Origin of the sequence: Nocardia sp. SSK8, from assembly GCF_037034205.1 — a bacterium.
Taxonomy (GTDB): domain Bacteria; phylum Actinomycetota; class Actinomycetes; order Mycobacteriales; family Mycobacteriaceae; genus Nocardia.
Map to the genome: position 1 here is coordinate 56,760 of NZ_JBAGKD010000001.1, position 57,671 is coordinate 114,430.

Here is a 57,671-nt window from a genome sequence, read left to right on the forward strand (position 1 = left end):
GACCCGCGAGGGGAACCTGCCCGGTCCTTTGTACTCGCGTGTTCTGGTTTTCGCAGCGCAACCGGGAGATTTTTCTCCGCGCTCGAAGCTCAACGGGGCTTGGGAGCAACCACATCCAGTACCCCGGGTACCGATGTGAAATGCACCATCTTGCGTTTTCCGATGTAGTCGCCATCGATTTGCAGGCCGATCTCGGTGGCGGTCTCGACGCGCACCGACGGCACGTCGTCGGCCCGAAAGAGCGCGGGCGACTGGGGGTTTCCGTTCTCGGCCAGCAACTGCCGGGCAAGCAGCAGGGTGCGGGTCACACTCATCGATCGCATGGCGAACACTCCGAGCCCGGATTCGAAGGTTGTTGCGGGATTGGTACGGACCGGCTTGTCCTCGAGATAGGTCCACGGACTCGAATTCGTGACAAAGGCGTAATGCACCTGCTCGACCGGATCGTGGCCGGGCGCGGAGACGACGAGTTCCGGGTCGCGGCGCCGGGCGCGGAAGAACTGGCGCACGGTGGTCCGCAGATAGCGCGCGGGCGTGGCCTTGCGGCCCTTGGCGCGGGCGGCGTCGATCGCCTCGCAGACATCGGCGTCGAGCCCGACGCCCGCGCTGAAGGTGAACCAGCGGTCGTCGGCCAGGCCGAGCCCGATGCGCCGGTCGGCGTCGCGGCCGAGCAGGTCGATCAGCTGGTTGGTGGCCGTCACCGGATCGGGGGAGATGCCCAGCGCGCGGGCGAACACATTGGCCGAGCCGCCCGGGATGACGCCCAGCCGCGGCCGCCACACCTGGTCGTCGTCCACCTGGGGCAGCGGCAGGAACCCGTTGATGGTCTCGTTGACCGTCCCATCGCCTCCGTGCACGACGATCAGGTCCATTTCCTGGGTGGATGCCCACTGGGCCAATTCGGCCGCGTGGCCGCGATGCTGGGTGTGCGCAACCGTCAGCTGGGTCCGGCTCTCCAGCGCGTGCGCGAGCAGATCACGCGTCGCGGGAGTGGTGGAAGTGGCATTCGGATTGACGATGAGCAGCGTCCGCACTGTGTCATTTTGCCGCGCCTGCGGCGCGGCGTGTTCGCGGCCCCCTGGGGGCCCGCCGCTCAGGCGCCGCGGCTTGCTCCTTCGTCGCCTACGCCGCGGCACCTGAGCGGCGGGCCGGGCCGCGAACGGCCCCTCCCTAGGGGTCGGGGGTGCGGGGTTGCGAGGGTCGTAGTCTGAGCGGGTGGCTGAGCCGGATATGACCAAGGGTGATGAGCAGCAGGACGACCGTCAGGTGGGTGGCGGGATTCCGGCGACCGTGCGGGCGGCGGGCGCGTTGGTCACCTTCGAGGGGCTGGCCGGGGTCGGCACCGCGATCGTGCTGATCGTGCGGGCGGCGACCGGGCACGACCAGTCGGTCGCCAGCGGCATCGGGACCGCGATGTGGTTCGCGGTGCTGTTCGGTGGCGTGCTGGCCGCGGGCATCGGGTTGCTGCGTGGCAAGCGCTGGGGGCGGGCCATCGCGGTCATCGCGCAGGTGCTGCTGTTGCCGGTCGCGTGGTCGTTGCTGACCGACTCGCATCAGCCGCTGTGGGGCAGCCTGCTGGCGATCCTGGTGCTGGCCACCCTCGGGTGCCTGTTCGCGCCCGCGACCAGCCGGTTCATGGCCCTCGATTACGGCGAGCTCCCCGACGAGGACGAGCACCGCGCCTGATCAGGCCGTGGCCGCCCGCAGTGCCTGACGGCACAGGTGATCGGCCCGGCGGGTGGTCTCGGGCTGCCGGAAGCCCTGCGTGAGAGCCAGGACCTGCGCGCACGCGGTGTCGAGATCGATGAGATGGCCGACCGAGACGAACAGCGGTTTCACCCCGTCCCTGGTGCGCAGCGCGCGCCCGACGATCTCCCCGTCGAGGGTGACCTCGGTGGCGTCGCCGCGGCGCGGGCCCGGTTCGGGGTAATCGCCCCACACCGATTTGGCCACACCGATGGTCGGGAGCCCGGTCAGCAACCCGATATGACAGGCCAGCCCGAACCGGCGCGGATGCGCGATTCCCTGGGCATCGCAGACGAGCAGATCCGGAGTCGCCGCGAGCAATTCCAGTGCCGCGACGGTGGCCGGGAGTTCCCGGAAGGCGAGTAGCCCCGGCACATACGGAAATGTCGAAATTCCGTGCGCGACGGCCGATTCCACCGTTTCCATCGTGGCCGTATCGACAATGACGGCAGCGGTCGCGACGGTGCCGTCTTCGTGATAGGCCGAATCAATTCCGGCGGCGGTGCGGAATTGCGGTGGCGCCGGATTCTCCGCGCGCACCAGCGGGCGCAGGGCGTCCTGCAGGGCGACGGCCTCCTCGGCGGTGCGGGGCCACGCGTCCGGGGTCTCGATCCGCATCTCAGTCCGCCGTCGCCGCCAGCGCGGCCAGTTCCGGCCCGGCCAGGCGGTAGCCGATCCACTCGTCCTGCGCGGCCGCGCCGAGCGTCTCGTAGAAGGCGATCGAGGGGGTGTTCCAGGTGAGCACCGACCAGGAGACGCGGCTGTAGCCGCGGCGCACCGCCTCGGCGGCCAGCGCCGCCACCAGCGCGCGGCCCAGCCCGCTGCCGCGCAGCCCCGGCCGCACGTACAGGTCCTCCAGGTAGATCCCGTGCACGCCGTCCCAGGTGGAGTAGTTCAGGAACCAGATCGCGCAGCCCACCACGGCGCCCTCGTGCTCGGCGACATGGGCGAACAGCGCGGGACTCGGGCCGAACAGTGCGGTGTGCAGCTGCTCGGTGGTGAGCGTGCACTGCTCGGGCGCCTTCTCGTAGGCGGCCAGTTCGTGCACGAGGTCGACCAGGGCGGCCACATCGGCCGGGGTAGCGCGGCGCACGCTCATCGGGTGCCCTCCTCGAGCGGTTCGGTGCGGGCGGTGAGATTGTGCCCCCAGATGCTGCGGGCGTCGTGGTCGAAGCCGAGCACGCTCAGCGCGCCGGTGGACAGCGCGAAGCGGCGGCCCTCGCGCACCGGGAACTCCGCCCAGCGCGCGATCAGTACCCGGGAGAAGTGCCCGTGCCCGACGAACACCACATCGCGTTCGGCCAGGATCGGTTCGGCCCGGCTCAGCGCCCGGTCGGCCCGGGCGCCCACCTGCTCGGCGGTCTCGCCGCCGGGGACCGGATGGGTCCACACCGTCCAGCCGGGGACGCTCTCGCGGATCTGTGCGGTGGTGATGCCCTCGTACTCGCCGTAGTCCCATTCGACCAGGTCGTCGTCGATGCGCGCGGGGGCGAGCCCGGCCAGTTCGGCGGTCTGCCGGGCGCGCAGCCGTGGGCTGGTGAACACCAGCGGATCGCGCAGGTCGAGGGATTTCAGGACCGGCGCGGCCGCGCGGGCCTGGGCCTCGCCCGCGGGGGTCAGCGGCAGATCGGTGCGGCTGGTGTGCCGTCGCTGACGCGACCAGGTGGTTTCGCCGTGGCGCAGCAGGACAAGTCGGGCCTCGGGTACGGACATGGGTCCATCATGGGCGATGGCTCAGCCGAGCGCGTAGAGCACCCCGTCGCGTCGCTCGAACACGGTCTGGCCGAGCACCGCGGAGGTGATGGTGCCGCCGGTGTAATCGCTGCGCTGGACCGCGATCCGCTCGACCGTTGACCCGTCACCGGCATCCACGGCGAGCACCGCGTCGGGCACCGGGACCAGCAGCCTGCCCGCCATCAGCGCGGGCGTGCCGAGCGCGTCGGGAACCGTCCACACCGGCTGTAAGGTGCTGGTGTGCAAGGCGATCAGGCTGTCGCCGGTGAAAACGTAGACGGCCGAACCGATCCGGGTGAGCGTGGTCTGGTCGGTCCACGGGGCCGCCAGCGGATAGGTGGCGAGCTCGTTGCCGTTGCCGTCGTGCACGACCAGCCGCGCGGGCAGACCCAGGCCGGTGGCGGTGGGTTCGGTCGGCGGGTAGTACACCGCGACCTTGTTGTCCGACACCGCGACCACCCGCACCTCGGGCGACTCGGCGCCGGGCGCGGTGAGTACGTGCGAGCCGTACTCCTCGGGATCGGTCGCCTCCTTGGGCGCCGGATTGAGCACGGTCAGCCGCTCGGTGGTGTCACCCGGGCAGCGCTCGAGCACCGCCAGCCGCGAGGAGCTCGACGCCGCCGAATGTAGCGCGCAGCCGGTGCGGGGCTGGGTGTCGGGGTTCACCGGGGCGTCGACATAGCCGTATTCGAGCGTGCGGACCAGATCCGAACGCCACATCTCCAGCCGCTCGGGGCCCAGCGCGAGCAGATAGGTGCCGTCCCCGGTGACCCGGATCGCGTCGTCCATGTAGCTGCTGCGCGCCACCCGCCGCTGCCCGGTATCGGCCTCGAGCATCACGCTCTGACTGCAGCCGCGCTGGTCCCGATAGGTGGCGATGACCGCGCCGTACTGCGACTGCACCGCGCACAACGGCATATCCCGGCGATACCACCACAGCTGCTCACCGGTGCGCGGATCACGCCCGCTCACGGTCCCGTCGTCACCGGTGACCGCCACGTTCCCGGACACCAGTGCCCGGCTGCTGGAACCGTCGGCCGCGTGCCACAACTCCCGCAGCCCCGTGGGCAGCGTGGTCGCGGCGGTGACCGACGGCGCGGCGGCCGTGGCGACCACGGAATCGGTCCCGGTGGCATCGGCCCTGGCCCATACCACGATCGCCGCCACCACAACGGTGACGGCGATCGCTACTGCGGCAAAGATATCGGCGCGCGTCCGCCGCTCAGGTGCGAGCACGCAAGGGAGACTAGCCGATGGACGGGTCTAGACGGAGGCCGCCGTCGCGGGCTCCGCGGCCGCACCGGCGGTGTTCTCGCCCTCGGCCGCGCCCCCACCAGCGGGCTTGCGGCGGCGCCTGCGACGGGCGGGCTTGGCCTCGGCGGAGTCCTCGCCCGACTCGGCCGGGGCCGATTCGCCTGCCGGTGAATCCGTGCTGGCGGACTCGTTCGCCTCGCCCGGCTGGTCGGCGGGCTTGCGGCGGCGGCGACGCCTGCGGGCGGGCTTGTCGGCCTCGGTGGTGTCCTCGGCCGGGGTCTCGGCGGTGGCCTCGGTGGGTTCGGTCGAGGTGGCCTCGGTTGCGGGGACGTCGGCCTTGCCGCCGCGGGTGCGGCGGCGGTTGCGGGTCGACTTGGGACGCTCCGGGCGCTCCTCGACCACGTCGCCTTCCTCGCGGACCGGCTTGGGCTTACGGATCACGCCGGTGACGCCCTCGGGGATGCCGAGGTCGGAGTACAGGTGCGGGGAGCGCGAGTAGGTCTCGGCGGGGTCGGGGATGCCCAGGCCCAGCGCCTTGTCGATCGAAGCCCAGCGATGCAGCTCGTCCCAGTCGATCAGGGTGATCGCGACACCGGTGCGCCCGGCGCGGCCGGTGCGGCCGATCCGGTGGACGTAGGTCTTCTCGTCCTCGGGGCACTGGTAGTTGATGACGTGGGTGACGTCGTCGATGTCGATACCGCGCGCGGCCACATCGGTGGCCACCAGCACGTCGATGGTGCCCTTGCGGAACTTGGTCAGCGCCTTCTCGCGGGCGATCTGGCCCAGGTCGCCGTGCACCGCGCCGACCGCGAAACCGCGCTCGGCCAGGTCGTCGGCCACCTTCTGCGCGGTGCGCTTGGTGCGGGTGAAGATCATCGTGGCGCCACGGCTCTCGGCCTGCAGCACGCGCGCGACCAGCTCGCTCTTGTCCAGCGCGTGCGCGCGGTAGACGAACTGCTTGGTGCGGTCGTGCACCGCCGAGTCGCTGGGCTCCTCGGCCCGGATGTGGGTCGGGCGGGTGAGGAAGGTGCGGGCCAGGGTGATGATCGGGCCGGGCATGGTCGCCGAGAACAGCATGGTCTGGCGGGCGTCGGGCACCATCGACAGGATGCGCTCGATATCGGGCAGGAAGCCCAGGTCGAGCATCTCGTCGGCCTCGTCGAGGACAAGCACGCCGATCTTGCCGAGGATGAGGTGGTTCTGGTTGGCCAGGTCCAGTAGTCGGCCCGGGGTGCCGACGACCACGTCGACGCCCTCGCGCAGCGCGGCGATCTGGGTGTCGTAGGGGCGACCACCGTAGATGGCGGCGACCTGCAGCGAACCCTGGTGGTTGCTCAGGTACTTGCTCGCGTTCTCCAGGTCCTTGGTGACCTGGATGCACAGCTCGCGCGTCGGCACGATGACCAGCGCGCGCGGGGTGCCGTCGAGCGGGGTGGTTCCGGTGTCGGCGGTGGCGATGCGGTGCAGCAGCGGCACACCGAAACCGAAGGTCTTGCCCATACCGGTGCGGGCCTGACCGATGAGATCCTCACCGGCCAGTGCCAGCGGCAGGGTGAGTTCCTGAATCGCGAAGGTGCGTTCGATACCGATCTCGCCGAGCGCGCGCACGATTTCTTCGCGCACGCCCAATTCGGCGAAACTCGGGGGAACGTGGGTGTTGTCCAGTTCGGCCGTCAGGAGGGTGTCGGTCAGACCGGGTTCCTGTTCGACAGTGATCTTGCTCAGGGTTCGTGCCTTCCTCGTCATCGCATCTCGCACGCACGAGGTGGGGCGGGCCGGTCGGCCCGCGACGACCACATATCCGCCTGTGATACTCGCCGGGCCGGCGCCGGACGACCGTGTGGAAACGGTGTCATCGGCGCGGCACGCCGGCGATGCGGATTCGGTGCGCGCACATTTTCGGTGGACATCGCCGCTGTCCACCGCGCTGTGGCCGGTGGCGCGCCGCGCCCGTGGAGTGCGCCGGGGCGGCGAATTTAGCGTTGTCCACGGAGATTGTAGCGTGATAATGTGCGCAATCCGAATTACGACGTGGCTGAATGCCGCGCGAAAACGGTGTGATCGCAGGTGGAACCCGGTAGCGATGGTGTGTCGCAGCGCAATTCACCGGGCCCGGATTTCGCGCGTGTCCAGGGTTGTAATGGAGCTCACTTGGTACCGCCGGTACCGGGTGTGAGACATTTCTAGGTGTGAGCATCACCGACACCGTGACCACTGCCGCCCGCAACGCGTGGGCGCTGAGCTTCGGCTCCGGCATCGAGCCCGTCGACCCGGCGCCCTCGACCGTGCTGTGGGACGAGCCGCATCGTCTGCTGCGCCGCTACGACATCGAATACCGCAGCGCCGCAAGCGATTCCGCCGTGCTGCTGGTGCCGCCGCTGGCCGCCCCGGCCACCTGCTTCGACCTGCGCCGCGACCAGAGCCTGGCCCGCTACCTGGTGGAGACCGGGCGCGCGCCGTACCTGGTCGACTACGGCGACATCACCTTCGCCGACCGCCGCATGGGCTTCGAGGACTGGATTCTCGACATCCTGCCCGAGGCGATCCTGCGCACCAGCGCCGACCGCGGCGGCGCCCCCGTCGACCTCATCGGCTGGTCGGTCGGCGGCATGTTCTCCCTGCTCACCGCCGCCGCGAACACCGCGCTGCCGATCCGCTCGATCACCGCCGTCGGCGCCCCGCTCGACTACGACAAGATGCTGGGTATCCCGCAGCTGCGCGCGGTCGCGAACCTGACCGGCGGCAAGGCCACCACCGCCTTCGTGCGGGCCGCGGGCGGTATCCCGGCCCCGCTCACCCGGATCGGCTACCGGCTGGCCGCCTTCGAGCGCGAGCTGCAGCGGCCGATGTTCATCGCGAACAACATCACCAACACCGAGACGCTGGCCAAGATGGAATCCATCGACCGCTTCCAGTCGTCGATGCCTGGCTACCCCGGCCGCTTCTACAACCAGCTGTGGGGCCGGATGATGCTGGCCAACGACATTGGCAACGGCAAGCTCGAACTGAGCGACCGCACCGTCGAGCTGTCGCGGGTGCGCGTGCCGGTGCTGCTGATCGGCGGCGGCTCCGACGTGATCACCCCCAAGGCCGCCGTCGAGGCCGGGCTGCGCACGCTCAGCGGCTCGCCGTCGGTGACCTACGAGGTGTGCCCGGGCAGCCACCTGGGCATCCTCACCGGTCCCGACGCGCGCGAGACCACCTGGGCGCACCTGGACAAGTTCCTGGCCGAACGCGACTGAGCGCCGATCGGGACTAAGGTGAAGCGCATGGGAGCCCAGACCTCTGCCGCGCCGGATGTTGCCTCGACCGAACCGCTCGCCGCGGACCACCAGGGGGTGACCGAGCTGTTCGCGGTGCTCGCCTACGGTGAGATCTCCGCGTTCTACCGGCTCGCCGAGGAGGCCAAGCTCGCCCCCGCCCTGCGCGGCCGGGTGGCCGTGGCCAAGATGGCCGCCGCCGAGCTCGCGCACTTCGAGACGCTGGAGGCGGCGCTGAGCGCCCGCGGCGCCGATCCCGAGACGGCGATGAGCCAGTACCAGGGCGCGCTGGACTCCTACCACGCCTCCACCGATCCCTCGACCTGGCTCGAGTCGATGGTGAAGTTCTACGTCGGTGACGGCCTGGCCGCCGACTTCTACACCGAGATCGCCGGCGCGCTCCCCGCCGAGGTGGCCGAGGTGGTCCGCGATGTGCTGGCCGAGACCGGGCACTCGCAGTTCGTCGTCGACGAGGTGCGCAGCGCGGTGGCCGCCAGCCGTTCCGAGCGCGACCGCCTCACCCTGTGGGGCCGCCGCCTGCTCGGTGAGGCGATCACCCAGGCCCAGTACGTGATGGCCCAGCGCGACGAGCTGGCCGAGCTGGTGCTGGCCGCCACCGGCGACCTCAACGGCATCGCCACCCTCTTCGACCGCATGCAGGAGCGGCACGCGGCCCGGATGGCCGAACTCGGGCTGTAGGTCGCGCCGCGGTCACGTGCCCGTGCGGTCGCCGACCCCCTGATCCGGGACCAGGCGCAGCGCTGGCGTGTGCGCGACCGCCTGGCGCGGAAGCCAGATCACCACTTCCTGATCGCGGTCGGCGGTCAGGGTCTGCACGGTGAAGGTGAGCGCGCCCAGGGTGGGGTGCTCGACGCCGAGCAGGCTCGGGATCTCCTCGGCCAGCCGGTGCGGGCGCCAGCGGCGGGCGAATTCCGGTTCGGCGCACAGGTTTTCGATGACGGCGGCGATGCGTTCGTCGTCGGGGCGGCGCAGCCGGGTGCGGGCGAGCTGGTCGGCCAGCCGGTCGGCCAGTTGCGGCCAGTCGGTGACGCTGGTGCGGGCCAGTGGGTGCCGGAAGGTCCAGACGGCCAGATTGATCTCGCCTTGATCTCGCCGGGTTCGTCGAGCAGGCCCAGCGGCGCGGCCAGTTCGGCCCACGCGCTGTTGTAGGCCAGCACCGCGGCGCGCGGGCCGAGTACGAACGCCGGGGTGGGGGCGAGCGCGTCGACCACGGCCATCGAGGGGTTGGTGTCGCGGCCCTGTTCGAGCCGGGCCAGATAGTCCGCGCTCACTCCGGCCAGCACCGCGACCTCCTCGCGGCGCAGTCCGGGGGTGCGGCGACGCCCGCCCGCGGGCAGGCCGACGTCCTCGGGACGCAGCTCCCCGCGCCGGGCCACCAGCAGCTCCCCGAAGCGGGAACGCTTCGGCACCGAGTTCGTCGTCGATGAGACCGGCGCGGCCGCCCTGTCGGCCACCATCGAGCTGGACTCCTTCGACACCGGCAACCCCGACCGCGACGCCCACGTGCGCAATGCCGACTTCCTCGACGTCGCCAACCGCCCCACCCTGAGCTTCCGCTCCACCGAGCCGGTGCGGATCGGCGAGACCTTCACCGTCGCCGGGGAGGCCACTCTCGGCACCGTCACCCGGCCGCTGTCCCTCGACGTCGAGTGGGGCGGCATCGCGGATTTCCCCGACGGCACCCGGCACGCGGGCTTCTCGGCCACCGGCGCGATCAAGCGCACCGACTTCGGGGTCGGCGGGCCGATGCCGGGCATGCTCTCGGACACGGTCAAGATCGAACTCGAGATCGAACTGGTCGAGCCCGCCTGAGCCGTTCGCTCACAGCGCAGATAGGCGTGCCACCGGCCCGGCGTCCCTGCATTAGCCTGGGAGACGACAACACAGGACTCTTACGTTCGGAGGTTGGCCGTGGAGGTCAAGATCGGTATTTCGGATAGCCCGCGCGAGCTCGTCATCAACAGCGCGCAGAGCCCTGACGAGATCGAGGCGCTGGTGTCCGAGGCGCTGAGCGGCGCCGGTGGCGTCGTCTCGCTCACCGACGAGAAGGGGCGCAAGTTCCTGATCCAGTCCGCGAAGGTCGCCTACGTGGAGATCGGCTCGCCCGCCGCAGGCCGCGTCGGCTTCGCCACGGTCTGAGCCGTTACGCCGAAAAGCCCCGCACCGGAATCGGTGCGGGGCTTTTCGCTGTCCGGGGGCCTTACTGGCCGATGGGGTGCAACGGTACGTGCTTGAGGCCGCCCCAGGCGAGGGCGACGGTGGTGTCGACGGCCTCGTCCTTGGGGATCGGGCGGTCGGCCTCCAGCCAGTAGCGGGCGGTGAACTGGCTCGCGCCCACCAGGCCGACGGCCAGGATGCGGGCGCGGTAGGGGTCCAGGCCGGAGTCGTGGGCGACCAGGTCGAAGACCGCGTCCACGCACGCCTCGGTGGCCTGCTCGACGCGGCGCTGCACCTGCGGCTCGGAGGTGAGATCGGATTCGAAGACGAGGCGGAAACCCTGCATCTCGTTGTCGACGAAATCGAAGTACGCGGCGACGGCGGCCCGCACGCGCTGCTTGTTGTCGGTGGTGGAGCGCAGCGCCTGGCGCACGCTCGACACCAGGATGTCGACGTAGTTCTGCAGCACTGCCAGGTACAGCTCCAGCTTGCTGGCGAAGTGCTGGTAGAGCACCGGCTTGCTGACGCCGGCCACCTGGGAGATCTCGTCCATGCCCGCGGCGTGGTAGCCCCGCTGCACGAAGACCTCGCTGGCCGCGAGCAGCAGCTGCTGACGCCGTTCGTCCCTGGGCATCCGGGTGCCGCGCTTGGACGGGACCGTCTCCGGCACCGATCGGCGCGAGGTCATGCGGTCCACGAGGTCAGTCATCTCGGCTCTCTTTGTCGTTGCCCCCGGGCCGAGGGTGTGCGGTCCAGGTTTCCCACGAACGATACTCGCCCGGTGTTCCCACGGAGTTTCGCCCTGGAAATGTAGTACCAGCCCACGCGGTTCGCCGGGCCGTAACCGCGGGATCTGGTCCGGGCGCCCGACGAGCCGGGTTGCGGGCTGTGAGAATCTGGTGTGGTGACCGACCGACCGGAACAACCGTCCGGCGGCGGGCGCGATGTCGCTCGCCCCCCGCAACCCACCGAGTCCGGTTCCGAGACGTCGGCGTCAGAGGGGCGGGAACTGCAGGTCTACGACCCGCTCGGGCTGTATCAGCCCGCCGACCGGTCCCGCCAGCCCCTGCGGGCCCGCTGGGACCCCACCCAGCCCGACAACGGCAGGCCGCGCAGCCCGCAACGCGACGCCAAGAAGCAGAGCGCGATCGGCCGGTTCGTCTCCACCTACGGCTGGCGCGCCTACGCATTGCCGGTGCTGCTGGCGGTGACCGTGCTGGTGATCGTCGACGCCGTGCGCGCGGTGCCGATGCCCGCCCCCGCCGACCCCGGCTTCGGCGCGCTGAGCCCGGACAAGGCCGAGTCCGGCATCATCGGCGCGCCCCCGGCCGGGGACGGGAAGTTCCCCGCGGACCTGCCGCTGGGCGCGCTGCCCGACGGCGGCGCCTACGTCGAACGCGCGGCGGGCACCTGGCGCGTCGTCCCGGGAACCAGCCCCCAGGTCGGCGCCGGGACCGAACGGGTCTTCCGCTACACGGTCGAGGTCGAGGACGGCATCGACACCGCCCCCTTCGGCGGTGACGCCGCGGTGGCCACCATGGTCGAGACCACCCTGGCCAACCCCAAGAGCTGGACCCACGACACCCGCTTCGGCTTCCAGCGCATCGACACCGGCGAACCCGATTTCCGGCTCTCGCTCACCTCCCGCGACACCACCCGCAACGCCTGCGGCTTCGAGATCCCGATCGACTCCTCTTGCTACAACGCCGGACTGGATCGGGTGGTGCTCTCGGAGGTGCGCTGGGTGCGCGGCGCGCTGGCCTTCGACGGCGACATCGGCTCCTACCGCCAGTACCAGATCAACCACGAGGTCGGCCACGCCATCGGCTACCACAGCCACCAGCCGTGCGAGACCGACGGCGGCCTGGCGCCGATCATGATGCAGCAGACCTTCGGCACCAGGAACAACGACATCGCGCTGCTCGATCCACACGGCGTCGTCCCCGCCGACGGCAAGACCTGCCGCTTCAACCCCTGGCCCTACCCGAGGGGCTGACATCGCGACCGATACGTCACCATGGTGGGGAAGAACCGGGCGGTCGGCGACGTTGTCACCACTGCCAACCCCACGGTTTTCGGCCGCCTCGCCGCCGAGGGCCGAGACGTAACGGCGAAGCCGGAGAATCGGTCCTCGGCGGCGAGGTCACGAGGCCGAAAACCCGCGGCGCCAGCCGCACATCAACACAGGAGCTTGTGACGTGTCTACAAACGGGTCTCTCCCGCCGCTGGTCGAACCGGCCGCGGAGCTGACCAAGGACGAGGTCGCCCGCTACAGCCGCCACCTGATCATTCCCGATCTCGGTGTCGACGGGCAGAAGCGGCTCAAGAACGCCAAGGTGCTGGTGATCGGCGCGGGCGGGCTCGGCTCCCCGGCGCTGCTGTACCTGGCCGCGGCCGGGGTCGGCACCCTGGGCATCGTCGAGTTCGACGAGGTCGACATGTCGAACCTGCAGCGTCAGGTCATCCACGGTGAGTCCGATATCGGCCGCTCCAAGGCCGACAGCGCCCGCGACTCGATCACCGAGATCAACTCCGGGATCGACGTGCGCCTGCACAAGATCCGGCTCGAGCCGGACAACGCGGTGGAGCTGTTCCGCGAGTACGACCTGATCGTCGACGGCACCGACAACTTCGCCACCCGCTACCTGGTCAACGACGCCGCCGTACTGGCGGGCAAGCCGTACGTGTGGGGCTCGATCTACCGCTTCGAGGGCCAGGTCTCGGTCTTCTGGGAGGACGCCCCCGACGGCCGCGGCATCAACTACCGCGACCTGTACCCGGAGGCCCCGCCGCCGGGCATGGTCCCCTCCTGCGCCGAGGGCGGCGTGCTGGGCGTGCTGTGCGCCTCGATCGGCTCGATCATGGTGACCGAGGCGATCAAGCTCATCACCGGCATCGGCGAGACGCTGCTGGGTCGGCTCATGGTCTACGACGCACTGGACATGAACTATCGCACCATCAAGCTGCGTCGCGATCCGGAACGTCAGCCGATCACCGAACTGATCGACTACGAGGCGTTCTGCGGTGTGGTCTCGGACGAGGGCATGGCCGCCGCGGCCGGGTCGACGATCACCGCCGCCGAGCTCGAGGAGCTGCTCGGCGCGGACAAGGTCGTGCTGATCGACGTGCGTGAGCCGGTCGAGTGGGACATCGTGCACATCGAGGGCGCGACGCTGATCCCCAAGGACCGCATCCTCTCCGGTGAGGCGCTCTCCGAGCTGCCCCAGCACAAGCCGATCGTGCTGCACTGCAAGACCGGTATCCGTTCGGCGGAGGCGCTGGCGGCGCTCAAGCGCGCCGGTTTCGCCGATGCCACCCATCTGCAGGGCGGGGTCGTGGCCTGGGCCAAACAGGTCGATCCCTCGCTGCCGGTCTACTGATCCACCGCCGGGCCTCGCCGCTGGTTGCGGCGAGGTCGCAAAGTGGAGTGTGCCAGCGTGGCTTCGGGCACCCCGGGCTAACCTGGGGTTACGGTACGGCCGTGACCTCAGTCGAACCCCCCGATCATGTGCGCGCCACATTCGGACTTCGCGAAGTGACACCGGTCCCGCTCGGTGACTGGGACGGTGGCTGGCGCTTCGGTGATGTGGTGCTGAGCCCGGTGGCCGATCACGCGCGGGCCGCGTGGTCGGCGAAGGTCCGGGAGACGCTCGCGGTCGACGGGCTGCGGGTGGCGCGCCCGGTGCGGGCCACCGACGGCCGGTATGTGGTGTCGGGCTGGCGGGCCGACACCTATGTGGACGGGGCGCCCGAGCCGCGCCACGACGAGGTCGTCTCGGTCTCGCTGCGCCTGCACAAGGCGACCGCGGAGCTGGACCGTCCCCGGTTCCTGGTGCAGCCGCCGGTCGCGCCGTGGGTGGACGTCGATGTGTTCGTCGCCGCCGACCGCGCGGCCTGGGAGACGGTGCCGCTGCGCAGCCTGCGCGCCGGTGGGGTGCCCATCGCGGCGACCGCCGACGGGCAGCGCAGCCTGGAACTGATCGGTCAGCTCTCCACCCTGCGCAAGCCGATCCGCACGCCGAACCAGCTCGTGCACGGCGATCTGTTCGGCACCGTGCTCTTCGCCGGGGCGCACACCCCGGGTCTCACCGACATCACCCCGTACTGGCGCCCGGCCGCCTGGGCCGCGGGCGTGGTGGTGGTCGACGCGCTGGCCTGGGGCGGCGGCGACGACGGCCTGCTCGAACGCTGGTCGACGCTGCCGGAGTGGCCGCAGATGCTGTTGCGCGCGTTGATGTTCCGGCTGGCGGTGCACGCGCTGCATCCGCGCTCCACGCCGGAGGCGTTCCCCGGCCTGGCCCGCACGGCCGACATGGTCCGTTTGGCGCTGTAAGGGCGAAATGCGCGCATCGTGACCGATGGGTCGGATGTTGTTTCAAAACCGTTGAGACCCAAGGCTTCCTGGTGCACGGCGTGCTATCTTCATCGGGCATCGCCGCCATGAGTCCTGCGCTGGACCCGGGGGACCCGCGCGGCCCGTCACGAGCGGTGAGGATTGCTGCGGGTGAGAATCCAGCCCAGACAACAGATTCTGGATATTTGGAGCGCCATGCTCTCGGCCTGTTACCGGGACGAGAAATGGCACTGGGACGGCGTGCTCGGCGCGAACTCGATCAGTGATTCCGAACAGCTGCTGTGCCTGCTGTATCCGGCGACCGAGATCGAGAGCTTCTCGCTGGACCGGCCGGAATCGATGTCGGACGACGTGCGCGAGGTGCTCGGCGCCTTCGGCGGGCCCACCAAGATCGGCATCACCATGATCGGCCTGCTCGAGGAATACCTGCGGCGCAACACCGACGCCGAGGGCACCCCGCGCTTCGACGCGGGCAGCTACCTGCGCCCCACCGGCGGCGCCGCGCCCACCGAGGAACAGCTCGCCATCGAAGTGGTGGACAGCTATTCCATGGCGGTCACGCTGTGCCTGGCCGGGCTCGGCTTCGCGCGGGTCTTCGACCGCTGGGCCGACACCGAACGCCGCACCGACATCAACGACCGCATCGAGGCGCTGAATGCGGGGCTCTCGGACCGGCTCACCCTCGCGATGACCGGCCTGATCCGCAGTTTCGTGGTCAACACCGTCTCGGTGCGCTCGCCATCGGGCCGGGCCATGCTGGCCATGCTCAACCAGTCCGGCGCCCCGGAACGCACCGTGGTCGAGGCGGCGCGGGTCAGCCTGGACCGGGTGCGCTCGCGGCTGCGCACCGACGTGAAGCTGGGCCGCACACCGCATACCGACTTCGCCGACGACGATCAGCTCTTCGAATGCGGCTGGAGCTGGGGCGTGGTGCAGGACGCCGACCCGGTGGCCTTCGAGGATCGCGAGGTCGCCCAGGTCACCGGGATCGCCGATCCGCGCCCGTACCTGTACTTCACCGTCGTGGCCCTGGACGGCATCAACGACATCCTGTCCCAGCGCACCAGAGAGCTCGACCTGCTCAATCCCGAGCAGCAGCGCCTGGCCGAGGCCCTGCGCCTGCGCTGGGACCTGACCCAGCGCTACTGGTCCACGGTGGCCCGCTTCGGTTCCGGGCGCTGGCCGCTCGAGGACATCCCGTGGCGCACCTCCGACGGCGAGGAGTCCGACTACTTCTCGCTGATCGTGTCCGCGGTGCTGATCCAGGAACTCATCGCCCGCACCGCCTCCGACGACGACCTCACCCGCGCGGTCGCCATCTTCGACGAGCTGTCGCGGCGCGGCCGGATCAAGAGCAGGCCGACCAAGGCCGATCCGGCGGTGGCCCTGCACGATCCGGGTGTCCGGATGGTGCTGCGCGGCACCGAGAAGGTCGACGGCGGTGGGCCGCAACTGGAATGGATCGTCTCCGATTTCGCCACCGTGCTGCTCAAGCGCGCGCTGCAGGCCGCCCAGCTCTCGGGCAATATCGCCGCGCGCGATCAGCTGATGGAACTGGCCAAGACCGTGATGGACCATCTCGACCGCCGGGTGATCGCCGAGGGCGACGCGCGTGGGCTCTGGGACGACCCGGCCGTGATCTTCGGCGGCACGCACCGCGACCGGCCGTCCTGGTACCTCACCGAGCGCATGGTGGAGTGCCTGGTGGCCGCCGACCGCACCTTCCGGGAGACCCCGCTGCGCTCGCTGGCCATGGTCAACCGCGCCGTCGAGATCCTCAACGAGGCAGAGCATCTGCTCAATCAGGAGATGCTCGAGGTGAGCATCTCCGACTCCTCGGCCAACCGGCTCTCGCTGGACCTGATCGAGCAGCAGCTCGGCCGGGCCCGCGCGCTGATCAACACCCAGCCGGGCACCTCCTTCACGCTGGCCTCGGCGGCCCTGATCGAGCTGGACCGCCTGGCCTTCGCGCGCTCCGACGCCATGAGGAGTATCTGAACCGATGATCGTGTTCGCCACGTCCGACAAGGGCGGGACCGGCCGGTCGGTCACCAGCTGCAACCTGGCCTATCGGCTGGGCATGCGCGGGATGAGCACCGCCTACGTGGATTTCGACTTCGGTTCGCCGACCGCGGGCGCGCTGTTCGAGATCAGCGCGGTGGAGCGCGGCGCCACCCACGGCCGGGGCCTGCACGCGTATCTGCGCGGCGAGATCAGCGATCCGCAGCGCCTGGACGTGCGCACCAGCACCGACCGCGACGCGCTGCGCAGCCAGCGTTCGCGCGGCGGCAAACTGGTGCTGCTGCCCGGCGACGAGGGCGGCGGCGAGGCCATGGAGGCCAACAATCCGGCGGTGGTGCGCCGGTGCGTGGATCTGCTGCTCGAGCTGGACGCGGCGTTCAAGGTGGTGATCGTCGACCTGAGTTCCGGCCGTTCGGTGGCGATGCAGATCGCGCTCGAGGCCACCGCGCCCAAGTACATGCCGGACAAGCAGGTGTGCTGGCTGCTGTTCCACCGCTGGACGCGGCAGCACATCGTGGCCGCGCACGGCCTGGTCCGCGGGCCCAAGGGCCTGCTGCGCTCGGCGACCACCGATCTGGGCGGGCGCCCGCTCTACACCGAAGACGAACTGCTGCAACGCATCCGGTTCGTGCGCACGGCGGTGCCCGCGCTGCTGGACCAGTCCGCGGCGGCCAGCGGACCGCAGGCCGCGTGGCTGCTGCGCCAGGACGCGGCGCTGCGCTCGCTCGCGGCGGAGTACCGGCTGGGCCAGGGTTCGCTGCTCGGTGACACCCCGGTCGAGCCGGTGCTGCAGTGGCGCGAGCAGATCATCCTCGACGCCGATGTCAGCGCGGGCATCGCCAACCGGGAGACCGTCGACGCGTTCGAGGGGCTGGCCAGGAAACTGGTCGACCCCGACACCTGGGTACCGATCGACAGGCGGGGCTGATGGACTCGATGTTCCAGGAGGCGACCGCGGCCACCCGGGTGGAATCGGTGGCCATGTCGCATGTCTCGCTCGAGGTCGGGCACTTCTCGATGGACGAGCTGGCCAATCGTCCCGCGGCCGTCCGCGCCCAGTTCCAGCGGGTCGCGCCGCTGGTGCACGCGTTCACCGAGATCGCCCGTGACGAATTCGCCGAGCGCGCCGGTGGGCGCGGGCGGGTGCGGGTGAGCACCTGCTTCCTCATCGACGACTACTTCCGCGGCACCACCGACCCGCGCGAGATCCTGCCCGGCTTCCTCGGCATCGCCGAGGAGTGCGGCATCCGGATCGACTACCTCGGCCGCGAATCCGGCTGCGCGGTGGTGCCGCGCCGCGACGGCAGCGGCAGCGCGATCGACCTGGCCCAGGTGGTGGCCGACATGGTGGTCGCCGAACCGCTGGAGGACTACACCGGCCGCAGGCCGCCCACCAGCGAACTCGGCTGGCTGGCCAACGGCCGCCGCTCCAGCGACGACGAACAGCGCGCCGCCATGGACCTGCGCGACTACGTGCCGCCGCAAGAACTGAGCAGACGCAACCACTCGATCTTCCTCGATGTGGAGATGTGGCGGCGCGAGCCCGACCGCGAGGACCCGTACTGGTCCTGCCCGTTCCTGGCCTCGGTCTGGCAGCTGCTGCGCCTGGGCATGGTCCGGTTCGAGGGCAGGCGGGTGGCCGAACCGGCCGACTTCCGCGACTGGCGCACCCAGCAGTGGCCCGACACCTGGGCGCTGCTGCCCTCGGTCATGCAGCTGCACGACGCGGCGCCCTTCGCGGCCTTCCGCTCGATGTCGGTGCTGCCGAAACGCTATCTGGGCATCGAGCATTCGGTGCAGCAGATCCTGGACCACCTCGATATCGACGCGGGCGTCACCGCCGTCTACACCCAGCGCGCGCAGGAGAACCGGATCACGCCGACCGACCGGATCAGCGAACGGCTCGCGCACTATTTCCTCTGCGCCGATTGACCGGCCAGTACGCTGCAACGATGGAACCGCACCCTCCGGTGTCGGCGGTGCTCGGTGAGGTCCGCACCGCCCTGCTGCCCGAATCCGCCGCGCTGAGCCGGGGTTCGGCGGCCGAGCTGATGGCCCTGGTGCACGGGCGGCCGGTGCGTTCGCGGGAACGTCCGGTCATCTGGGCACAGTCGCCGACGGTGGTGGAGGGCATCGACTGCCGCTTCGCCACCCCGGATCAGCGCCGGGTCAGGGCGGTCGGCACCGTCGCCGCGCGGGCCGCGGTGGTGGGTGGGCGGATCATGCAGAGCTCGGCGCACAGCACCGTGCTGCCCGCCGCCTCGGACCGCCGCCAGAAATGGGTGCACTACCTGGGCAGACCCGGTGTCGCCGAGGTACTCACCCGGGCGCCCGCCGGGCTGGGCGCTGAGCTGACCGCGGGCTTTCTCGCGGTGCGGGATTCGGCCACCGACACCTTCGACCCGGGCGCGGTCGCGGCCCGGCTGGCCACCCGGGTCCGGCGCAACCCGATGCTCGACCAGAACCCGCCGCTGCACACCCCGACCACCCGGCTGCGCTGGGCGGCACGGGTCGAGGCGGGCACCCCGGCCACCATGACCATGACGCTGCACCCCGGCGAACTGCGCACCGCCGATTTCGTCGTCGGCGATCTCGCCGAACTGGCCGCGGTGCAGGCCTTCTGCGACGACCTCGCGCTGCACGACTGGCTGCTCACCGTGCTCACCGAGGTGATCGACGAGGCCGAGATGTACGAGCTCTCCCGGACGCCGGTGGACCAGGTGATCAGCCCGCTGCTCGAGCACCTGGTCTACCTGTGGATGCCGGGCTCGGCCACGCCGCCGCCGCTGCGTGGGCTGTGGGAGGTGCTCGAGGCCGATCCCGGATTCAGCAGGCAGTGGCACGCGCGGGTCGGTCAGCTGCGCGACCGGCTCGCGGTGGCTACCCTGGCCGCGCTGAACCGGGTCAGCACGGTCTGGTGATCACAGCCGGAACAGCTGACGCACCAGCAGCGCGAAGAACACCGAGATCGACACGATGCCGGTGTAGGCCTCCACGGTGAGAATGACCCGCGCCAGCGTGCCGGTGGTCTCCACGTCCTGGTAGCCCAGCGGGTTGAGGAAACTGATGAACCCGAGATACATCGCGATCCCCACGCTGGTCTGCGAGGTGGCCACCACCGCGAGAGTGAACACCGCGATCTGCGCGGCGATCCAGCCCAGCAGCCGGAACGGGCGATACCCGTAGCCGCACAGCAGATCCGAGGTGCGGCCCAGGATCCGGCCGCGCCTGCTCGGGTCGGCCAGGGTGCGCGCCCTGGCCTGGCTCAGGCCGCAGCGGTCCTGGCCGCGGAAGTCCTCGTTCACCGTGTGCAGCCGATAGGCCTGGCGGTAGGCCAGGGCCGCGTGCGCGGGCAGCCGGGCGCGCAGCAGGTGCTCGCCGAGCTCCTCGTAGACCTCGGCGAGCAGGGTGTCCTGGGTGCGGCTCAGACGCAGCGGCCCGCGTATCTCGACTTCGGCGGCGAACAGCGCGCTCAGGGTAGTGGTCAGGTGCAGGTCCTCGCCCGCGGTGCGCAGCCGGGACGGATCGGCGGCGCCGTAGAGGTGGTCGAAGACCAGGCTGTCACCGGCGCGGCGGCTCGTGGGTGGGGTGTAGCTGAGCAGGATGGATTCGACCTGGTGGTTGAAGTCGTCGAGCAGCTCGTGTTCGCCGTCCGGGCCCTCGCCGCGCCGGAACTCGGCGATCTCGGCGGCGAAGGCGTCGGCGTGGCGGTGGATCAGGTTCGTCTTGGCGGCGACGAAATCACTGAGTTGTCGCTGTTCGGCGTATTCCATGGCTGTTCCCCCGATTCCGTCCGCGCGCTATCCGCCGGGCGGCGCGTGGCCGCCCTTGCGCCAACGCGGATCCCAGCGGTCCACCGGCGGCCAGCGGTCGGGGGCTTGCGCGAGCCAGCGCACCAGCAGCTCACGGGGCTCGCCCGCGCCGAAGTACTGGTCCTCGTACCCGGCCCAGGTGAACCCCGATTCCTTATACAGATTCGCCGCGGGCGCGTTGGACGGGCGCACGGTGATGAACACCGCGTCCACCTCGCCGGAACGACAGGCCGCCACCGCGCGATCGAGCAGCAACCGACCCAGCCCGCGGCCCCGGCAGTGCGCCGCCACGGCCAGCCCGATCAGCCAGGCGCTGCGCGCGGGCCCGACCGCGACCAGCGCGTACCCGCTCACCACCCCGCCCAGTTCGGCCACCACCCAGTGCGAGCCGTGCACGTCGAACAGCTGGCGCAGGGCGAAGTACGGGTAGGCGAGCGGCTCGAATTCGCTGGACTCCAGTTCGGCGATGGCGGGCAGGTCATCCACGACGGCAGACCGGAACACCGGTTCGGTCAACCTGTCCGAGATGTCCAACGATCCGCTCACCTCTGCCGCCCCGATGCGATGTCCACCTCCCAGAGTAAGGGCAGCGTCGGTGGCGAGGCCACAAACCACCGCGAAAAGCGTTGGCCCACAGCGCTGTACTGTCCGGACAGCCGAAAGCCACGTCCGGCGAGGAGGTTCCGGACGTGGCTTGTCGGGGGAGGGGTTGGTCAGACTCCGGCGTAGGCCAGCGAGGGCACCCGGTCGGTGGCGAAGCTGGCGCGCAGGTAGCACCACCAGGTGACCGCCGCCATCACCAGGAACACCGCCGCGTAGGCCCAGAAGGCGGGAACCATGGTGTGCAGGTGGACATTCGACAGCCGCAGCGCCTGCTGCACCACGAAGCCGCCCGCCGCGCCGACCGCGCCGATCACCCCGATCGCCGCACCGGCCTGGCGCTTGGCCGAGATGAGCGCCTCGGCCGCGTCCATGCCGTGCTCGGCGGCGTACTTCTTGGCGGTGGCGTTGAAGATCGACGGGATCATCCGGTAGGTCGAGCCGTTGCCGATGCCCGCCAGCACGAACAGCGCCAGGAACCCGGCCAGATACAGCGGGAAGCTCTTCAGCTCGACCGCCGCGACGATGATGGCCACCGAGACGGCCATCCCGCCGAAGACGTAGACGGTGATCTTGGCGCCGCCGCCGACCTTGTCGGCCACCCAGCCACCGAAGGGCCTGCTGAACGAGCCGACCAGCGCGCCGAGGAAGGCCAGGTTACCGAGGGTGGTGATCCAGCCGATCGAGGCCAGCTCGGGGAAGGTGGCCTTGATCAGGGTGGGGAAGGCGAAGGAGAAGCCGATGAACGAACCGAAGGTGCCGATGTAGAGGAAGGCCATGATCCAGGTGTGGCGGTTGGTCAGGGCCAGCTTGTAGGAGCGGCCGTCGGACTTGGCCTCGGCGACGGAGTCCATGAAGTACAGCGCGCCCAGGGTCGCCACGGCGATGAACGGCAGCCAGAACAGCACCGCCAGGGTGATGCCGAAGCGGTAACCGCCCGCGTCCTTGGCCATGATGTGCGTGCCCAGGGTGATCAGCAGCGGCACGATCAGCTGGGTCTGCGCCACACCGAGATTGCCGCCCGCGGCATTGAGGCCCAGCGCGGCGCCCTTCTTGCCCTCCGGGAAGAAGAACGAGATATTGGCCATCGACGAGGAGAAGTTGCCGCCGCCGACACCGGCCAGCGAGGCCAGCACCAGGAACACCCACAGCGGAGTACCGGGCTGGTTGACGAAGTAGAGGATGCCCAGCGCCGGGATGAACAGCATGGCCGCGCTGAAGGCGGTGAACGCGCGGCCACCGAACTTGGGCACCGCGAAGGTGTAGGGGATGCGCAGGGCGGCACCGACCAGGGTGGGCACCGAGGTCAGCAGCAGGGCATTGCCGACGGCGGTCGGATTGCCCTTGCCCAGCCCCTCCAGGAACACGAACCCGGCCGAGCCCATGGCGGTGACGATGGAACCCCAGATCACCCAGATGCTGAAGCCCAGATTCTCGGCGAACACCGAGAACCACAGGTTCTTGCGGGCCGTCTGTTTCCCGCCCGCCTCCCAGAACGCGGGGTCGTCGGGGTGCCACTGGGTGAGCCAGCGGCCCTTGCGCTGATAGTCGAAGGACGGGGTTTCCGTCACTGTGCCGGTGGCGGCGATCGCGGTCATCGGCTTCCTCTCGATCGGGCTCGACAGCGCCACATCGCTTTTCGGGGGAGTGCGATGCCGCTGTCTGCGGGGTCGAGTCAAACGGTAGGAGCCGGTTGTTGCGTGCCCGTGGCCTCAGGTGACGTTCCCGCCAACTCGACCTCACCGCGCGATCCGCACGCGGTGACCGATCGGTTACCTGTCGGGGTACTCGGCCAGCAGCGAGCCGAGGAAGCAGCGGGTGGCCTGCATGGCCCGTTCGGCGTCGCCGTCGATGACGGCCTGCACCAGTTCGGCGTGCTCGGTGTCGAAGGCGTCGTCGGAGCGCGCGGTCCGCGCGTGGATGGCCTGCTCGATGATCGGCAGCAGCGAATCGTAGAACTCCAGATACACCGCGTTGTGGCTGGCGACCACGATCGCGCGGTGCAGTTCCACATCGGCGGCGATGGCCACCGGGTCCGGCGCGGACCAGTCGCGATCGCTGCGCTCGGCCAGCAGGCGGCGCAGGGTGGCGATATCGGTGTCGTCGCGGCGGCGCGCGGCCAGCCCGGCGGCGGTGGTGTCGAGGGCCTGGCGCAGCTCGAGGATGTCGCGTTCTTGGGCGTCGGCGAAGTACTTGGCCAGGGTGCCGCCCACCTCGGAGGTGGCGATCACATAGGTGCCCGAGCCCTGGCGGCGTTCGAGCATGCCCGCGTGCACAAGGGCCTGTACGGCCTCGCGCACGGTATTGCGACCGGTCCCGGTGAGCTCGGTGAGCTCCGGTTCGGTGGGGATCCGCTGGCCCACCGGCCAACGGCCGGAACGGATTTCGGCCCGAAGTTGTTCGGTGACCTGGGCGATGAGGCTGGTTCGCCGGACGGGTTGCACGTCAGCAAGCGTACTGGCCCGCCGCGCCGCGTTCTTTTGCTCACAGCCGCTTGGCTTTGGTCATCGGGTCATCCTATGATTTCCCGGTGCCGCCACTCCACGAATCCGCTACCGCCCCGCACCCGCGCGACCTCGAGCCGGAGGTCGTGGTCGACGAGGGGCGGATCAGTCGTCGATCGTTGATCGAGGGGCGGCTGCTGGTACTCGCGGCGATCGTCATGTCGGCGCTGACCCTGCGGTCGGCGGTCACGGCGTTCAGTCCGCTGGCCGAGAGCATCGGGGCCGATATCGGGTACGGGACCGCGATCGTCGGGGTGTTCGGCATGTTGCCGACCGTCATGTTCGGGTTTGCGGGGCTGCTCACGCCGGTGCTGGTGCGCCGGTTCGGGCTAGAGCGCACGGTGCTGATCGCCATGCTGCTGGCCGGGACTGGATCGCTGGTGCGCGCGTTCGCGCACGGCACGGGGGAGCTGCTGGGCTTCTCCGCGGTGGTGCTGCTGGGCATGGGCGTCGGCAATGTGGTGATCCCGCCGCTGGTCAAGCGGTATTTCGCCGATCGGCTGGCCGCGATCAGCTCGCTCTACATCGTCATGGTGCAGCTGAGCACCGTCATTCCCGCCTTCATCGCGGTGCCGCTCGAGCAGGCGCACGGCTGGCGGATCTCGCTGGGCGTGTGGGCGCTGGTCGGCTTCGCGGCCGCGGTGCCGTGGCTGTTCGTGCTGCGCGACCGGGAGGGCCGGGACAAGCATGATGTCACCGCGCTGCCCGCCGAGTCGCACACCACCACCGCGATCTGGCGCTCGCCGCTGGCCTGGGGCATGGCCGCCATGTTCGGCATGACCTCGCTGACCACCTATGCCATCTTCGCCTGGCTGCCCAAGATCCTGGCCGACGCGGGCGCGAGCGCGGCCTTCGGCGGCAGCATGGTCGGGCTGTTCGCGCTCATGGGCCTGATCCCGGCGCTGGGCGCGCCCACCGTGGTCTCCCGCATGCGCAACCCGTTCCCCGTGGTCGTCGGCTGTGTGGCGCTGTTCGTCGCGGCCTTCGCCGGGCTGCTGATCGCGCCGATGGGCGCCCCGGTGCTCTGGGTGATCCTGCTCGGCCTCGGCCCGAGCACCTTCCCGATGGCGCTGACCCTGATCAACCTGCGCACCCGCACCCCGCAGGGTTCGGCCGCGCTGTCGGGCTTCACCCAGGGCGTCGGGTACGCGCTGGCCAGTGTGGGCCCGCTGCTGTTCGGCATGCTGCACAGCTGGACCGGCGGCTGGCTGATCCCGTTCGAGATGCTCGGCGTCGCGCTGGTGATCCTGCTGATCGGCGCCTGGCAGGCGTGCAAGCCACGCATGCTCGAGGACTGCCCGCCGTTCCGGTTCGGCGCGCGCGCGAAGTAATAACGCCACACAACCCGGCAACTCACCTTTCGAGTTGCCGGGTTGTGCGTTCCGGGTAATGCTGTGTAGGTCACACCCTCACGTAGGCCGTGCGCGAAATTCCGCTGCTTCCTTACCTGTGGAAATCGTTGTGTCACATGCCGGAAACAAACGGCCCGATCTCACCCCGTTTCGGCGCGAATGGTGAGAAACCGTTGATTCGCGCGACATTTCCCGCAGCATTTCGGCAATACCGATTTCCTACCGTTGGGCCATCGCACTTTTGGGAGGCCCAACTTGAGCACGCTGAAGCGTAACCACGACATCGAGCACTGGGATGCCGAAGATGTCGCGGCCTGGGAGGCCGGCGGCAAGGACATCGCCAAGCGCAACCTGATCTGGTCGGTCATCGCCGAGCACGTCGGGTTCTCGGTGTGGTCGATCTGGTCGGTGATGGTGCTGTTCATGCCCACCGACAAGTTCGGCATCGACGCGGCGGGCAAGTTCTTCCTGGTCGCCATGCCGACGCTGATCGGCGGTTTCCTGCGGATCCCCTACACCGTGGCCACCGCCCGCTTCGGCGGCCGCAACTGGACGATCTTCAGCGCGCTGCTGCTGATGGTGCCGCTGCTGCTGACGCTGTACTTCGTCACCCAGCCGGGCACCTCGTACACGACCTTCCTGATCGTGGCCGCGTTCGCCGGTGTCGGTGGTGGCAACTTCGCCTCGTCGATGACCAACATCAACGCCTTCTACCCGCAGCGGCTCAAGGGCTGGGCGCTGGGTATGAACGCGGGCGGCGGCAATGTCGGCGTGCCGGTGATCCAGCTGCTCGGCCTGCTGGTGCTGGTCACCCTGGGCGGCGACTACGCCTACCTCATCTGCGCGATCTACCTGGTCCTCGTCGGTCTCACCGCGGTCGGCGCGGCGCTGTACATGGACAACCTGACCAACCAGAAGGCTGACCTGTCCTCGATGGGCCAGGCCCTGCGGGTGCCGCAGTCGTGGGTCATCGCGTTCCTCTACATCGGCACCTTCGGTTCGTTCATCGGCTACAGCTTCGCCTTCGCGCAGATTCTGCAGATCAGCTTCAAGGCCGGTGGCGACACCGCCGCCCAGGCCGCCGTCCACGCCGCCTCGATCGCCTTCATCGGCCCGCTGCTCGGTTCGCTGGCCCGCCCCTACGGCGGCAAGATGGCCGACCGTATCGGCGGCAGCCGGGTCGCGCTGGGCACCTTCGGCGCCATGATGGCCGCCACGCTGGTCGTGATCGCCGCCTCTACCATGGCCGACCGCAACAGTGGGGTCGCCTCCGGTGCCACCATGACGATCCTGGTCGTCGGCTTCATCGCCCTGTTCGTGCTCTCCGGTTTCGGCAACGGCGCCGTCACCAAGATCATCCCGTCGGTGTTCGAGGCCAAGTCCAAGAGCCTGCCGGTCTCCCGCGCTGAACAGGCGGCCTGGTCGCAGAACGCCGGTGGCGCGCTGATCGGCTTCGTCGGCGCGATCGGCTCGCTCGGCGGCGTCGGCATCAACATGGTGCTGCGCAGCTCCTACGCCTCCACCAACTCCGCGACCACCGCGTTCTGGGTGTTCCTCGCCTTCTACGTGGTCTGCGCGGTCGTCACCTGGGCGGTGTTCCTGCGCCGTCCCCGTCCGTCCACCGTGTCCTCCGACTCCGCTGTCGTGGTCGAGGCCGAATCCCTGGTCCTCGAGGCCGAAAACAACGCTTCGTCGGCCAAGACGTCGGCTCGCCGCTGACAACCGACCATCACAAGGAGGTCCCTCTCATGAACAGCACTCGCAAGACAGTCGTCGTGGTCGGCCACGGCATGGTCGGACACCGTTTCGTCGAAGCCCTGCGCGCCCGCGACGAGGCCGGTCAGTGGCAGGTCGTCATCCTGTCCGAGGAGAAGCTGCCCGCCTACGACCGGGTCGGCCTGTCCTACTACGTCGGCGCCTGGGACCCGTCCGCCTTGGCGCTGCCGGGCAACGAGTACGCCGGTGACGACCTGGTCGACCTGCGGTTGGGCCAGCGCGGCGCCTCGATCGACCGCGCGGCCAAGACCGTCACCACCTCCACCGGCGATGTCGTGGCCTACGACGCGCTGGTCATGGCGACCGGCTCCTACGCCTTCGTGCCGCCGGTGCCCGGCCACGACCTGCCCGAATGCTTCGTCTACCGCACCATCGACGACCTCGACGGCATCCGGGCCGCGGCCGAGGCCGCCGGTCCCGGCGCGCACGGTGTGGTCGTCGGCGGTGGTCTGCTCGGTCTGGAGGCGGCCAACGCGCTGCGCCTGATGGGCATGACCCCGCACGTGGTCGAGTTCGCGCCCCGCCTGATGCCCGCCCAGATCGACGACGGCGGCAGCTCGGTGCTGGAGAAGCTCGTCGCCGACCTCGGCCTGAACGTGCACACCGGCGTGGGCACCGCCAATATCGAGCAGGCCGACGGCGGGCTCAAGGTGACCCTGTCCGACGAGTCCGTGATCGACGCGTCGCTGCTGGTCTTCTCCGCCGGTGTCCGCCCGCACGACGCGGTCGCCAAGGACGCGGGCCTCGAGCTCGGCGCGCGTGGCGGCATCCTCACCGACCTGTCCATGGTCACCTCCGACCCCGACATCTACGCCGTCGGTGAGTGCGCGGCCATCGAGGGCGTCTGCTACGGCCTGGTCGCCCCGGGCTACACCACCGCCGAGATCGTCGCCGACCGCCTGCTGGGCGGCGAGGGCGAGTTCCCCGGCGCCGACATGTCCACCAAGCTCAAGCTGATGGGCGTGGACGTCGCCTCGTTCGGTGACGCGCACGGCACCACCGAGGGCGCGCTGTCGGTGGTCCTGCACGACGCGGCCAAGGGCACCTACGCCAAGCTGGTCGTCTCCGACGACGCGCAGACCCTGCTCGGCGGCATCCTGGTCGGCGACGCCACCGCCTACGCGGCGCTGCGCCCGCTGGTCGGGCGCCCGCTGCCCGCCGACCCGGCCTCGCTGATCTCCCCGGCCGGTGCCGAGCTCGGCGCCGACGCGCTGCCCGACGACGCCCAGATCTGCTCGTGCAACAACGTCGACAAGGGTTCGATCTGCGGCGCGATCGCCGAGGGCGCCTGCGATATCGCCCAGGTCAAGAGCTGCACCAACGCCGGTACCTCCTGCGGTGGCTGTGTGCCGATGATCAAGAAGCTGCTCGAGCAGTCCGGCGTGGCGATGTCCAAGGCGCTGTGCGAGCACTTCGAGCAGTCGCGCGCCGAACTGTTCGATATCGTCGCCGTCACCGGTATCCGCACCTTCTCCGAGCTGATCGCCAAGCACGGCAAGGGCACCGGCTGCGATATCTGCAAGCCGACCGTCGCCTCCATCCTGGCGTCCACCTCGAGCGACCACATCCTCGAGGGCGAGCAGGCCGCGCTGCAGGACACCAACGACCACTTCCTGGCCAACTTGCAGAAGAACGGCACCTACTCGGTGGTGCCGCGGATGCCCGGTGGTGAGGTCACCGCCGAGCAGCTGATCGTGATCGGCGAGGTCGCCAAGGAGTTCGGCCTCTACGTCAAGGTCACCGGTGGTCAGCGCATCGACCTGTTCGGCGCCACCGTCGACCAGCTGCCCCCGATCTGGCAGCGCCTGGTCGACGCGGGCATGGAGTCCGGCCACGCGTACGGCAAGTCGCTGCGCACGGTCAAGAGCTGCGTCGGGTCCACCTGGTGCCGCTACGGCCAGCAGGACTCGGTCGGCATGGCCGTGCTGCTGGAGAAGCGCTACCGCGGTCTGCGCTCGCCGCACAAGCTGAAGCTGGCCGTGTCGGGTTGCGCGCGCGAATGCGCCGAGGCTCGCGGCAAGGACGTCGGCGTGATCGCGACCGAGAACGGCTGGAACCTCTACGTCGGCGGCAACGGCGGCCTGACGCCCAAGCACGCGGTGCTGCTGGCCGGTGAGCTCGACGACGAGACGCTGATCAAGTACATCGACCGCTACCTGATGTTCTACATCCGCACCGCCGACCGCCTGCAGCGCACCGCGCCGTGGCAGGAGGCCCTCGAGGGCGGCATGGACTACCTCAAGGCCGTGGTCTGCGAGGACAGCCTGGGCATCGCCGCCGACCTGGAGGCCGCCATGGCCAAGCACGTCGACGGCTACCGGGACGAGTGGGCCGCCGTGCTCGAGGACGAGAACAAGCTCTCGCGCTTCGTCTCCTTCGTCAATGCCCCTGACGAAACCGACCCGACCATCTCGTTCGACGACAGCGGCGAGCGCAAGGTTCCGGTGCTCCTGGGCCTGCCCCCCATGCCGGTGGGTGTTGGCTCCGACACAGCAGCAGCCGGGAAATAAGCGCTTAACCGTGCGGAAACAGGGCGCCTGTACCAATGAGTAAGGCGTTCGGAGGAGGAACCCGATGACCTTAATCGATACACCCACCATCACCTCGGAGACGACCACAGGCTGGACCCAGGCCTGCCGGCTCGACTTCCTGATCCCGGGCCGCGGCGTTGCTGTCCTGCTCAAGAGCGGCAAGCAGGCCGCCCTGTTCCTGCTCCCCGACGGCACACTGGCCGCCGTCGGCAATATCGATCCGTTCGGCCGGGCCGCGGTCATGTCGCGCGGCATCGTGGGCGACCGCGGCGGGCAGCCCGTCGTGGCCTCACCGCTGCTCAAGCAGGCGTTCTCGCTGCTCGACGGCCAGTGCCTCGACGACGCGACCCAGTCGCTGCCGGTGTACGGCGTGCGGCTCGACGGTGGCGTGGTCTCGGTGTCGAACGAACCGGTGACTCCATGACCTCTCCGACCGACAGCGGCCCCTGCCTGGCCGGCTTCACCATCGGCGTCACCGCCGCCCGCCGGGCCGAGGAGTTCGGCACCCTGCTCACCCGCAAGGGCGCGACCGTGGTCTCGGCCCCGGCCATCCGGATCATCCCGCTGGCCGACGACACCGAACTCGAGCGCGTCACCGAACAGCTCATCGCCGATCCGCCGCAGATCACCGTCGCCACCACCGGCATCGGCTTCCGCGGCTGGATGGAAGCGGCCGAAGGCTGGGGGCTGGCCGAGGTCCTGCGCGACACCCTCGCCGCTACCCGGATGCTGGCCCGCGGCCCCAAGGCCAAGGGCGCCATCCGCGCCGCCGAACTGCGCGAGGAATGGTCGCCCGCCTCGGAGTCCTCGGCCGAGGTGCTCGACCACCTGCTCGCCGAGGGCGTCGAAGGCGTGCGCATCGCGGTGCAGTTGCACGGCGCCACCACCGAGTGGGAGCCGGTGCCGGACTTCTGCGAGGTGCTGCGCTGCGCGGGCGCCGATGTGGTTCCGGTGCCGGTCTACCGGTGGGAGCCGCCCGCCGATCGCGGGCCGATGGACACCATGATCGAGTCGATCGTGGCGGGCAGCCTGGACTGCGTCACCTTCACCAGCGCGCCCGCGGTGGCCTCGATGCTGATGCGGGCCAAGGAGACCGGCCTGCTCGAATCGGTGCTGCACGCGCTGCGCGGCCGGGTGCTGGCCGCCTGCGTCGGCCCGATCACCGCCGCCCCGCTCGAAGAACTCGGCGTGCCGACCACCATGCCGGGCCGCGCCCGCCTCGGTGCGCTGGCCCGCCACGTCGCCGAGGAACTGCCGCGCCGGGCCAGCCGCATCTACGCGGCCGGTCATCTGATCAGCGTGCGCGGTGGCTGCGTGGTCGTCGACGGTGAGGTGCGCTCGCTGGCGCCCGCGCCGATGGCGCTGATGCGCTCGCTGGCCCGCCAGCCCGGCCGGGTCGTCTCCCGCGAGGACCTGCTGGCCGCGCTGCCCGGTGGCGGCGACGACACGCACGCCGTGGAGACCGCCATCGCCCGCCTGCGGGCCGGGCTCGGCACCCCCAAAGCCATCCAGACCGTGGTCAAGCGCGGCTACCGGCTCGCGCTCGACGCCGCCGACTGCGCCGACACCCCCGTGCGTCCGCCGGTGCAGCCGCCGCACGCGGCGGGCATCGGCACCCCCGCCCGCTCCCCGCGCGCGGTGCAGCCGATCGGGGTGTGGTGAGTACCGCGCGGCCGGGTGATCCGGCCCTGGTGCTCGTCGCGCACGGCACCCGCAGCGCGCGCGGCGTGGAGATGATCGCCGCGCTCGCCGAAGCGGTCGCCGTGGAGCTGGACGCGCAGGCCGAGGGCGGCGCGCCCAACGCGGCCCTGCGCACCGCCTTCGTCGACGTGCTCGGCCCGTCGCCCGCGGAGGTGCTGCGCGATCTGGACGGCCCTGCCGTGGTGGTCCCGGCCTTCCTGGCCTCGGGATACCACGTCTACCAGGATGTTCCGCGCGAGGTCGCCGAGAGCGGGCACGGCTCGGTCGCGGTGACCGCCGCGATGGGTCCCGATCCGGCGCTGGCCGCCATCATGGCCGTGCGGTTGCGCGCGGCGGGCTGGCAGCCGGGTGACGCGGTGGTCTTCGCGGCCGCCGGGTCCTCCGACGCGCGGGCGCGCCAGGATGTCCGCCGCGCCGCGGGCATGCTCGCCGAGCAGATCGGCGCCCCGGTGCGCATCGCCTACGTGGCCACCGGCTCGCCCCGGGTGCCCGAGGTCGTCGCGGCGCTGCGTGCGTCGGGCGCGCGCAAGGTCTTCATCGCGTCCTATCTGCTGGCCCACGGCCTGTTCCACCAGCGTCTGCACGACGCGGGTGCCGACGGTGTCGCCGAGCCGATCGGCGTGCATCCCGAGGTGGTCCGCCTCATCGCCGACCGCTACCGCACCGCCGCCCGTGCGCTGGTGCGCGCCCGGGTGCGCTGAACCCTCGGTGAACCCCGGGTTCACCGCTCGGCCGCTGTCGGTCCCGGCCGATAGAGTGGGCCCGACGCACCAGGAGGGGGCACCGTGTCGGATCCGACCGCAAAACCTGAGCAACCGCTCTCGAAGGACGTTCCGACGTCGCACTCCGACGCGGTTCCGCCGCCCGCGGCACCGGTCGCGCACGATGTGACGACGTCGTATCCCGACATGGTTCCGCCGCCCGCGGCACCGGTCGCGCACGATGCGACGACGTCCTATCCCGACGCGATCCCGCCGCACGCGGCACACGAGGAGCTGACGTCGTACCCCGATGCGGTTCCACCGCCCGCGGTCCCACCGGTTCCAGCCGTCGGGGTGCCGCCGTACCCGGCGGCGGCCCCGGCACAACCACCCGTCGCGGCGCCGACGCCGTACGGCGGCGCAGGGGCTCCGTATGCGGCCGGGGTTCCGCCCTACGTCGCCGGGGGTTCGCCGTATCCGGCCGGGTCCTATCCGCCGGGTGCGCCCTATCCGGGGCAGCCGGGCGTACCCACCGGCCCGCGTGCGGTGCCGCCGAGTGTGCAGAACGCCTTCTACCTGATGCTCGCCGGTGCCTGCGTCACCCTGCTGGCCATGATCTACTCGTTCACCGTCATCGACCAGACCCGCAGCGAGGTGCTCGACGCTTCGGGTGGTGTGCTGCGCGGGGCCGATCTGGATCTGGTCATGTCGGTGAGCATGGGGATCGGGGTGGGTACCTCGCTGATCACCGCGGGCCTGTGGGTGTGGATGGCCTTCGCCAGCCGCGCGGGCAAGAACTGGGCCAGGATCACCGGCACCACCTTCTTCGGCATCAACGCGGTGATGTTCCTGTTCGGCATCCTCGCCGCGACCTTCAGCAGCGGCCTCGTTCTGGGCCATCTGTTCGGCGCCGTCGGCGTCGCCATCGGCCTCGCGACGGTGATCCTGCTGTGGACCGGCCGTTCCAAGGAGTTCTTCGCGCCCGCCCCCGTCGGCTACGCCCCCTATCCGGGCTACCCCGCTACCGGGCCGTGGTGACGTTCGCCCGGTAGGTGCTCGGCGGCACCCCCACTGGCGAGCCATGTGCTGACGCAGCGATTCCGCCGACCCGATCCCGACGCGCCGAAAAAGATGTCGAAGATGTCCGGCGGATGTGTCGAGAACGCGGAATCGGCTCCGACCGAAGGGTGACAGTCAGTCCGAACTCACCCAGGAGCACATCATGTCCGTCACCACCTTCCTCTGGTTCGACACCGACGCCGAGGCGGCCGCCCAGCTCTACACCGCCGCGGTGCCGAACGCGCGTATCACCGAGATCACCCGGCAGGGCGACGGATCGGCCTTCGTCGTCGAGCTCGACCTCGACGGCCACGCCGTCACCCTGATGAACGGCGGCCCGGGGCATCCGCACAGCGATGCCGCGTCGCTGCAGGTCATCGTGGATTCCCAGGCCGAGCTCGACCGGATCTGGACCGCGCTCACCGAGGGCGGCGAGCCGGGTCCGTGCGGCTGGCTCACCGACCGCTTCGGCGTCTCCTGGCAGGTCGTGCCCGCCGTGCTGCCGAAGCTGCTGAACTCCGATCCCGAGCGGGTCATCGCCGTCGGCACCGCGCTGCGCACGATGTCCAAGCTCGATATCGCCGCCCTGCAGCAGGCGCATGACCGGGCCTGACCCCGGAAACGACGACGGCCGCCGCGGATCGGTAGTCCGCGGCGGCCGTTTCGGCGGGGGTGGGGAGTCAGCCCGCCGAGCCGGTCAGCAGTCCGCCCAGGTCGGCCGAGCCGGTGCCGCCGCCACCGGGGGTGGTCGGCTGCTCCGAGACCTCGACGGTCACCGTCTTGGAGCTGATCAGCTCCTGCACGGCCTTGATCTCGTGGGTCCCGGCGGTGGTCGGGGTCCAGGAGATGGTGGCCTTGCCGTTGGACACCGAGACCGGCTCGCCGATCTGGGTGCCGTTGTCGGTGAAGGTCACCTTGAACAGGAACGAGGTCGCGGTGACATCGGCGGTCACGGTGTAGGCCGTGCCCACGTAGTGGGTGCTGCCGCTGACCGCGATGCTCTGGACGAGGGCCGAGGCCTGCGGTGCGGTGAGAACCGCCGCCGCGGCGACGGCGGTGAATGCCGTGAGACCGAAACCGGCCCGGCGCGCCTGGTAGATCTTCATATCCGTACTCCTGTTTCGCGCTGACCACTGCTGTGGTGTCGCGACAGTAGCGAGCCGATTCCCCGGCTGTCCCGGAAACAGAAAAACGCATGTTTAAAATATTTCCGGCGAGAGAGGCGCAGGTGACACCCGATTTCACCCGGAGGGGGTGAGGTGTGCGATCCGACCGGCGCCGACACTGAGGATCATGTCGACGTCCGGACCTCTCCGCTACCAGTTCGTCGTCGAGGGCGAACTCACCGAGCGCGTCCTCGCGGCATTCCCGGAGCTGCGCCGAAGTTCGCATTCGCCGACCGGTACCACCACCCTCTACGGCGTCGTCGCCGACGCCACCGCCATGCGCGGCGTGCTCGCGCGCCTGGACACCCTCGGTCTGACGCTGCTCGGCATGTCCCAACTGCCCGACTGAGCGGTAAACGCGGCGATGGCGTCGATCTGATAACGAGCCCCGTCTCCGCCGCTTTCGGGCAAACGCTCAGCCGCCGTTTCGCCTACCGTCGAGCTCGGTGAGTTCTCGAGCGCCGCGCGGTGAACAGCGAGTTCAGGAGGGTGCGGATGACTACATCGTCGAGTTCGCTGGATCTTCGCGGTGACAGCCCGGCGGTAGCTGTGAGCGGCGCGAGCATCCCGGAACTGTCGTTCGCGCCGGTGCGCTGCCCGGCCGCCTGCACCCGCCTGGACCGCGCGCTGGCGGGTACCGGGCACACCGTGCTGCTGTGCGGTCCGGCGGGCAGCGGCAAGACCGTGGCCCTGGTCGACTGGGTCACCCGGGCGCAGCGCAAGCGCGCGCTGCCGGTCGCCTGGCTGTCGGTGCTCGACCACCCCGACGACCTGCTCGCCGCCCTGGCGGGCCTGCTCGACCGCTCGCTGGTACCCGACGGTGCCCCGCGCAGCCCGGCCGACCGCGCCGCCGACCTGGTCGCCGCGTTGGCCGCCGCCGAACCGACCGTGCTGGTCATCGACGACGCCCACCTGCTCACCGACCCGCTGGAACTGGCCGGGCTGGAATACCTGCTCGCGCACCTGCCCGCCCACGTCACCGCGCTGGTCGCGGGCCGTTTCGACCCGCCGCTGCGCTGGCACACCCTCGAGCTGGCCGGGCGGCTCACCCGCATCGGCGGCCCGGAGCTGGCGCTCTCGCCCGAGCGGGTTGCCCAGCTGCTGGCCCAGCACGGCTGCCACCTCGACGACGCCGAACTGGCCGTGGTGCACACCCTCACCCGCGGCTGGGCCGCGCTGGTGCGCATCGCCGCGATCTACCTGTCCGCCCACGCCGAGGACCGCGACACCGCGCTGACCGCGCTGGCCCGCCCCTCGCACGCGGTCGCCGACTTCCTCGTCGCCGAACTGCTCGGTTCGCTGCCGCCCGCCACCCTCCACTTCCTGCTCGCCACCGCGGTACCGGCGCAGTTCTGCCTGCCGCTGGCCGAGGACCTCGCCGGAGACGACGCGGCCCGCATCCTCGACGACCTGCTGCGCGCGAACTTCCCGCTGCACACCGTTGCCCACGACGGCGAGCTCTGGCACACCTACCACCCGCTGCTGCGCGCCTACCTGCTCGCCGAGGGCGCGCACACCCGCCCGGAGCGCACACCCGGCCTGCACCGGCGGGTGGCCGAGTGGTTCGCCGCGGCCGCCCTGCCCGCGCCCGCGCTCGACCACGTGCTGGCCGAACCCGGTGCGCCCGGGCTGGTCACCTTCCTGCGCGAGTGGGGCCTGCGGATGGTCCTCGACGGCACCGGCCACCTGCTGCTCGCCGCCGCCGACCACCTGCCCGAGCTGTCCGAGGACGCCTACGTGCGGCTGCTGCGGGCCGCGGTCGCGGTGGAGGCGGGCGATATCGCCACCGCCGAGGTGTATCTGGAGGCCGCCCATGTCGGGGCAGGTCCGGAGTCGCGGGTCGTGCCCACCGCGTGGCTCGCGGCCCTGGATGTCGCGGTGAGCGCGGGAGTCGCGGTGCTGGTGGGTGATTCGTCCTCGACCAGCTGGCCGCTGCCCGCCGCGACCGGTCAGCCGGATCTGGACTGCTACGCCGGATTGCACTGCGGCACCGCCGAAGTCAGCGCCCGCGCGATCGAGAGCGGCGCCGCGGCCCTGCGGCACGCGCTCGTGCACGCCGAGGCGGCCGGGCTGGGCCGGGTGGTGGTGCGCGCCAGGACCGGGCTCGCGCTGGCGGCGGGCATCGCGGGACGGATCGGCGAATTGCGGCTCCTGGCCGGGCAGGCCATCGAGAGCGCCGCCCGCTACGAGCTGTCCGGCGAGGCCGGGCTCGCGCGCGTGGTCGCCGCCTACGGCGCCTACCAGCAGGGCGCGGACTTCCCGCGGCCGCTGCCCGGCGCCCGCACCGCCGAACACGAGACCTGCCTGCCCGCCCCGCTGCGCCAGGCGGGCATCGTCACCGCCCTGCTCACCTTCGACGACGCACCCGACCGCGCCGCCGCCGCGACGGCGCTGAGCAGGCAGCTGCACCGGCTGCTCGACGAATCCCCGGCCCTGCTCGGCAACGGCCGCACCGTCCTCGACGTGCTGTGGCTGCTGCTGCGCCTGCAGGCCCGGTCCGAGGCCCTGCATCTGGTCGAGCACGCCACCCGGGTCCTCGGGGTGACCCCGGAGACCACGCTCGCCGAGGCCGGGCTCGCCGTCTACACCCACCGGCCCGCGGCCGCGCTGCCGCTGGTCGAACCGCTGGTCGTCCGGGTGCCGTCCGGGCTGTCCGCCGGGGCCGTGGTCACCGGCTGGCTGCTGGTCGCCGTCGCCGCCGACCGGCTCGACCGGCCGCGCAAGGCCGACGAGGCCGTCGAACAGGCCCTCACCCACGCCTGCGCCGAACGCTGGGTGCGCCCGTTCCTCGACGTGCCCGGCGCGCTGGAGGTCCTCGACCGGCTCGGTGGCCGGTTCGGCCGCTTCGACGCGTTCGTCGATCTGGTGCGTGCCCAGCGCGGCACCGCCGACGGCGCCCCCCAGCTCACCGAGACCGAACTCGTCGTCCTGCGCCAGCTGCCCTCCGGCATGACCGCCATCAATATCGCGAGCGACCTTGGCGTCTCGGTGAACACCGTGAAGACCCACCTGCGCGGCATCTACCAGAAGCTCGGCGTGAACGCCCGCGCCGAGGCCATCGCCACGGCCAGGGGGCTCGGCCTGCTCTGAGCCCACCTATCCGGACCACTCCCCGGAAACACGGTTACCGATTGCGCTACGCTGTGGCTCACGTCACTCGGGCCGCTGCCGTGGACTCGGGCGACGCCGCGCGACCCCGATGGAGCAGAGCATGACCGATGTCGTTGACCCGCAGCAGCTGGCGGCCCAGGTCGCCGCGGGCCTGACCGCGCCGGGCGCTCCCTTCGAACTCACCGTCGAACCCGTACTCGGCGTGCCGATCCCGGTGCTCGCGCACCGCCGTCACAGCCTGCGTGAACTGCTCGAGCACTCGCTGCGCTGGGGCGATCGCGACTACCTGGTCACCGAGGACCGCCGCCTGTCCTTCGCCGAGCACGCCGCCGCGGCCGGGGCCATGGCCACCGCGCTGGCCGAGCGCTACGGCGTCGGCAAGGGCGACCGGGTGGGCATTCTGGCCGCCAACGGCCCGGACTGGGTGATCGCCTTCTGGGCCGCGCAGTGCCTCGGCGCGATCCCGGTCGGCTACAACGCCTGGTGGGCGCCGCCGGAAATCGCCTACGGCCTCGACCACACCACCCCCACCGTGGTGATCGCCGACGCGAAAAGGGCTGCGCGACTGGCTGATACCGGCACTACGATCCTGGTCCTGACCATGGCTGATGACCTGCCCGCGCTGATCGCCGAATTCGCCGGTGCCGAGATCCCGAATACGCCGGTGGCCGAAGACGATCCGGCTGTGATCCTCTACACCAGCGGCACCAGCGGCCGACCCAAGGGCGTGGTGCACTCGCAGCGGAACATGGTGGCCGTCAGCGACTATCACCGTTTCACCGACGCCCTGCTGGCCGCCTTCGCCGGACAGCCGCTCGGCGACGGGCCGAGCGAGCGCCGCTACCTGGTCACCGCGCCGCTGTTCCACATCGCCAGCCTGCACAACCTGGTCGTGCCGCGCCTGGTGACCGGCGCGGCGGCGGTGTTCCCACACGGCGCGTTCGAGGTCGGCAGGGTGCTGGAACTGGTCGAGCGCGAGCGCGTCACCAACTGGGCCGCGGTGCCGACGATGGCCTCGCGCCTGCTGGAACATGATGTCACCCAGCATGATCTGTCCTCGCTGACCGCGCTCTCGCTCAATTCCGCGCCGACCTCGCCCGCCCTGCTGGCCGCCCTGCGCGCGAAACTCCCTGCGCTGAACCTCTCGCTCACCACCAGCTACGGCCTCACCGAGAGCGGCACGGCCGCCACCGTCGCCACCCCACTGGACCTGGCCGCCGACGACGCGTCGGTCGGCAGACCGATCTTCGGGGTCGAGGTGCGGATCCGCGACGCCGACGGCACCGTGCTGCCCGACGGCGCCGAGGGCGAGATCTGTATCCGCAGCCCGTATGTCATGCTCGGCTACTGGAACGACGAGGACGCCACCGCCCGCGCGATCGACGGCGAACGCTGGTTGCGCTCCGGCGATTTCGGCACCCTCACCGACGGCAGGCTCACCGTCTCCGGCCGCCGCACCGACCTGATCCTGCGTGGCGGCGAGAACGTCTACCCGGTCGAGATCGAGAACGTCCTGTGCGAGCACCCGGCGGTGACCGAATGCGCGGTCTTCGGCGTCGCCCACCCCGACCTCGGCCAGGAGGTCGCGGCCGTCGTCGTCACCGAGCCCGGCGCTGTCGACCCCGCCGACCTGCGTACCTTCGTCGCCGCCCGCCTCGCACACTTCAAGGTCCCCGTCCACTGGCGCCTCACCGCTGACCCGTTGCCGCGCAACGCGACCGGCAAGGTGACCCGCCGCGACCTGGCGGTCTGACCGCACCGATCACTATCCGCGGGTGCGCATGTGTGCGTACTCGGTCCCCGGACGCCAGGTGGCGATGACGATCCGCCGGGCTGCGCGTGCGTGCACGCCGCAGGCTGACACCGAGCGCTGACGACCACGCTGCGCGGCCGGTGCACGCCGCTTCCCGGCGCCCGGGTGCCGGTGCCCCGCGGCCAGTGCGGGACGGCCCCGTGCGCCCACCCGCACTGTGATCTGCCACGCTCACCGGTGACCCTTGTCCACCGCCGAGAGGACGCGACATGCCGGACGCGAACCGGATCACCTGGGGCAAACCCCGCAAGCCCACCGACGCCGACCGTGACGCCCTGCGCGCCGACCTGCTCGCCAAGGCGCGGGTGGTGCGCGCCGACGGCTGGGCCACCCACCGCGATGCCTGGCCCGCCGGTCGGCTCGCCGTCGTCGCCTACCTGCTCGGCGACACCGAGATGCTCACCCAACTCGAGGAGACCGACGCGACCGTGCTGAGCCGCTTCGCCGCCGACCTGTTCGGTTTCGTCGGCGGCCGCAAGGACAACGAGAAAGGCCTACCCGACACTCAGGCGTGGTTCACCGCCGTCCGGAAGGAGCTCGGCTGACGGTCGCCGCGACGTTCACTCCGGCATTTTCGTGCATTAGCCGCGTCACCAGTCAGAAAACTGTTCGACGCGAGCCCGAATGCACGAGAACGCCGGGTATTCACTCGGTCCGCAGCACGCACCGGGTGGTCGAATAGATCGTGGGAACGCACTCGTTGCAGTGCGTGCACAGCGAGCGCGTGTCCGCGTCGGTCTGCCAGCGCCGGATCAGATCCGGCTCGCGCAGCAACGCCCGGCCCATGGCCACGAAATCGAACCCGTCGTCGACAGCCCGCTGGGCGGCCTGCCGGTCGGTGATCCCGCCGAGCAGGATCAGCGGCAGCGTGAGCTCCGCCCGGAACTGTGCGGCCTTCTCCGCGAGATAGGCCGGGCGATAAGGATATTCGCGCAGGAACTGCTTGCCGACCAGCCGGAAACCCCAGCGCACCGGCACCGGCAGGGTCTTGGCGAAGTTCGCGCGCGGGGCGTCCCCACGGAAGATCGCCATCGGATTGAGCAGCGAACTGCCCGCGGTGAGTTCGAGGGCGTCGATCGCGCCGTCGTCCTGCAACCAGCTCGCCACCTGCAGCGACTCCTCGATCGGGAAGCCGCCGCGCACACCGTCTTCCATGGTGAGCTTGGCCGTCACCGCCATGGTGTCGCCGACCGCGTCGCGCACCGCGCGCACCACCTCCCTGGCCATCCGCGCCCGGTTGACCAGCGCTCCGCCGTACTCGTCCGTGCGCCGGTTGAGCATCGGGCTCAGGAACGAACTCGCCAGATAGTTGTGCCCGAGATGCACCTCGACCGCGTCGAACCCCGACTCCTTCGCGAACCGGGCCGCCCGCGCGTGCGCCGCGACCACCTCCGCGATCCCGAGCGCGTCCGGCGTCTTGGTGAACCGCATCCCGAGCGGATTGAACATCCGGCTCGGCGCCAGCGCGGGCGCCCGATTGGACTTGGCGTTGGCCACCGGCCCCGCATGCCCCAGCTGCGCGCTGACCGCCGCCCCCTCCGCGTGCACCGCGTCGGTGAGCCTGCGCAACCCCGGCACCGCCTCCGCCCGCATCCAGATCTGATGCCGATCGGTCCGCCCACCCGGCGCCACCGCACAATAGGCGACAGTGGTCATCCCGACCCCGCCCGCCGCGACCTCCCGATGGAACGCGATCAGCTCCTCGGTCACCAGTGCGTCGGGCGTACGCCCCTCGAACGTCGCCGCCTTGATCACCCGGTTACGCAGGGTGAGGGGTCCGAGAGCAGCCGGAGCCAGCACATCACTCATGCCCAAAGTGAAACACGTTACAGTTCTGCGGGCAATGGGTCGGCGCCGAGAATTCCGTGACAGGCCGGGGATTGCTCGGCATCATGGAGTCTCGCGATCGCACAGGCAGGATTTGCGATCGGTTTCTTGCTCGGGGGCAGGATGGACGACGGGCTGTATCCGCGAATGGAACGGGCGATCGGTGGCCGGTGGGGCCGATGGATGCTCACGCTGGACCGCGAGGATCCGCGGTCGTTCCTGCAAGAGCTGGTGCGTTCGCTGCGTGGCGACCCCTCCCTGGGCTATGCGGGCAAACGGGTCCAGAACAAGCACCGCTATATCGGGCTGGTGCCGACCATCGCCTGGATGCAGACCTCGAAGGACCCCGCCTATCCCTTGACCTACGAAAGCATGAGCGCTTTCGGGCGGAACTGGGACGAGCTGCTACCCGCCCTTGGCGCTCAGCGTTACCACTACGTCAGCCTGGGCGTGGGGACCGGCGACAAGGATCGGCACATTCTCGATCGCCTCCAGCGCACGGACGCGGGGCGGGCGCGGTTCTACGTCGCCGTCGACATCAGCACGGCGATGCTGAACCTGGGTACTCAGGAGACCCGCGAGCGCATGCCCGGTCGGGTACTGCTGGTGGAGATGGATTTCGAGGACGAGGACAGCCTCGAGGCCCTGCGCGAGTTCGTCGACTCCTTCGCTGGCGACGAACCGATCCTGTTCAGCCTGCTCGGCGGCAGCCTCGGCAATGTCGATGACGATGCCACCTTCCTGCGGAATCTCGCGGCGGTACTGCGACCCGATGACCGCCTGATCCTGGAGGTGGCCACGACGGCTCGCCTGGACGAGACCGCGGTGCGCACCGTCGAGCGGGAACGAGGCGGGAGCCGCAGCTACAACGAGTTCGTCACCGCCGCGCTGGCGGTGTACACGAACCTGACCATCGATACGAACTGGCTCGACTTCTCGGCGTCGGTGGTGAACGACGGAATCCGCGTGGACGGCGGCTACTACAACCGGGGCGACCGCGACATCCAGCTCATGCTGCCGAATCGGGAGTTCGTGCCGTTCCGGGTCGGTGAGCAGATCGAAGTGCTCGTCGGCCGCCGATACACGGCTCAGCGCATCGTGCGCTTGCTCGATGCCGCGCAGCTGATCGATGCGGGTGAGGAATCCGGGCTCCGTGCCATCGGCCACCGAATCGGGGCCGACCGCCGAGGCTTCGCGAATCTGCTGATGCTGCTGCGCCACAACGGAAGCGACAACCCGATTCGCAGCCCGTTGCAGCGGCTGTGGGGCGAATCCGGTCAGTCCGGTGCCGGGTGACGCGCGATGAACCTGATCATCTTGCGTTTCGTCACCGGCGCGCTACTGGTCTCGGTGCTGGTGCAGAGCGTGGCGTGGTGTTTCGACCCCGATCGTTCGGTGATGCAGCCGATCAACGCCGTGCTGTTGATCGCGGCGGCGATCAGTGGAATTCCGGCCGACCGCGTAGCGGCGGCGGCGGAGAGCAGGCGGCAGGCACTGTTGGCGATGGCCCACGACGTGACGCGCAGCGAAGCACTGCTGCGCCGGGCCCGTGAACTCGCCGCCCGGCCGAGGCAGGGACAGATCTATCCCCGGCTGCGGCTGCCGACACTCGACACGGCGGTGCTCATGAACGCGCTCAGTCGACGCCGTGATCAGCACGTCCTCGAGCGCGCGCTGGACGCGCAGACCATGGCGTTCGAGCTGAACCGGCGACTGGAGATCACCGAATTCCGGCTGTGCACCGCCGACGACATCCAGCGCGCCGAGATCGACTACCTCGTGGCGAGCGCCGTGCGTGACGACGGTCCCTTCGCGGGCACGGCGGCGTCGTTGACCGCGTTGCGGGAGGCGGTCGACGACGCGCTGCGCCCGGTCCGTCCGTGGTACCGCGCGCTCACCAGCGGTCAGGGGTGACCGGGGCGTCCCAGGCCTTGGCGAAGCGGGTCTTGTCCTTGGTTTCGACTTCCTTGCGGCGGTAGACGATGTAGGGGCGGGTGAGGTAGCCGATGGGGGCGCTGAACATGTGGACCAGGCGGGTGTAGGGCCAGGCGAAGACCAGGGCCAGCACGACCAGGCCGTGCAGCTGGAAGGTCCACGGGACGCCGACCATCAGGCCGGGTTCGGGGCTGATCGAGAACAGGCTGCGGAACCAGGGGGAGACGGTCTCGCGGTAGTTGTAGGTGCCCCACAGCAGGTTGGCGCCCCAGGTGTTGAGCAGGCCGGTGACCAGCGCCAGCGTGAGCAGCGTGTACATCAGGACATCGTTGCGGCTGGTGTTGGTACGCACCGAGGGAATGGCGATGCGCCGGTAGCACAGGATCGCCACCCCGGCGACCACCATCAGACCCGCCACCGACCCGGCCCCGACGGCCACCACGTGATAGGCGTGCTCGGAGATGCCGACCGCGCTCGTCCACGCCTCCGGGATGAGCAACCCCATCACGTGCCCGAAGAACACCCCGAGCATGCCGAAGTGGAACAGCGGACTGCCCAGCTGCAACAGCTTGGACTCGTAGATCTGCGAGGACCGCGTCGTCCACCCGAACTGATCGAACCGGTAGCGCCAGACATGGCCCAGCACAAAGGATGTCGCGGCGATATAGGGCAGGATCAGCCACAGGCCTTCGGGAATCGGGATGGTGGCGTTCATCGGCGGCCTTCCGTGGCGTCGAACAACGAGGGGTCCATGGCGAAGGGTTCGAGCCCGACCTCTTCCTCGGGCGGACCCTGCGCGGCGAGTTCGGTGATGCGGCGGCGGTCGGCGGTGGTCACCGGGGGCAGGGTGGTGAGCACCGCGGCGAGGACACCGGCGTAGGGAGAGTCGTTGTCGCCCAGCGACAGTCGCAGCAGTTCCAGCACCGGAACGTGCTCGCCGAGCAGGCGCTCGCCGCCGATCGGGTCGACGGTGGCGGCGAATTCCAGCAGCACCGGCAGGTGGTCGGGCAGTTCCTCGTCGCCGAGTTCCACCCCCGCCTGGCGGTAGGCGTGCTTGAACCGCAGCAGCGCCATGCCGCGCTTGCGGGTGTCGCCGTAGGCGTAGAAGGTCAGGTGCAGGCTGGCACGGCGGCGCAGGTCGAAGGTCTCGACATAGCGCTGGGCCACCTCGATCGAGGGGGTGTCGCGCAGGTAGGCCAGCAGTTCGGCGAAGTGCGCGCGCACCTCCTCGGGCAGCTGGGCCGCCGCCTCGGACACCCGGTCGAGCAGCGCGAGGGTCTGCTCGCCGGGGTAGTCCAGCAGCAGCGCCGCCAGCCGCCACACCATCCGCCGATCGTGCTCGGCCATTACCGCGACCGGCTGCGGCCGCCTGCGGATCGAGAGCAGGCTCATGGCGCCACTCCGCTGACCGAGGGGTCGGCCACGGCGGCGCCGTTGCCGCCGGTGCCGTTGCTCGCGGCGCCGTTGCCGCTGCTCCCGTTCCCGTTGTGCCCGTTGCCGTTCGCGGTGGGCACCAGTCCGCTGGTGTTGCGGCCGTCCCAGTTGAGCAGGTTGATCCGCCCCGACTTGTCCTCGGGCGCGGCCTGATTCGTATCGGCCAGCGAGAACTTCTCCACCACCTGGTCGAACGCGGTCATGCCCGGCCCGCCGTCGGTGTCCAGGCTGCACCCGGTCGCCAGCGAATCCAGTTCGTGCGCACGGGAAGTCGCGCCCGTCGGGATGACGTAGCGGTGCTCGTACTTGGCGATGGCCAGCAGCCGGTACATCGCCTCGATCTCCTCGGGCTCGAGCCCGATCGAGGGCGCGATGCCCTCCTCGGGCTCCTCACCGAGGTTCACCGACCGCATGAACGCCCGCATGCCAGCCAGGCGTTGCAGCGACGCGCGCACCGGCCCGATCTCCCCGGCTGTGAACAGCTCGGCCAGGTACTCGATCGGGATGCGCAGCGCGTCGATGGCGCCGAACAGGTTGCCCGCGTCCTCGCCGTCGTGCCCGGTCTCGGTGAGCACGTCCACCACCGGCGACAGCGGCGGCACGTACCAGACCATCGGCATGGTGCGGTATTCCGGATGCAGCGGCAGCGCCAGCTGGTAATCCACGATCAGCTTGTAGACCGGCGAATCCTGCGCGGCGGCGATCCATTCCGGCGAGATGCCAGCCTTCTCCGCCTCGGCGATCACGCGCGGGTCGTGCGGGTTGAGGAATACCCCGAGCTGCGAGGGGTACAGGTCCTTCGGGTCGGTCACCTGGGCCGCCTCGAGCACCGCGTCGGCGTCGTAGAGCATCACGCCGATGTAGCGCAGGCGTCCCACGCAGGTCTCCGAGCACACGGTCGGGATGCCGACCTCCACGCGCGGGTAGCAGAAGGTGCACTTCTCCGCCTTGCCCGTCTTGTGGTTGAAGTAGATCTTCTTGTACGGGCAGCCGGTGATGCACTGGCGCCAGCCACGGCACTTGTCCTGGTCGACGAGCACGATGCCGTCTTCCTCGCGCTTGTAGATCGCGCCCGAGGGGCACGACGCGGCGCAGGACGGATTGAGGCAGTGCTCGCAGATGCGCGGCAGGTAGAACATGAAGGTCTCTTCGAACTCCAGTTTCACCTTGTCCTCGAGCTTGCCGAGCAAGGGGTCCTTGCCGACCGCCTCGGGACCGGAGCCGAGATCGTCATCCCAGTTGGCGCCCCAGGTGACCTTGGTGTCCTGCCCGGTGATCAGCGACTTGGGCCGCGCGACCGGGGTGGTGTCGGTGGGCGGGGAGGCCAGCAGGTTGTCGTAGTCGTAGCTCCACGGCTCGTAGTAGTCCTCGACCGTAGGCAGGTCCGGGTTGGCGAAGATGTTCATCAGGCGCTTGAACCGCGAGCCCGACTTGAGGGTGAGCTTGCCGCGCTTGTTGAGCGTCCAGCCACCCTTCCACTTCTCCTGATCCTGGTACTGGCGCGGATAACCCTGTCCGGGACGGGTTTCCACATTGTTGAACCAGACGTATTCGGTGCCGCCACGGTTGGTCCAGGCCTGCTTACAGGTCACCGAGCAGGTGTGACAGCCGATGCACTTGTCCAGGTTCATCACCATGGCGAGCTGAGCCATTACACGCATGTCAGTACTCCACGTTCTGGTTACGTCGACGGATGGTCGTGACCTCGTCGCGCTGGTTTCCGGTGGGCCCGTGATAGTTCAGGGCGAAGGACTGCTGGGCGTAGCCGCCGATCAGGTGCGAGGGCTTGATCAGCACCCGGGTCAGCGCGTTGTGGATACCGCCGCGCTTGCCCTTGGCTTCCTTGGTGGTCGCCTCGGTGCCCTCGATGCGCGGCACGTCCACCGCGCGGTCCTGCGCGTGGTACATGAACACGGTGCCCTCGGGCATGCGGTGCGAGACGATCGCGCGGGCCACCACGATGCCGTTGCGGTTGGTCGCCTCGATCCAGTCGTTGTCGGCCACGCCGATCTTGGCGGCGTCGCGATCCGACATCCAGATCGTCTGCCCGCCGCGCGAGAGCGTCAGCATGTGCAGGTTGTCCTGATAGGCGGAGTGGATCGACCACTTGGAGTGCGGGGTCAGGTACCGCACGGTGACCCCGCCACCGGCCACATCGCCGATCGACGGTTCGCTGAACAGCGCGGTCATGTCCAGGGGTGGCCGGAAGATCGGCAGCTGTTCGCCGAGCTCGATCATCCAGTCGTGGTCGAGGTAGAAGTGCTGACGGCCGGTGAGGGTGTGCCAGGGCTTGCTGCGCTCGACATTGATGGTGAACGGCGAGTACCGGCGGCCGCCGGACTCGCTGCCCGACCATTCCGGCGAGGTGATCACCGGGACGGGTCGCGCCTGGGTGTCGGCGAAGGTGATCTGCTTGCCCTCGGCTTCGGCGGCGAGGTCGGCCAGTTCGGTGCCGGTGCGGCGCTCGAGCTCGTGGAACCCCTCGACCGCGAGGCGGCCGTTGGTGGTGCCCGACAGCGCCAGGATGGTCTCCGCGGCGAAGGTGTCCTTGGCCAGCGACGGGCGTCCGGCCGCGACGCCGGAGACGACGGTGCCGTTCTTGCCCGCGAGGTAGGCCACCTCTTTGTCGGGGTAGGTGGTGATGCCCTTGGTGGTCACGCCGAGGGTGTCGACCAGCGGGCCCAGCGCCGCGAGCTTCTCGGCGATCTTGGTGTAATCGCGTTCGATCTGCACGATCTTGGGCATGGTCTTGCCCGGAATCGGCTCGCACTCACCGGCTTTCCAGTCCAGCACCTTGCCGCCCGCCTGCGCCAGCGCGTCGGGGGAGTCGTGCTGCAACGGCACCGCGACGATGTCCTTGCGGGTACCGAGGTGCTTCTCGGCCAGCCAGGAGAAGCCGCGCGCGATCCGGTGGAACGCCTCGAAGTCGGTCTTGGCCTCCCACGGCGGGGAGATGGCGGGGGAGAAGGCGTGCACGAAGGGGTGCATGTCGGTGGAGGACAGGTCGTGCTTCTCGTACCAGGTGGCGGCGGGCAGCACGATATCGGCGAACAGCGTGGTGCTGGTCATGCGGAAATCCAGGGCCAGCAGCAGATCCAGCTTGCCCTCGGCGCCCTCCTCGCGCCATTCCAGTTCCTGCGGGCGCACGCCGGTGGCATCGGTGGTCTGCAGGTTGGACCCGCAGCCGAGCAGATGCTTCTGGAAGTACTCGTTGCCCTTACCCGAGGAGCCGAGCAGGTTGGCCCGCCAGACGGTGAGCACGCGCGGGAAGTTCTCCGGGGCGTCGGGGTCCTCGCAGGCGAAGCGCAGGTCGCCGGACTTCAGGCCGTCGACCACGTGCTCGCCCGGCGTCTTGCCCGCCGCGGCGGCCTCGTCGGCGAGGTCGAGGGGGTTGCGGTTGAAGGTGGGGTAGCTCGGCATCCAGCCCAGGCGCGAGGCCAGGGCGATATTGTCGGCCGCGGTGCGCCCGGCGAAGGTGCCCTTGCCCAGCGGCGAGGCGAAGGAGTCGGAGGTGAACGGGTCGTAGCGCCACTGGTCGTTGGTCAGGTACCAGAACACGGTGCCCTGCATCTGCCGCGGCGGACGCTGCCAGTCCGCGGCCGAAGCCAGTGTGGCCCAACCCGTTACGGGACGGCACTTCTCCTGGCCGACATAGTGCGCCCAGCCGCCGCCGTTCTTGCCCTGGCAGCCGGTGAGCAGCGTCAGGGTGAAGAAGGCGCGGTAGATCTGGTCGGAGTGGAACCAGTGGTTGGTGCCCGCGCCCATCAGGATCATCGAGCGACCGCCGGAACGTTCCGCGTTGTCGGCGAATTCGCGGCCGATCCGCGCGGCCTGCACGGCAGGCACGCCGGTGATACGTTCCTGCCAGGCCGGGGTGTAGGGGGAGTCGGCGTCGTCGTAACCCTTGGCCCACTCGCCCGGCAGGCCGTCACGGCCCAGGCCGTACTGCGCCAGCAACAGGTCGAAGACAGTCGTAACGCGCTTGCCCGCCACGGTTTTCGTCGGCACGCCGCGCAGGATGGTCTCGGCAGTGTCGGTGTCGAAACGCGGCAGCGCGATGGTGGCCGGTGCCTCGTCGGTGTGCCCGAGCAGGGTGAGCAGCGGGTCGACGCCCTCGAGGTCGAGGTTCCACTTGCCCGCGTCCTCGGGGCCGAAACGGTGCCCCAGAGAACCGTTGGGCACCACCGGGTTTCCGGCCTGATCCAGCAGCACGGGCTTGTGCTCGACACTCTCGCCCGTGTGGCCCAGATCGGCCGCCGTCAGGAACTTGCCGGGAAGAGCGCCGTCCTGATCCGCCGCCTCGTCGAGGCAGATCAGGTACGGCAGATCGGTGAAACGCTTGATGTAGTCGGTGAACATCGGCGTCTGCTTGTCGAGGAAGAACTCCTTGAGCACCACGTGCCCCATCGACATCGCCAGTGCCGCATCGGTGCCCGGCCGCGCGGCCACCCACTCGTCGGCGAACTTGGTGTTGTCGGCGTAGTCGGGGGAGACCACCACGACCTTCTGGCCGCGGTAGCGCGCCTCGGTCATGTAGTGCGCGTCGGGGGTTCGGGTCACCGGGACATTGGAGCCCCACATGATCAGATAGCCCGCGTCGAACCAGTCGGCCGATTCCGGCACGTCGGTCTGGTCACCGAATACCTGCGGCGAGGCCACCGGCAGGTCGGCGTACCAGTCGTAGAAGGAGAGCATGTAGCCGCCGAGCAGCGAGACGAACCGCGCGCCGGTGGCGTGGCTGACCATCGACATGGCCGGGATCGGCGAGAAGCCCGCGACGCGGTCGGGCCCATACTGCTTGATGGTGTAGACGTGCGCGGCCGCGGCGATCTCGGCGGCTTCCCACCACTCGGCCCGGACGAAACCGCCCTTACCGCGCGCGTTCTTGTAGGTCTTGGCCTTGACCGGGTCCTCGACGATCGACTCCCAGGCCAGCACCGGGTCCTTGAGCTCGGTCTTGGCCTTGCGGTACAGATCCAGCAGGGCGCCGCGCACGTACGGGTAGCGCACCCGGGTGGGGGAGTAGGTGTACCAGGAGAACGAGGCGCCACGCGGGCAGCCGCGCGGTTCGTACTCGGGCTTGTCCGAGCCCACCGACGGATAGTCGGTCTGCTGCGATTCCCAGGTGATCACGCCGTCCTTGACGTAGATCTTCCAGGAACACGAGCCGGTGCAGTTGACGCCGTGGGTCGAGCGCACCACCTTGTCGTGCGACCAGCGGTCACGGTAGAAGGCGTCGGCGTCGCGGCCGCCCACCTTGTGCACCGACCGGTGGTCGGCGGAGACCTCGCCGCGCTGGAAGTACTTACCGAGGTTCAGCAATGTGTCGCCGAAATCGGTGGGCGACGGACCATGAGTGCGCGAATTAACCACGACGCCCCCTTCGAGCTGTGCAAATCGGGCTGTTAGGGGCAACTGTAAAGAGGGGCGACGATCCCGGCAAAACCAACTTTTCACATCCTCGTTCGGGCCGCTGTGAGGTGTGAGGTCGGCGAAATCTGGTGGTCACGGGCCGTCCGCGGCGCCGCGGCGGCGAATCGGGGCCGACCTGGGTGAATGGGCGGCGAGCAGGCGCGACGCGCGGGCCGGGGAGCATGGCCGGGGCTATGCGGTGATGCTTCGGAAACGCTTGCTTCTCGGGCGGTTTACATTTGTTTACACAGCCGGGAGGCCCGCTGAACAGGCCCGATGTGACGGCCCGCACATCCGGGCGGCCGGTGGGACGGGGTGCGTCCGTCGCCGTCGACCCCCGCTGCCGGGCTGCGGCGCGGAAGTCTATAGCATTACAGGACGGAAAGAATTGAAATCCTTTTAATTCGGTCTGGCTCACCACTTTTCGTGATCGCGACCACAGTTGCCCGCCGTTAACTACCCAAATGACGAGGCGTCAATATAAAGAAACTGCATCTTTTCCGTTCGGCACGTGGATCATGGTTGAACCGTCATTCAGGATTGGCCCGTGCAGACAGGGAGGGTTGGGGTGATACCGAAGTCGATGTCCGACGGTCCGGCGGGTCCACCGAGGCCGCCGACGCTCGGGGGGTTGCTGCGGCGACTTCGCGACGACCGGCGGATTTCGCGGGAGAAACTGGCGTTCGCCGCCGGGGTCAGTTCGAGCTACATCACGCATCTGGAAAGCGGCGACCGCGACCGGCCGACCCGCGCGGTCGTCGACGCGCTGGTGCGCTATCTCGACCGGATCACGCCGGTCAGCGATATCGAACGCCGACATCTGTTCGACCTGGCCGGGCTCGCCCCGGTGGACAACCCCACCGTCGAGGATCTGCGCGCCGAGATCAGCGCCGAGATGCGCCGCACGCTGGCCCTGCAGGAACCGGATCTGGCGGCCTATGTCGACACCCGGTGGAATGTGCTCGCGGGCAACGAATCCTACGATCGCGCGTTCCCCGGCCTCGTCGGCGATGTGAACATCCTGCGCTGGTTCTTCGGTAACCCGCTCTCGCGCAAGGTGATGGTGGAGTGGGAGAAGGAATCCACCCTCACCGTGCACTGGCTGCGCGGGCTGATCGGTCAGCAGGGCGGCGGCGAGTGGGCCACCGATCTGCTCGACGAGCTGGCCCAGTACCCCGACTTCCGCCGCATCTGGGACGACGGTGACACCGTCTACGGCCGCGAGCACACCGCCATGCGGCTGTGCGATCTGCACACCGGCGAGTACTACACCGTCGACGTGCAGCTGTTCCGGCTCGACTCGGTCGCCTACCCCGGCCGCATCCAGTACTACCTGGGCGTTCGCGGCCCCGACCACTAGATCCCGGCGACGGCCACCGGCTGCGTCTCGTGCGGCACACACGCCGAGACCAGCCCGGCCAGCATGGTGGCGACCTGTTCGGGATGGGTCAGCGCGGCGCCGTGGCCCGCGCCGGTGACGGTGCGCACCGGACCCGCGCCGGGCAGCCCGGTCGCCAGCAGGGCGCACTTGTCCGCGGTGCTGTTGTGGTCGTGCTCGCCGCGCAGCACCAGCGCGGGCGCGGTGATCTCGCCGAGGCGTTCGAGCACCGAGTCGCGCTCGATCAGGCAGCGCGCCGCCGGGCGGATCGCGGTGCGGTCGGCGGCGAGCCAGCGCTCGATCCACGGCCGCCACACCGCCGGGTCCGCGCCGCCGATCAGCCGGGCCGCGAGCCCCTCGGCCAGGGGCGTCAAGGTGGTCGTCCCGCACCACGCGTCGAAGAAACTCTCGTAGTCGGCGACCTCGTCGGGCGTGCACGCGCCCGCCTCGGTGTCGAGCAGGGCGAGCCCGGCCACCCGCTCGGGCGCCAGCAGCGCCAGCCGCAGCGCGGCGTAACCGCCCTGGCTCATGCCGCCGACGATCGCGCGCTCGATGCCGAGCGCGTCCAGCACGCGCACCCCGTCGGCGGCCAGATCCCAATAGTCGAAACGGGGCGCGTCGCCGTATCCGGTGCGGCCGTGTCCGCGCGCGTCCCAGGTGACGACATTGATATCGGTGTGCGCCAGGATCTTTCGGATCGGATCGAACATGGATTCGTTCATCAGGAATCCGTGGGCCAGCAGCACGGTCGGACCGTGCGTCGCGCCCGTGCGGAAATGGATGTTCACCGAATCGGCGTGCACGAAAGGCATGGCCGAAACATACAAGGCCGCCGGGGCGTGCAGGCGGGTTGCGGAGAAATATGTGACCGCCTGTCGCGTGTACCGCCGGGCGGGTGATTTCACTGGCCAGTGGTGGTACCTCACCGGGGGACGACGGATTCCGGGTCCCGGTGGACAAGCCTGTTCCCCGTCGTTTGGATGAGAAGCGCACCGAAATTCATCTCGATCGAAAACGGGGAACACAGATGAGGGTGACCGAGCAGGGGCGCGACGCTCACATAAGTCTGGCGGCGGCGGGTGACAGCGTGTCGGACACATTCGCGGTCTGCGACGCGGAGGGGAGGGCGCTCTGGTACGGCCCCTTCGTCGAGGCCGATACCGACCATCCACGCGGCGACCGCTTCGCCGCCACCATGGGGGCCGCGGGGCGGGCGATCTGGCTCGCCGGGCGGGCCCGCGAAGATCTCGCGCTGGCGGGCGCGACCTTACATCTGACGGTGAGCGAGCCGGGACTGGATGTGATCACCCTGGCCTGCACCGCCTCGATGGCCGGGCTGGCCCTCGAACTCGTTGTCACCCAGGACAATCCGGCGCTGGACTGGTGCCACGCCTTCGGCAGGCTCGACTGGACCGCGGGCCCGCTGGCCGAGCTGGTCGATCCCGCCGCCGAGCCGCCGTCCGCGCCCGCCCTCCGCTCGATCTCCGGCGGACTGGACCAGCAGACCGAACCACAGGAAAGGCCTGTCATGCCCGAACAAGCTCGTGACCCCTGGACGGAACTGCGCTCGGCCCTGGAGAGCCTGCTGCTGCACGACGCGATCGGCATGGACGCGAAGATGCGGCACGCCGTCGCCGCGGTGGTCCATCTCGCCGTCGACACCCCGCACGGCCCGCCCGAGGACGCCGAGGAATTCCTCGGCCGCCTCGACGCCTCCTGGCTGGTCGCCGCCTGGCTCGGTCACGACACCGAACTCTCCCTCATCGCCACCCTCGCCGCGGGCGAGGTCCCCGCCCTGTCCTGGTGCGAACTCATGTTCACCACCACCCTGGCCCCCTGGTCGACCAGTCCCGTCGCTGTCCACGCCCGCCGCGTCTTCAGCACGGTCCAGCGCGGCACCCTCGGCCCGGTCCGTGCCCAGGTCGGCTGAGCACGAATATCACCGTTCGATGAGCGCGCCGATCACCATCGACGGGGGCTCGCTCAGCCGCTGTGATTTCCTGGGTCGAGGGGGAGTCCGAGGGTGCGCAAGCGGGTGGCGACCTCGTCGGGGAGGAGGGGGCGGGGGAGGACGGTGCGGCCGCTGAGGTGGGTGATGACGGCGGTGTCGGGGCGCAGGGTGATGGCGCGGATGTCGGGGTAGCGGATGCGCAGCAGGTGGGTGCGGGTTTGGTAGACGAGCGCGTCGGCGCCGAATTGGGTGGCCAGGACGGCGCCGGGGGTGGCGTGGCGGATGATGCGCGTCGCTTCGGGGCCGGGGTGGCGGATCGCGCGGACGGTGGCGTAGGCCATGAGGGCGAACATGCCGATCGGGAGGATCATCCACAGCGGTCCGAGGAACCAGCCGATCACCCCGGTCATGACGACCGCGCCGACGCCGAACCGGATCAGCACTCCCTGTCGCAGCAGCGGTTCGCGGATCTCCGCGCCGAACAGGGTACGGGCGGTGGCGTCGTCGGCGACCAGGGTCGCCTGCGGGTGCAGCAGGGTGGGCAGCTCGGGCAGGGGTGCCGGTGCGCCCGGCTGTGGGTTGTCGCGGTGCCAGATCAGGTGACGCAGCTGTTCGGCCAGCGGCGCGGGGAACAGTTCGCGTGGGAAGTTCAGCCGCAGATGGTTGTCCACGTGCAGCACCACGATGGCCCCGGCCGTGCGGATCGCGCTGATCCGCCCGTAGGCCACCCGCACATAGGAGTGCACATCGCCGATATCCAGCGCGTCGGGCCCGAGCTGCACCGCCATGGTCGCGCCGGGCGCGCAGATCACATCGAACGACCGGCGCAACCGCCGCCGGGTGACCGTGTACGCGAGCGTGGGCCCACCGACCCCGATCACGACCGCCCCGGCGGCCTGCCACCACAACCCCAGCAGCACCGACATCGGCAGCAGGATGAGCATCGCCGCGAGCAGCGGGATCAGCGCGGACGGCCGCAGCGCGACCCGCAGCGCACCCCGGTGCGCCAGCCGTGCCGAGGTATCGGGCACGGCGGTGAACACGGTGTCCGGGCGCGGCGGCAGGGGCAGCGCCGGTGCCGGGTGCGTGAACGGATCGGCCCACTGCCCGCCGGTGGGCGGGGTCGGCGCCACCTGAGCGAACTGGGCATCAGCGAACTGCGCGTCGTCGGGGAGGACCGGGCCGGGGTGGCTCATCCGTGGCGTCCGGCGAGGGGGACGTCGGCGAACGAACTCACCCAATGATGGGGTGGTCGTGGCTGATTCGGCTCGCCGGGACGGTGGACGCCGATGACCTGCCAGCCCGCGGTGACCGCGGCGTCGAGTTCGTCGGGGTGGTCGGACAGGAACAGGATCTCCGCGGCGGGCACCACGATGCGCTCGGCGATCAGGTCGTAGGACGAGGGCTCGCGTTTGGGGCCCGCGCTCACCAGGTCGAAGTGGCCCGAGATCAGCCCGGACAGGTCGCCGGGCTCGGCGAAGGTGAACCAATCCCGTTGATTGCGTTCCGATCCCGAGGAGTACACGTACAGCGCGAATCCGGCGTCGTGCCAGGCGGCCAGCGCGGGCGCCACATCGGCGAAGAAGCGTCCGTGCAGCGCGCCCGCCCGGAAACCCTGCGCGCAGATGGCGCCCTGGGCGGCCTTGAGCGGTTCGGCCTTGACATCGGATTCCAGCCAGCCGCGCAGGATCTCGGCGACCCGATCGGTCCCGGCCTCGGGTTCCGCGGCGAGCTCGCGGGTGGCGGCGAGCACCGGATCGGCGGTGCCGCCGGTGTTCTCGGCCAGCCAGGCGGGCAGCCGGGCCGCGGTGTAGCCGTAGAGATCGGTGCGGACCGAATCGGTGGGGCTGGTGGTGCCCTCGATGTCGAGGACGATCGCCCGGGTCACGAGGCGGCGAGCAGGTCGTCGAGGGTGGGGAAGCCCGCGCTGATCGTGTCGCCGGTGAAGTCGCCGATCCAGCCGTCGGCCTCCTCGAAGAAGCGGAGGGCGATGAAGTCGGGGGTGGTGCCCATGTCGAACCAGTGCAGCGTGCCCGCGGGCACCGAGAGCAGGTCACCGGCCTCGCAGACAGTGGCCAGCACGGCATCGCCCAGGTGCAGGTAGAAGCAGCCGCGACCGGCGGCGAAGAAGCGCACCTCGTCCTCGGCGTGGCGGTGCTCGTCGAGGAACTTGGCGCGCGCGCCCGCGGCGGTGGCGGGCCAGTCCGGGTTGTCGGCGTCAGGGTGGATGCGAGCGACATCGATGTGCCGGTAGCGGCCCGAGGCATTGAGCTCGGCGATCTGCGGGGCGTAGTGGGCCAGCAGGGTCTCGGAATCGGTGGTGGCGGCGTCGTCGAGGACGGGCCAGTGCGCATAGGCGATGCCGTGCTTCGCCAGTTCGGTGCCGATCTCGGCGGTGTCGGTGGTGCGCACGCGCACGTCGGTCGCGTCGGCGGCGGACATTACTTGCAGCAGGGTCATGATGTCTGTCCGATCTCGGGTGACTGAGCGGTGGTGCGTCCGGTGCGGGCGATCAACTCGCACAGGGCTTCCAGGCATTCGGCGCGATCCCGCGCCTGGGACAGCGTCGCACCCCAGGTGGTGATCCCGTGCCCGGTGATACACAGAATCGGTGGGGCGGTAGGGTTCTCGCGCAGAAACGTCTCGATATCGTCCCCGATCCGCGGCACCTCCGGCCAGTTGGGGAACACGGGGATGTCGATGGACGACGGATCGGCCACCCCGAATCCCTTGAGCAGCTCGAACCCGCTGACCGGCACGATGTGCACCTTCTCGGCCGACGGCACGGCCGTGGTGGCGAAAGCGGTGGCGAAAGGGGAGTGCACATGCACCACGGCCCGCGCGTCGGTGGTGCGATAGACGGCGGTGTGAATGCTGGTCTCGGCGGAGGGTTTCCGGGCCTGGCCCGGGTGCGCGGTGGTGTCGGCGACCCGCACAAGCACCGTATCGCGTTCGCTCAGTTCACCTTTGGACAATCCACTCGCGGTGATCATGGCATCGTCCTCGACGCGCACCGAGATGTTCCCCGCCGTCCCCGGCATCCACCCACGCCCGTAGAGCTGTCGCGCGATCGCGGCGATCGCCCTGGCTTGCGCGGTATCCGGTGCTGCGGCGTCGGTGCTCGGGGTTGTCGTGACACCGGTGCCAGGCTGTGCGATGTCGGCGGCCGCGACTTCGTTCGCCCCGGCCCGCGCGGTGTCCAGGGTTACGGCGGCGGTGGTCGATGCGATGGCGACTGGTGCGGCGGGTCGCGCGGGGGTGACGGCGCGTCCGGACGTGTCGAATACGTCCGAATTGCGGTAGATCACACCGGATTCGGTGACGACGGCGGTGACCAGGTCGGCGGGGGTCACGTCGAAGGCGGGGTTGAAGACCGCGGTGCCGGTCGGGGCCGTCTCGATGCCGCCGAATCCGGTGACCTCGTCGGCCGCGCGCTGTTCGACCACGATGGTCTCGCCGGTGAGCATCGATGTGTCGCGGGTGGATTCCGGGGCGACGACGAGGAACGGCAGGCCGTGATGGCGGGCGGCCAGGGCCAGGGCGAAGGTGCCGATCTTGTTGGCGACATCGCCATTGGCGGTGATCCGGTCGGCGCCGACCAGGACCGCGTCGACCTGGCCGGTGGCCATGGCCCAGGCGGCGGCGGAGTCGATGGTGAGCCGGTGCGGGATGCCCGCCTCGGCGAGTTCCCAGGCGGTGAGCCGGGCGCCCTGGAGCAGCGGCCGCGTCTCGTCCACGATCACCTCGGCGACCGCACCCCGATCGTGCAGCACCCGTAGCGCGCCGATCGCGGTGCCCACCGCGCTGGTGGCCAGCCGGCCGGTATTGCAGTGCGTGAGCAGGCGCAGCGGCCGGTCGCCACACAGGCTCTGGACGAGGTCGGCGGCATGGGTGGCGGCGGCGAGGTTCACCCGCCCGTCCTCGGCGAGCAGATCCAGCGTCTCGGCCAGGACGGCGTCCGCGCCCTCGGCGATCCGGCTCCGCACGCGCTCCACCGCCCACGCGAGATTCACCGCCGTCGGCCGGGCCGCCGCGATCCGATCGGCCTCGGCCTGCGCCGCGGCCACATCGACAACGCCCCCGACACCCGCGCCCACCACGCTCGCGACCACGTCGCCGTCCGCCGGGCCCTGGCCCGCGTCCAGCTCAGCCGTGCCGCCCGCGGCGCCCACGCCCGCCTGGCCCTGGTTCGTCGCGCTCTCGCCCAGCGGTCGAGTGTGGGCCCTGGTCGCGATCACCACGCCGAACGCCCCCGCGATCCCGATCGCCGGAGCGCCGCGAATCGCGAGTGTGGAGATCGCCTCGATCACCTGATCCACGGTCTCCAGGCGCAGCTCCCGCACCTCGTGCGGTAGCCCACGCTGGTCGATCGTGAGCAAGGCTCCGTCGTCCCAGGTGAGTGAGCTGTCGTCCATCATCGTCCTTACCTAGAGTCCACCATCACGCCTGGTCAACGGTATCCGACCGGCGCCAGCCCCGAAGCCCGGGCCCAACTCGTGGACGGGCGGTCACCACGCTGTGGTGGCGGTGGCTCGTCAGGCCGTCGCCGCCGGGACAGCGTGGTGCACGCCGGGCCGACGTGGCTGGTCTATTCGGCGACGTACTCGGCTTCGCGTTCGACCGCGTCGATGGTGGCTCGCGGGACCTGGATGGGGCCGGGGGTGTAGGTGACGGCGCGGAGGGCACCGGTGTAGCGGAACGGTCCGCGGCGTTCGCGCAGATCCCACGACACGGGACCGCGCGCGTCGACACCGACCGAGATGCCGGTCCACGGCGCCATGCCGACGAGCTGCACCTGATCGGTGAGCTCGGCCACCGCCACTGCGTCGATCTCGATCACGAAGTCCCAGCGCAGATGCGGCCGGATCACCGCCCGCACGGTGATCTCCCTGGCGCCGCTGGGCACCGGCGCGGCCACCGACGCATAGCGCCCATAGCTGTTGACCCCGAACACTACCTCGCCGTCCTCGACATAGAGCAGGTAGCCACCGAGCGGATCACCGTGCGCCACGAGCACGCCCTCGTCCCCGTCGCGGAAACCCGTGCGCGGTGCTGGGGAG

52 protein-coding genes and 1 pseudogene (1 of these 53 only partly in view) are annotated in these 57,671 nt (G+C 70.1%); 28 read left to right on the plus strand and 25 right to left on the minus strand.

What is annotated here, in order from left to right; genetic code table 11:
• Positions 1-89: 89 nt before the first annotated feature.
• Entirely contained in the window at positions 90-1,034 is a 945-nt protein-coding gene (locus WA675_RS00280; protein ID WP_336080901.1) for a diacylglycerol/lipid kinase family protein, read from the minus strand.
• A 196-nt stretch (positions 1,035-1,230) separates the two neighbouring features.
• Here WA675_RS00280 and WA675_RS00285 point away from each other — a divergent pair, with 196 nt between their 5' ends.
• A complete protein-coding gene (locus WA675_RS00285) occupies positions 1,231-1,686 on the plus strand; it encodes a hypothetical protein (RefSeq protein ID WP_336081817.1) in 456 nt (151 codons plus the stop codon).
• On the opposite strand, the gene WA675_RS00290 is transcribed toward WA675_RS00285, so the two are convergent.
• From WA675_RS00290 to WA675_RS00310, 5 genes are read right to left on the minus strand one after another with little or no spacing between them, the layout of a single operon-like run.
• Positions 1,687-2,364, minus strand: coding sequence for an endonuclease V (locus WA675_RS00290; RefSeq protein ID WP_336080903.1), 678 nt, complete (start codon positions 2,362-2,364; stop codon positions 1,687-1,689).
• A gap of 1 nt (position 2,365) precedes the next feature.
• Positions 2,366-2,845, minus strand: coding sequence for a GNAT family N-acetyltransferase (locus WA675_RS00295; RefSeq protein WP_336080904.1), 480 nt, complete (start codon positions 2,843-2,845; stop codon positions 2,366-2,368).
• Positions 2,842-3,459 (minus strand): acid phosphatase, encoded by a 618-nt coding sequence (locus WA675_RS00300; protein WP_336080906.1) that lies wholly within the window; start codon positions 3,457-3,459, stop codon positions 2,842-2,844. The genes WA675_RS00295 and WA675_RS00300 overlap by 4 nt, the downstream gene beginning before the upstream one ends.
• A 21-nt stretch (positions 3,460-3,480) precedes the next feature.
• Positions 3,481-4,716 (minus strand): Rv3212 family protein, encoded by a 1,236-nt coding sequence (locus WA675_RS00305; protein WP_336080908.1) that lies wholly within the window; start codon positions 4,714-4,716, stop codon positions 3,481-3,483.
• 27 nt (positions 4,717-4,743) lie between these two features.
• Positions 4,744-6,480: a DEAD/DEAH box helicase gene (locus tag WA675_RS00310; RefSeq protein ID WP_336080910.1), complete on the minus strand. Its 1,737-nt coding sequence runs from the start codon at positions 6,478-6,480 to the stop codon at positions 4,744-4,746.
• A gap of 443 nt (positions 6,481-6,923) precedes the next feature.
• Between WA675_RS00310 and WA675_RS00315 the strand changes: the two genes are divergently transcribed.
• On the plus strand, positions 6,924-7,976 hold the full coding sequence (locus WA675_RS00315) for an alpha/beta fold hydrolase (RefSeq protein ID WP_336080912.1): 1,053 nt from the start codon (positions 6,924-6,926) through the stop codon (positions 7,974-7,976).
• A 27-nt stretch (positions 7,977-8,003) separates the two neighbouring features.
• The gene (locus WA675_RS00320; RefSeq protein WP_336080913.1) at positions 8,004-8,693 is read left to right on the plus strand and encodes a ferritin-like fold-containing protein; all 690 of its coding nucleotides are present in this window, start codon (positions 8,004-8,006) and stop codon (positions 8,691-8,693) included.
• A gap of 12 nt (positions 8,694-8,705) precedes the next feature.
• On the opposite strand, the gene WA675_RS00325 is transcribed toward WA675_RS00320, so the two are convergent.
• Together WA675_RS00325 and WA675_RS27360 are read right to left on the minus strand one after the other, a co-directional pair.
• Positions 8,706-9,152: an MmyB family transcriptional regulator gene (locus tag WA675_RS00325; protein WP_336080914.1), complete on the minus strand. Its 447-nt coding sequence runs from the start codon at positions 9,150-9,152 to the stop codon at positions 8,706-8,708.
• A gap of 107 nt (positions 9,153-9,259) precedes the next feature.
• A pseudogene (locus WA675_RS27360) lies at positions 9,260-9,391 on the minus strand (XRE family transcriptional regulator); the annotation flags it as partial.
• On the opposite strand from WA675_RS27360, the gene WA675_RS00330 reads away from it, so the two are divergent.
• Positions 9,327-9,827, plus strand: a complete 501-nt coding sequence (locus tag WA675_RS00330; RefSeq protein WP_336080915.1) for a YceI family protein — start codon at positions 9,327-9,329, stop codon at positions 9,825-9,827. The pseudogene WA675_RS27360 and the gene WA675_RS00330 overlap by 65 nt on opposite strands.
• A 99-nt stretch (positions 9,828-9,926) precedes the next feature.
• Positions 9,927-10,154, plus strand: a complete 228-nt coding sequence (locus tag WA675_RS00335) for a DUF3107 domain-containing protein (protein ID WP_336080917.1) — start codon at positions 9,927-9,929, stop codon at positions 10,152-10,154.
• A gap of 61 nt (positions 10,155-10,215) precedes the next feature.
• Here the strand turns inward: WA675_RS00335 and WA675_RS00340 are convergent, their stop codons facing one another.
• Positions 10,216-10,881, minus strand: a complete 666-nt coding sequence (locus WA675_RS00340; RefSeq protein WP_336080919.1) for a TetR/AcrR family transcriptional regulator — start codon at positions 10,879-10,881, stop codon at positions 10,216-10,218.
• 195 nt (positions 10,882-11,076) lie between these two features.
• On the opposite strand from WA675_RS00340, the gene WA675_RS00345 reads away from it, so the two are divergent.
• From WA675_RS00345 to WA675_RS00375, 7 genes are all read left to right on the plus strand, one after another.
• Complete coding sequence (locus tag WA675_RS00345) at positions 11,077-12,168, plus strand: DUF3152 domain-containing protein (RefSeq protein ID WP_442945522.1); 1,092 nt, start codon at positions 11,077-11,079, stop codon at positions 12,166-12,168.
• A 202-nt stretch (positions 12,169-12,370) separates the two neighbouring features.
• Positions 12,371-13,552: an adenylyltransferase/sulfurtransferase MoeZ gene (gene moeZ, locus WA675_RS00350; protein ID WP_336080920.1), complete on the plus strand. Its 1,182-nt coding sequence runs from the start codon at positions 12,371-12,373 to the stop codon at positions 13,550-13,552.
• A 101-nt stretch (positions 13,553-13,653) separates the two neighbouring features.
• Positions 13,654-14,505 carry a TIGR02569 family protein gene (locus tag WA675_RS00355; protein ID WP_336080922.1) on the plus strand — a complete coding sequence of 284 codons (852 nt, stop codon included), beginning with the start codon at positions 13,654-13,656 and terminating at the stop codon, positions 14,503-14,505.
• A 171-nt stretch (positions 14,506-14,676) separates the two neighbouring features.
• Entirely contained in the window at positions 14,677-16,524 is a 1,848-nt protein-coding gene (locus tag WA675_RS00360; RefSeq protein ID WP_336080923.1) for an SCO2524 family protein, read from the plus strand.
• Between the two features lie 4 nt (positions 16,525-16,528).
• Positions 16,529-17,476, plus strand: coding sequence for an SCO2523 family variant P-loop protein (locus tag WA675_RS00365; RefSeq protein ID WP_336080925.1), 948 nt, complete (start codon positions 16,529-16,531; stop codon positions 17,474-17,476).
• Positions 17,476-18,480 (plus strand): SCO2522 family protein, encoded by a 1,005-nt coding sequence (locus WA675_RS00370; RefSeq protein ID WP_336080926.1) that lies wholly within the window; start codon positions 17,476-17,478, stop codon positions 18,478-18,480. The genes WA675_RS00365 and WA675_RS00370 overlap by 1 nt, the downstream gene beginning before the upstream one ends.
• Positions 18,481-18,500: 20 nt before the next feature.
• Positions 18,501-19,469, plus strand: a complete 969-nt coding sequence (locus tag WA675_RS00375) for an SCO2521 family protein (protein WP_336080927.1) — start codon at positions 18,501-18,503, stop codon at positions 19,467-19,469.
• Here WA675_RS00375 and WA675_RS00380 read toward each other — a convergent pair whose 3' ends face one another.
• The 4 genes from WA675_RS00380 to WA675_RS00395 all read right to left on the minus strand — a co-directional run bounded on the left by WA675_RS00380 (position 19,470) and on the right by WA675_RS00395 (position 23,404).
• Complete coding sequence (locus tag WA675_RS00380; RefSeq protein ID WP_336080929.1) at positions 19,470-20,321, minus strand: hypothetical protein; 852 nt, start codon at positions 20,319-20,321, stop codon at positions 19,470-19,472.
• 27 nt (positions 20,322-20,348) lie between these two features.
• Positions 20,349-20,846 carry a GNAT family N-acetyltransferase gene (locus tag WA675_RS00385; protein WP_336080931.1) on the minus strand — a complete coding sequence of 166 codons (498 nt, stop codon included), beginning with the start codon at positions 20,844-20,846 and terminating at the stop codon, positions 20,349-20,351.
• A 227-nt stretch (positions 20,847-21,073) separates the two neighbouring features.
• Complete coding sequence (locus WA675_RS00390) at positions 21,074-22,558, minus strand: MFS transporter (RefSeq protein WP_336080933.1); 1,485 nt, start codon at positions 22,556-22,558, stop codon at positions 21,074-21,076.
• 174 nt (positions 22,559-22,732) lie between these two features.
• Positions 22,733-23,404, minus strand: a complete 672-nt coding sequence (locus tag WA675_RS00395) for a FadR/GntR family transcriptional regulator (protein WP_336080934.1) — start codon at positions 23,402-23,404, stop codon at positions 22,733-22,735.
• Between the two features lie 218 nt (positions 23,405-23,622).
• Here WA675_RS00395 and WA675_RS00400 point away from each other — a divergent pair, with 218 nt between their 5' ends.
• The 8 genes from WA675_RS00400 to WA675_RS00435 all read left to right on the plus strand — a co-directional run bounded on the left by WA675_RS00400 (position 23,623) and on the right by WA675_RS00435 (position 33,197).
• A complete protein-coding gene (locus WA675_RS00400; RefSeq protein WP_336081821.1) occupies positions 23,623-24,795 on the plus strand; it encodes a CynX/NimT family MFS transporter in 1,173 nt (390 codons plus the stop codon).
• A gap of 276 nt (positions 24,796-25,071) precedes the next feature.
• Complete coding sequence (locus WA675_RS00405; protein ID WP_336080936.1) at positions 25,072-26,535, plus strand: nitrate/nitrite transporter; 1,464 nt, start codon at positions 25,072-25,074, stop codon at positions 26,533-26,535.
• 29 nt (positions 26,536-26,564) lie between these two features.
• Positions 26,565-29,102: a nitrite reductase large subunit NirB gene (gene nirB, locus WA675_RS00410; protein WP_336080937.1), complete on the plus strand. Its 2,538-nt coding sequence runs from the start codon at positions 26,565-26,567 to the stop codon at positions 29,100-29,102.
• A gap of 64 nt (positions 29,103-29,166) precedes the next feature.
• On the plus strand, positions 29,167-29,547 hold the full coding sequence (gene nirD / locus WA675_RS00415; protein WP_336080939.1) for a nitrite reductase small subunit NirD: 381 nt from the start codon (positions 29,167-29,169) through the stop codon (positions 29,545-29,547).
• Entirely contained in the window at positions 29,544-30,785 is a 1,242-nt protein-coding gene (locus WA675_RS00420) for a uroporphyrinogen-III synthase (RefSeq protein ID WP_336080941.1), read from the plus strand. The genes nirD and WA675_RS00420 overlap by 4 nt, the downstream gene beginning before the upstream one ends.
• Complete coding sequence (locus WA675_RS00425) at positions 30,782-31,525, plus strand: sirohydrochlorin chelatase (protein WP_442945523.1); 744 nt, start codon at positions 30,782-30,784, stop codon at positions 31,523-31,525. The genes WA675_RS00420 and WA675_RS00425 overlap by 4 nt, the downstream gene beginning before the upstream one ends.
• 207 nt (positions 31,526-31,732) lie before the next feature.
• Positions 31,733-32,563: a hypothetical protein gene (locus WA675_RS00430; RefSeq protein WP_336080943.1), complete on the plus strand. Its 831-nt coding sequence runs from the start codon at positions 31,733-31,735 to the stop codon at positions 32,561-32,563.
• A gap of 184 nt (positions 32,564-32,747) precedes the next feature.
• Entirely contained in the window at positions 32,748-33,197 is a 450-nt protein-coding gene (locus WA675_RS00435) for a VOC family protein (protein WP_336080945.1), read from the plus strand.
• 67 nt (positions 33,198-33,264) lie between these two features.
• Here the strand turns inward: WA675_RS00435 and WA675_RS00440 are convergent, their stop codons facing one another.
• Entirely contained in the window at positions 33,265-33,690 is a 426-nt protein-coding gene (locus tag WA675_RS00440) for an Ig-like domain-containing protein (protein WP_336080946.1), read from the minus strand.
• Positions 33,691-33,877: 187 nt separating this feature from the next.
• On the opposite strand from WA675_RS00440, the gene WA675_RS00445 reads away from it, so the two are divergent.
• The 4 genes from WA675_RS00445 to WA675_RS00460 all read left to right on the plus strand — a co-directional run bounded on the left by WA675_RS00445 (position 33,878) and on the right by WA675_RS00460 (position 39,219).
• Positions 33,878-34,099, plus strand: coding sequence for a hypothetical protein (locus WA675_RS00445; protein WP_336080948.1), 222 nt, complete (start codon positions 33,878-33,880; stop codon positions 34,097-34,099).
• 146 nt (positions 34,100-34,245) lie between these two features.
• Positions 34,246-36,840 (plus strand): LuxR C-terminal-related transcriptional regulator, encoded by a 2,595-nt coding sequence (locus tag WA675_RS00450; protein ID WP_336080949.1) that lies wholly within the window; start codon positions 34,246-34,248, stop codon positions 36,838-36,840.
• Positions 36,841-36,961: 121 nt separating this feature from the next.
• A complete protein-coding gene (locus tag WA675_RS00455; protein WP_336080951.1) occupies positions 36,962-38,614 on the plus strand; it encodes a class I adenylate-forming enzyme family protein in 1,653 nt (550 codons plus the stop codon).
• 269 nt (positions 38,615-38,883) lie between these two features.
• A complete protein-coding gene (locus tag WA675_RS00460) occupies positions 38,884-39,219 on the plus strand; it encodes a hypothetical protein (RefSeq protein WP_336080953.1) in 336 nt (111 codons plus the stop codon).
• Between the two features lie 100 nt (positions 39,220-39,319).
• Here the strand turns inward: WA675_RS00460 and WA675_RS00465 are convergent, their stop codons facing one another.
• A complete protein-coding gene (locus WA675_RS00465; RefSeq protein ID WP_336080955.1) occupies positions 39,320-40,483 on the minus strand; it encodes an NADH:flavin oxidoreductase in 1,164 nt (387 codons plus the stop codon).
• Positions 40,484-40,684: 201 nt separating this feature from the next.
• Between WA675_RS00465 and WA675_RS00470 the strand changes: the two genes are divergently transcribed.
• Both WA675_RS00470 and WA675_RS00475 read left to right on the plus strand, forming a co-directional pair.
• Positions 40,685-41,797, plus strand: coding sequence for an L-histidine N(alpha)-methyltransferase (locus WA675_RS00470; RefSeq protein ID WP_336080956.1), 1,113 nt, complete (start codon positions 40,685-40,687; stop codon positions 41,795-41,797).
• A gap of 6 nt (positions 41,798-41,803) precedes the next feature.
• On the plus strand, positions 41,804-42,415 hold the full coding sequence (locus WA675_RS00475) for a hypothetical protein (RefSeq protein WP_336080958.1): 612 nt from the start codon (positions 41,804-41,806) through the stop codon (positions 42,413-42,415).
• On the opposite strand, the gene narI is transcribed toward WA675_RS00475, so the two are convergent.
• From narI to WA675_RS00495, 4 genes are read right to left on the minus strand one after another with little or no spacing between them, the layout of a single operon-like run.
• Positions 42,396-43,151: a respiratory nitrate reductase subunit gamma gene (gene narI / locus WA675_RS00480; RefSeq protein ID WP_336080959.1), complete on the minus strand. Its 756-nt coding sequence runs from the start codon at positions 43,149-43,151 to the stop codon at positions 42,396-42,398. The genes WA675_RS00475 and narI overlap by 20 nt on opposite strands.
• Complete coding sequence (gene narJ, locus WA675_RS00485) at positions 43,148-43,828, minus strand: nitrate reductase molybdenum cofactor assembly chaperone (protein WP_336080961.1); 681 nt, start codon at positions 43,826-43,828, stop codon at positions 43,148-43,150. Before narJ ends, narI begins: the two co-directional genes overlap by 4 nt.
• Positions 43,825-45,522 (minus strand): nitrate reductase subunit beta, encoded by a 1,698-nt coding sequence (gene narH / locus WA675_RS00490; RefSeq protein ID WP_336081822.1) that lies wholly within the window; start codon positions 45,520-45,522, stop codon positions 43,825-43,827. Before narH ends, narJ begins: the two co-directional genes overlap by 4 nt.
• A 10-nt stretch (positions 45,523-45,532) precedes the next feature.
• Positions 45,533-49,243 carry a nitrate reductase subunit alpha gene (locus tag WA675_RS00495; protein WP_336080963.1) on the minus strand — a complete coding sequence of 1,237 codons (3,711 nt, stop codon included), beginning with the start codon at positions 49,241-49,243 and terminating at the stop codon, positions 45,533-45,535.
• A 670-nt stretch (positions 49,244-49,913) separates the two neighbouring features.
• Here WA675_RS00495 and WA675_RS00500 point away from each other — a divergent pair.
• Positions 49,914-50,642, plus strand: coding sequence for a helix-turn-helix transcriptional regulator (locus WA675_RS00500; protein WP_336080965.1), 729 nt, complete (start codon positions 49,914-49,916; stop codon positions 50,640-50,642).
• Here WA675_RS00500 and WA675_RS00505 read toward each other — a convergent pair.
• On the minus strand, positions 50,639-51,472 hold the full coding sequence (locus WA675_RS00505; RefSeq protein WP_336080966.1) for an alpha/beta fold hydrolase: 834 nt from the start codon (positions 51,470-51,472) through the stop codon (positions 50,639-50,641). The two genes, WA675_RS00500 and WA675_RS00505, sit on opposite strands and share 4 nt — an antisense overlap.
• 275 nt (positions 51,473-51,747) lie before the next feature.
• On the opposite strand from WA675_RS00505, the gene WA675_RS00510 reads away from it, so the two are divergent.
• A complete protein-coding gene (locus WA675_RS00510) occupies positions 51,748-52,590 on the plus strand; it encodes a hypothetical protein (protein ID WP_336080969.1) in 843 nt (280 codons plus the stop codon).
• 53 nt (positions 52,591-52,643) lie between these two features.
• Here the strand turns inward: WA675_RS00510 and WA675_RS00515 are convergent, their stop codons facing one another.
• The 5 genes from WA675_RS00515 to WA675_RS00535 all read right to left on the minus strand — a co-directional run.
• Positions 52,644-53,807, minus strand: a complete 1,164-nt coding sequence (locus WA675_RS00515; RefSeq protein WP_336080971.1) for a hypothetical protein — start codon at positions 53,805-53,807, stop codon at positions 52,644-52,646.
• Positions 53,804-54,499 (minus strand): acireductone synthase, encoded by a 696-nt coding sequence (gene mtnC / locus WA675_RS00520; RefSeq protein ID WP_336080972.1) that lies wholly within the window; start codon positions 54,497-54,499, stop codon positions 53,804-53,806. Before mtnC ends, WA675_RS00515 begins: the two co-directional genes overlap by 4 nt.
• Entirely contained in the window at positions 54,496-55,071 is a 576-nt protein-coding gene (locus WA675_RS00525; protein ID WP_336080974.1) for a 1,2-dihydroxy-3-keto-5-methylthiopentene dioxygenase, read from the minus strand. The genes mtnC and WA675_RS00525 overlap by 4 nt, the downstream gene beginning before the upstream one ends.
• Positions 55,068-57,026 carry an S-methyl-5-thioribose-1-phosphate isomerase gene (mtnA, locus tag WA675_RS00530; RefSeq protein WP_336080976.1) on the minus strand — a complete coding sequence of 653 codons (1,959 nt, stop codon included), beginning with the start codon at positions 57,024-57,026 and terminating at the stop codon, positions 55,068-55,070. The genes WA675_RS00525 and mtnA overlap by 4 nt, the downstream gene beginning before the upstream one ends.
• A gap of 173 nt (positions 57,027-57,199) precedes the next feature.
• On the minus strand, positions 57,200-57,671 hold the final stretch of the coding sequence (locus tag WA675_RS00535; RefSeq protein WP_336080977.1) for an arylsulfatase. It continues 1,958 nt past the right edge of the window; only the last 472 of its 2,430 coding nucleotides appear in the window; the start codon falls outside the window, past its right edge — the gene reads right to left on this strand; it ends in the stop codon at positions 57,200-57,202.

Coding starts and splice junctions, on each gene's coding strand:
- WA675_RS00285 (WP_336081817.1), top strand. CDS start 1,231: ATGACCAAGGGTGATGAGCAGCAGGACGACCGTCAGGTGGGTGGCGGG.
- WA675_RS00440 (WP_336080946.1), bottom strand. CDS start 33,690: ATGAAGATCTACCAGGCGCGCCGGGCCGGTTTCGGTCTCACGGCATTC.
- WA675_RS00320 (WP_336080913.1), top strand. CDS start 8,004: ATGGGAGCCCAGACCTCTGCCGCGCCGGATGTTGCCTCGACCGAACCG.
- WA675_RS00290 (WP_336080903.1), bottom strand. CDS start 2,364: ATGCGGATCGAGACCCCGGACGCGTGGCCCCGCACCGCCGAGGAGGCC.
- WA675_RS00475 (WP_336080958.1), top strand. CDS start 41,804: ATGAACCTGATCATCTTGCGTTTCGTCACCGGCGCGCTACTGGTCTCG.
- nirB (WP_336080937.1), top strand. CDS start 26,565: ATGAACAGCACTCGCAAGACAGTCGTCGTGGTCGGCCACGGCATGGTC.
- WA675_RS00400 (WP_336081821.1), top strand. CDS start 23,623: ATGTCGGCGCTGACCCTGCGGTCGGCGGTCACGGCGTTCAGTCCGCTG.
- WA675_RS00460 (WP_336080953.1), top strand. CDS start 38,884: ATGCCGGACGCGAACCGGATCACCTGGGGCAAACCCCGCAAGCCCACC.
- WA675_RS00465 (WP_336080955.1), bottom strand. CDS start 40,483: ATGAGTGATGTGCTGGCTCCGGCTGCTCTCGGACCCCTCACCCTGCGT.
- WA675_RS00300 (WP_336080906.1), bottom strand. CDS start 3,459: ATGTCCGTACCCGAGGCCCGACTTGTCCTGCTGCGCCACGGCGAAACC.
- WA675_RS00310 (WP_336080910.1), bottom strand. CDS start 6,480: ATGACGAGGAAGGCACGAACCCTGAGCAAGATCACTGTCGAACAGGAA.
- WA675_RS00420 (WP_336080941.1), top strand. CDS start 29,544: ATGACCTCTCCGACCGACAGCGGCCCCTGCCTGGCCGGCTTCACCATC.
- WA675_RS00525 (WP_336080974.1), bottom strand. CDS start 55,071: ATGACCCTGCTGCAAGTAATGTCCGCCGCCGACGCGACCGACGTGCGC.
- WA675_RS00515 (WP_336080971.1), bottom strand. CDS start 53,807: ATGAGCCACCCCGGCCCGGTCCTCCCCGACGACGCGCAGTTCGCTGAT.
- WA675_RS00390 (WP_336080933.1), bottom strand. CDS start 22,558: ATGACCGCGATCGCCGCCACCGGCACAGTGACGGAAACCCCGTCCTTC.
- WA675_RS00450 (WP_336080949.1), top strand. CDS start 34,246: ATGACTACATCGTCGAGTTCGCTGGATCTTCGCGGTGACAGCCCGGCG.
- WA675_RS00455 (WP_336080951.1), top strand. CDS start 36,962: ATGACCGATGTCGTTGACCCGCAGCAGCTGGCGGCCCAGGTCGCCGCG.
- WA675_RS00380 (WP_336080929.1), bottom strand. CDS start 20,321: ATGGAATACGCCGAACAGCGACAACTCAGTGATTTCGTCGCCGCCAAG.
- WA675_RS00435 (WP_336080945.1), top strand. CDS start 32,748: ATGTCCGTCACCACCTTCCTCTGGTTCGACACCGACGCCGAGGCGGCC.
- WA675_RS00375 (WP_336080927.1), top strand. CDS start 18,501: ATGGAACCGCACCCTCCGGTGTCGGCGGTGCTCGGTGAGGTCCGCACC.
- WA675_RS00295 (WP_336080904.1), bottom strand. CDS start 2,845: ATGAGCGTGCGCCGCGCTACCCCGGCCGATGTGGCCGCCCTGGTCGAC.
- WA675_RS00365 (WP_336080925.1), top strand. CDS start 16,529: ATGATCGTGTTCGCCACGTCCGACAAGGGCGGGACCGGCCGGTCGGTC.
- mtnA (WP_336080976.1), bottom strand. CDS start 57,026: ATGGACGACAGCTCACTCACCTGGGACGACGGAGCCTTGCTCACGATC.
- WA675_RS00505 (WP_336080966.1), bottom strand. CDS start 51,472: ATGCCTTTCGTGCACGCCGATTCGGTGAACATCCATTTCCGCACGGGC.
- narI (WP_336080959.1), bottom strand. CDS start 43,151: ATGAACGCCACCATCCCGATTCCCGAAGGCCTGTGGCTGATCCTGCCC.
- WA675_RS00470 (WP_336080956.1), top strand. CDS start 40,685: ATGCTCACGCTGGACCGCGAGGATCCGCGGTCGTTCCTGCAAGAGCTG.
- WA675_RS00430 (WP_336080943.1), top strand. CDS start 31,733: ATGGTTCCGCCGCCCGCGGCACCGGTCGCGCACGATGCGACGACGTCC.
- WA675_RS00340 (WP_336080919.1), bottom strand. CDS start 10,881: ATGACTGACCTCGTGGACCGCATGACCTCGCGCCGATCGGTGCCGGAG.
- WA675_RS00370 (WP_336080926.1), top strand. CDS start 17,476: ATGGACTCGATGTTCCAGGAGGCGACCGCGGCCACCCGGGTGGAATCG.
- narH (WP_336081822.1), bottom strand. CDS start 45,522: ATGGCTCAGCTCGCCATGGTGATGAACCTGGACAAGTGCATCGGCTGT.
- WA675_RS00445 (WP_336080948.1), top strand. CDS start 33,878: ATGTCGACGTCCGGACCTCTCCGCTACCAGTTCGTCGTCGAGGGCGAA.
- nirD (WP_336080939.1), top strand. CDS start 29,167: ATGACCTTAATCGATACACCCACCATCACCTCGGAGACGACCACAGGC.
- narJ (WP_336080961.1), bottom strand. CDS start 43,828: ATGAGCCTGCTCTCGATCCGCAGGCGGCCGCAGCCGGTCGCGGTAATG.